62 protein-coding genes (2 of these 62 running past the window's edge) are annotated in these 55,770 nt (G+C 61.0%); 12 read left to right on the top strand and 50 right to left on the bottom strand.

Annotated features, from left to right (window positions below):
- The 8 genes from AC1DD5_RS03045 to glmS form a co-directional block, all read right to left on the bottom strand.
- Positions 1-123: the start of an inositol-3-phosphate synthase gene (locus AC1DD5_RS03045; protein ID WP_477520579.1), read on the bottom strand. Its footprint begins 963 nt before the window's first position; the window shows 123 of its 1,086 coding nt (coding positions 1-123); its start codon is at positions 121-123; its stop codon lies off the left edge, out of view.
- Positions 124-293: 170 nt separating this feature from the next.
- The gene (gene mgrA / locus AC1DD5_RS03040; RefSeq protein WP_477520578.1) at positions 294-1,331 is read right to left on the bottom strand and encodes an L-glyceraldehyde 3-phosphate reductase; all 1,038 of its coding nucleotides are present in this window, start codon (positions 1,329-1,331) and stop codon (positions 294-296) included.
- 69 nt (positions 1,332-1,400) lie between these two features.
- Complete coding sequence (treZ, locus tag AC1DD5_RS03035; RefSeq protein WP_477520577.1) at positions 1,401-3,185, bottom strand: malto-oligosyltrehalose trehalohydrolase; 1,785 nt, start codon at positions 3,183-3,185, stop codon at positions 1,401-1,403.
- 70 nt (positions 3,186-3,255) lie between these two features.
- Complete coding sequence (treY, locus tag AC1DD5_RS03030; protein ID WP_477520576.1) at positions 3,256-5,568, bottom strand: malto-oligosyltrehalose synthase; 2,313 nt, start codon at positions 5,566-5,568, stop codon at positions 3,256-3,258.
- Positions 5,565-7,910: a glycogen debranching protein GlgX gene (glgX, locus tag AC1DD5_RS03025; protein WP_442018352.1), complete on the bottom strand. Its 2,346-nt coding sequence runs from the start codon at positions 7,908-7,910 to the stop codon at positions 5,565-5,567. The genes treY and glgX overlap by 4 nt, the downstream gene beginning before the upstream one ends.
- Before the next feature lie 69 nt (positions 7,911-7,979).
- Positions 7,980-9,551, bottom strand: a complete 1,572-nt coding sequence (locus tag AC1DD5_RS03020; protein ID WP_477520575.1) for an NAD(P)H-hydrate dehydratase — start codon at positions 9,549-9,551, stop codon at positions 7,980-7,982.
- A gap of 18 nt (positions 9,552-9,569) precedes the next feature.
- The gene (locus tag AC1DD5_RS03015) at positions 9,570-9,917 is read right to left on the bottom strand and encodes a holo-ACP synthase (RefSeq protein ID WP_216925115.1); all 348 of its coding nucleotides are present in this window, start codon (positions 9,915-9,917) and stop codon (positions 9,570-9,572) included.
- Positions 9,918-9,921: 4 nt separating this feature from the next.
- A complete protein-coding gene (gene glmS, locus AC1DD5_RS03010; RefSeq protein ID WP_442004083.1) occupies positions 9,922-11,805 on the bottom strand; it encodes a glutamine--fructose-6-phosphate transaminase (isomerizing) in 1,884 nt (627 codons plus the stop codon).
- Between the two features lie 144 nt (positions 11,806-11,949).
- On the opposite strand from glmS, the gene coaA reads away from it, so the two are divergent.
- Together coaA and AC1DD5_RS03000 are read left to right on the top strand one after the other, a co-directional pair.
- Positions 11,950-12,915, top strand: coding sequence for a type I pantothenate kinase (coaA, locus tag AC1DD5_RS03005; protein ID WP_477518160.1), 966 nt, complete (start codon positions 11,950-11,952; stop codon positions 12,913-12,915).
- Positions 12,916-12,936: 21 nt separating this feature from the next.
- A complete protein-coding gene (locus AC1DD5_RS03000) occupies positions 12,937-13,785 on the top strand; it encodes a M15 family metallopeptidase (RefSeq protein ID WP_477520738.1) in 849 nt (282 codons plus the stop codon).
- A 100-nt stretch (positions 13,786-13,885) separates the two neighbouring features.
- Here AC1DD5_RS03000 and glmM read toward each other — a convergent pair whose 3' ends face one another.
- From glmM to rplM, 3 genes are all read right to left on the bottom strand, one after another.
- Positions 13,886-15,250, bottom strand: a complete 1,365-nt coding sequence (gene glmM / locus AC1DD5_RS02995) for a phosphoglucosamine mutase (RefSeq protein ID WP_223946542.1) — start codon at positions 15,248-15,250, stop codon at positions 13,886-13,888.
- Positions 15,251-15,427: 177 nt separating this feature from the next.
- A complete protein-coding gene (gene rpsI / locus AC1DD5_RS02990) occupies positions 15,428-15,934 on the bottom strand; it encodes a 30S ribosomal protein S9 (RefSeq protein ID WP_216925110.1) in 507 nt (168 codons plus the stop codon).
- A 38-nt stretch (positions 15,935-15,972) separates the two neighbouring features.
- Positions 15,973-16,416 carry a 50S ribosomal protein L13 gene (gene rplM / locus AC1DD5_RS02985; RefSeq protein ID WP_011775554.1) on the bottom strand — a complete coding sequence of 148 codons (444 nt, stop codon included), beginning with the start codon at positions 16,414-16,416 and terminating at the stop codon, positions 15,973-15,975.
- A gap of 287 nt (positions 16,417-16,703) precedes the next feature.
- On the opposite strand from rplM, the gene AC1DD5_RS02980 reads away from it, so the two are divergent.
- The 9 genes from AC1DD5_RS02980 (at position 16,704) to AC1DD5_RS02940 (ending at position 24,688) form a co-directional block, all read left to right on the top strand.
- Positions 16,704-17,348 (top strand): prepilin peptidase, encoded by a 645-nt coding sequence (locus AC1DD5_RS02980; RefSeq protein WP_477520574.1) that lies wholly within the window; start codon positions 16,704-16,706, stop codon positions 17,346-17,348.
- 329 nt (positions 17,349-17,677) lie between these two features.
- Positions 17,678-17,872 carry a Flp family type IVb pilin gene (locus AC1DD5_RS02975; RefSeq protein WP_477520573.1) on the top strand — a complete coding sequence of 65 codons (195 nt, stop codon included), beginning with the start codon at positions 17,678-17,680 and terminating at the stop codon, positions 17,870-17,872.
- 99 nt (positions 17,873-17,971) lie between these two features.
- Entirely contained in the window at positions 17,972-18,379 is a 408-nt protein-coding gene (locus AC1DD5_RS02970; RefSeq protein ID WP_477520572.1) for a TadE/TadG family type IV pilus assembly protein, read from the top strand.
- On the top strand, positions 18,367-19,413 hold the full coding sequence (locus tag AC1DD5_RS02965) for a pilus assembly protein TadG-related protein (RefSeq protein ID WP_477520571.1): 1,047 nt from the start codon (positions 18,367-18,369) through the stop codon (positions 19,411-19,413). The genes AC1DD5_RS02970 and AC1DD5_RS02965 overlap by 13 nt, the downstream gene beginning before the upstream one ends.
- A 59-nt stretch (positions 19,414-19,472) precedes the next feature.
- Entirely contained in the window at positions 19,473-20,240 is a 768-nt protein-coding gene (gene cpaB, locus AC1DD5_RS02960; RefSeq protein ID WP_477520570.1) for a Flp pilus assembly protein CpaB, read from the top strand.
- A complete protein-coding gene (locus AC1DD5_RS02955) occupies positions 20,237-21,436 on the top strand; it encodes a CpaE/TadZ family protein (RefSeq protein WP_477520569.1) in 1,200 nt (399 codons plus the stop codon). Before cpaB ends, AC1DD5_RS02955 begins: the two co-directional genes overlap by 4 nt.
- A complete protein-coding gene (locus AC1DD5_RS02950) occupies positions 21,433-22,854 on the top strand; it encodes a CpaF family protein (protein WP_477520568.1) in 1,422 nt (473 codons plus the stop codon). Before AC1DD5_RS02955 ends, AC1DD5_RS02950 begins: the two co-directional genes overlap by 4 nt.
- A 2-nt stretch (positions 22,855-22,856) precedes the next feature.
- Entirely contained in the window at positions 22,857-23,798 is a 942-nt protein-coding gene (locus tag AC1DD5_RS02945) for a type II secretion system F family protein (protein WP_477520567.1), read from the top strand.
- Between the two features lie 11 nt (positions 23,799-23,809).
- Positions 23,810-24,688 (top strand): type II secretion system F family protein, encoded by an 879-nt coding sequence (locus AC1DD5_RS02940; protein WP_477520566.1) that lies wholly within the window; start codon positions 23,810-23,812, stop codon positions 24,686-24,688.
- 110 nt (positions 24,689-24,798) lie between these two features.
- On the opposite strand, the gene truA is transcribed toward AC1DD5_RS02940, so the two are convergent.
- From truA to rpsJ, 36 genes are all read right to left on the bottom strand, one after another.
- Positions 24,799-25,689 (bottom strand): tRNA pseudouridine(38-40) synthase TruA, encoded by an 891-nt coding sequence (gene truA / locus AC1DD5_RS02935; protein WP_477520565.1) that lies wholly within the window; start codon positions 25,687-25,689, stop codon positions 24,799-24,801.
- Between the two features lie 32 nt (positions 25,690-25,721).
- The gene (gene rplQ / locus AC1DD5_RS02930) at positions 25,722-26,282 is read right to left on the bottom strand and encodes a 50S ribosomal protein L17 (protein ID WP_216925100.1); all 561 of its coding nucleotides are present in this window, start codon (positions 26,280-26,282) and stop codon (positions 25,722-25,724) included.
- Positions 26,283-26,348: 66 nt separating this feature from the next.
- A complete protein-coding gene (locus AC1DD5_RS02925) occupies positions 26,349-27,359 on the bottom strand; it encodes a DNA-directed RNA polymerase subunit alpha (RefSeq protein WP_011775567.1) in 1,011 nt (336 codons plus the stop codon).
- A 149-nt stretch (positions 27,360-27,508) separates the two neighbouring features.
- Positions 27,509-27,910: a 30S ribosomal protein S11 gene (gene rpsK, locus AC1DD5_RS02920; RefSeq protein ID WP_014922380.1), complete on the bottom strand. Its 402-nt coding sequence runs from the start codon at positions 27,908-27,910 to the stop codon at positions 27,509-27,511.
- Between the two features lie 51 nt (positions 27,911-27,961).
- A complete protein-coding gene (gene rpsM / locus AC1DD5_RS02915) occupies positions 27,962-28,339 on the bottom strand; it encodes a 30S ribosomal protein S13 (RefSeq protein WP_011775569.1) in 378 nt (125 codons plus the stop codon).
- A gap of 196 nt (positions 28,340-28,535) precedes the next feature.
- Positions 28,536-28,649 carry a 50S ribosomal protein L36 gene (rpmJ, locus tag AC1DD5_RS02910; RefSeq protein WP_011775570.1) on the bottom strand — a complete coding sequence of 38 codons (114 nt, stop codon included), beginning with the start codon at positions 28,647-28,649 and terminating at the stop codon, positions 28,536-28,538.
- A 73-nt stretch (positions 28,650-28,722) separates the two neighbouring features.
- Positions 28,723-28,944, bottom strand: coding sequence for a translation initiation factor IF-1 (infA, locus tag AC1DD5_RS02905; protein WP_011775571.1), 222 nt, complete (start codon positions 28,942-28,944; stop codon positions 28,723-28,725).
- 194 nt (positions 28,945-29,138) lie between these two features.
- Complete coding sequence (locus AC1DD5_RS02900) at positions 29,139-30,134, bottom strand: P1 family peptidase (RefSeq protein ID WP_477520564.1); 996 nt, start codon at positions 30,132-30,134, stop codon at positions 29,139-29,141.
- A gap of 62 nt (positions 30,135-30,196) precedes the next feature.
- Positions 30,197-31,024: a type I methionyl aminopeptidase gene (gene map / locus AC1DD5_RS02895; RefSeq protein ID WP_477520737.1), complete on the bottom strand. Its 828-nt coding sequence runs from the start codon at positions 31,022-31,024 to the stop codon at positions 30,197-30,199.
- A gap of 32 nt (positions 31,025-31,056) precedes the next feature.
- Positions 31,057-31,968, bottom strand: coding sequence for an NAD-dependent epimerase/dehydratase family protein (locus AC1DD5_RS02890; protein WP_477520563.1), 912 nt, complete (start codon positions 31,966-31,968; stop codon positions 31,057-31,059).
- A complete protein-coding gene (locus tag AC1DD5_RS02885) occupies positions 31,965-33,725 on the bottom strand; it encodes a class I adenylate-forming enzyme family protein (RefSeq protein ID WP_477520562.1) in 1,761 nt (586 codons plus the stop codon). Before AC1DD5_RS02885 ends, AC1DD5_RS02890 begins: the two co-directional genes overlap by 4 nt.
- Positions 33,718-34,935 carry a cytochrome P450 gene (locus AC1DD5_RS02880; RefSeq protein ID WP_477520561.1) on the bottom strand — a complete coding sequence of 406 codons (1,218 nt, stop codon included), beginning with the start codon at positions 34,933-34,935 and terminating at the stop codon, positions 33,718-33,720. The genes AC1DD5_RS02885 and AC1DD5_RS02880 overlap by 8 nt, the downstream gene beginning before the upstream one ends.
- 37 nt (positions 34,936-34,972) lie before the next feature.
- Positions 34,973-35,758, bottom strand: a complete 786-nt coding sequence (locus AC1DD5_RS02875) for a glycosyltransferase family 2 protein (protein ID WP_477520560.1) — start codon at positions 35,756-35,758, stop codon at positions 34,973-34,975.
- A complete protein-coding gene (locus tag AC1DD5_RS02870) occupies positions 35,758-36,813 on the bottom strand; it encodes a 3-oxoacyl-ACP synthase III family protein (protein ID WP_477520559.1) in 1,056 nt (351 codons plus the stop codon). The genes AC1DD5_RS02875 and AC1DD5_RS02870 overlap by 1 nt, the downstream gene beginning before the upstream one ends.
- A 111-nt stretch (positions 36,814-36,924) precedes the next feature.
- Positions 36,925-37,494, bottom strand: a complete 570-nt coding sequence (locus tag AC1DD5_RS02865) for an adenylate kinase (protein WP_224091119.1) — start codon at positions 37,492-37,494, stop codon at positions 36,925-36,927.
- 5 nt (positions 37,495-37,499) lie between these two features.
- Positions 37,500-38,810: a preprotein translocase subunit SecY gene (gene secY, locus AC1DD5_RS02860; protein ID WP_216925094.1), complete on the bottom strand. Its 1,311-nt coding sequence runs from the start codon at positions 38,808-38,810 to the stop codon at positions 37,500-37,502.
- 186 nt (positions 38,811-38,996) lie between these two features.
- On the bottom strand, positions 38,997-39,479 hold the full coding sequence (gene rplO / locus AC1DD5_RS02855; protein ID WP_224164997.1) for a 50S ribosomal protein L15: 483 nt from the start codon (positions 39,477-39,479) through the stop codon (positions 38,997-38,999).
- Positions 39,479-39,685, bottom strand: a complete 207-nt coding sequence (gene rpmD, locus AC1DD5_RS02850) for a 50S ribosomal protein L30 (RefSeq protein WP_216925092.1) — start codon at positions 39,683-39,685, stop codon at positions 39,479-39,481. The genes rplO and rpmD overlap by 1 nt, the downstream gene beginning before the upstream one ends.
- A 2-nt stretch (positions 39,686-39,687) precedes the next feature.
- The gene (gene rpsE / locus AC1DD5_RS02845; RefSeq protein ID WP_442004123.1) at positions 39,688-40,359 is read right to left on the bottom strand and encodes a 30S ribosomal protein S5; all 672 of its coding nucleotides are present in this window, start codon (positions 40,357-40,359) and stop codon (positions 39,688-39,690) included.
- Positions 40,360-40,388: 29 nt separating this feature from the next.
- On the bottom strand, positions 40,389-40,772 hold the full coding sequence (gene rplR / locus AC1DD5_RS02840) for a 50S ribosomal protein L18 (RefSeq protein ID WP_223933973.1): 384 nt from the start codon (positions 40,770-40,772) through the stop codon (positions 40,389-40,391).
- Between the two features lie 3 nt (positions 40,773-40,775).
- Positions 40,776-41,312, bottom strand: a complete 537-nt coding sequence (gene rplF / locus AC1DD5_RS02835; RefSeq protein ID WP_477520558.1) for a 50S ribosomal protein L6 — start codon at positions 41,310-41,312, stop codon at positions 40,776-40,778.
- Between the two features lie 18 nt (positions 41,313-41,330).
- The gene (rpsH, locus tag AC1DD5_RS02830) at positions 41,331-41,729 is read right to left on the bottom strand and encodes a 30S ribosomal protein S8 (RefSeq protein ID WP_216925090.1); all 399 of its coding nucleotides are present in this window, start codon (positions 41,727-41,729) and stop codon (positions 41,331-41,333) included.
- Between the two features lie 78 nt (positions 41,730-41,807).
- A complete protein-coding gene (gene rplE, locus AC1DD5_RS02825) occupies positions 41,808-42,395 on the bottom strand; it encodes a 50S ribosomal protein L5 (RefSeq protein ID WP_144648593.1) in 588 nt (195 codons plus the stop codon).
- Entirely contained in the window at positions 42,395-42,754 is a 360-nt protein-coding gene (rplX, locus tag AC1DD5_RS02820) for a 50S ribosomal protein L24 (RefSeq protein ID WP_442004064.1), read from the bottom strand. Before rplX ends, rplE begins: the two co-directional genes overlap by 1 nt.
- A gap of 3 nt (positions 42,755-42,757) precedes the next feature.
- Entirely contained in the window at positions 42,758-43,126 is a 369-nt protein-coding gene (gene rplN / locus AC1DD5_RS02815; protein ID WP_003803789.1) for a 50S ribosomal protein L14, read from the bottom strand.
- A 354-nt stretch (positions 43,127-43,480) separates the two neighbouring features.
- A complete protein-coding gene (rpsQ, locus tag AC1DD5_RS02810) occupies positions 43,481-43,777 on the bottom strand; it encodes a 30S ribosomal protein S17 (protein WP_142938371.1) in 297 nt (98 codons plus the stop codon).
- On the bottom strand, positions 43,774-44,094 hold the full coding sequence (gene rpmC, locus AC1DD5_RS02805; RefSeq protein WP_275959788.1) for a 50S ribosomal protein L29: 321 nt from the start codon (positions 44,092-44,094) through the stop codon (positions 43,774-43,776). Before rpmC ends, rpsQ begins: the two co-directional genes overlap by 4 nt.
- Before the next feature lie 2 nt (positions 44,095-44,096).
- On the bottom strand, positions 44,097-44,513 hold the full coding sequence (gene rplP, locus AC1DD5_RS02800; RefSeq protein ID WP_003803795.1) for a 50S ribosomal protein L16: 417 nt from the start codon (positions 44,511-44,513) through the stop codon (positions 44,097-44,099).
- Positions 44,514-45,335, bottom strand: a complete 822-nt coding sequence (rpsC, locus tag AC1DD5_RS02795) for a 30S ribosomal protein S3 (protein WP_216925088.1) — start codon at positions 45,333-45,335, stop codon at positions 44,514-44,516.
- Positions 45,336-45,701: a 50S ribosomal protein L22 gene (gene rplV, locus AC1DD5_RS02790; RefSeq protein WP_431115942.1), complete on the bottom strand. Its 366-nt coding sequence runs from the start codon at positions 45,699-45,701 to the stop codon at positions 45,336-45,338.
- Between the two features lie 38 nt (positions 45,702-45,739).
- Entirely contained in the window at positions 45,740-46,021 is a 282-nt protein-coding gene (gene rpsS / locus AC1DD5_RS02785; RefSeq protein ID WP_011775591.1) for a 30S ribosomal protein S19, read from the bottom strand.
- Positions 46,022-46,033: 12 nt separating this feature from the next.
- On the bottom strand, positions 46,034-46,873 hold the full coding sequence (gene rplB, locus AC1DD5_RS02780) for a 50S ribosomal protein L2 (RefSeq protein ID WP_011775592.1): 840 nt from the start codon (positions 46,871-46,873) through the stop codon (positions 46,034-46,036).
- 29 nt (positions 46,874-46,902) lie between these two features.
- Positions 46,903-47,208, bottom strand: a complete 306-nt coding sequence (gene rplW, locus AC1DD5_RS02775) for a 50S ribosomal protein L23 (RefSeq protein WP_011775593.1) — start codon at positions 47,206-47,208, stop codon at positions 46,903-46,905.
- The gene (gene rplD, locus AC1DD5_RS02770) at positions 47,205-47,822 is read right to left on the bottom strand and encodes a 50S ribosomal protein L4 (protein WP_431115944.1); all 618 of its coding nucleotides are present in this window, start codon (positions 47,820-47,822) and stop codon (positions 47,205-47,207) included. The genes rplW and rplD overlap by 4 nt, the downstream gene beginning before the upstream one ends.
- A gap of 4 nt (positions 47,823-47,826) precedes the next feature.
- Entirely contained in the window at positions 47,827-48,477 is a 651-nt protein-coding gene (gene rplC, locus AC1DD5_RS02765; RefSeq protein WP_026539807.1) for a 50S ribosomal protein L3, read from the bottom strand.
- Positions 48,478-48,494: 17 nt separating this feature from the next.
- The gene (gene rpsJ / locus AC1DD5_RS02760; RefSeq protein WP_003803825.1) at positions 48,495-48,803 is read right to left on the bottom strand and encodes a 30S ribosomal protein S10; all 309 of its coding nucleotides are present in this window, start codon (positions 48,801-48,803) and stop codon (positions 48,495-48,497) included.
- 385 nt (positions 48,804-49,188) lie between these two features.
- Between rpsJ and AC1DD5_RS02755 the strand changes: the two genes are divergently transcribed.
- The gene (locus AC1DD5_RS02755) at positions 49,189-50,622 is read left to right on the top strand and encodes a GH1 family beta-glucosidase (RefSeq protein ID WP_442018332.1); all 1,434 of its coding nucleotides are present in this window, start codon (positions 49,189-49,191) and stop codon (positions 50,620-50,622) included.
- A gap of 26 nt (positions 50,623-50,648) precedes the next feature.
- Here the strand turns inward: AC1DD5_RS02755 and AC1DD5_RS02750 are convergent, their stop codons facing one another.
- From AC1DD5_RS02750 to tuf, 3 genes are all read right to left on the bottom strand, one after another.
- A complete protein-coding gene (locus AC1DD5_RS02750; RefSeq protein ID WP_442018331.1) occupies positions 50,649-50,774 on the bottom strand; it encodes a hypothetical protein in 126 nt (41 codons plus the stop codon).
- A gap of 25 nt (positions 50,775-50,799) precedes the next feature.
- Positions 50,800-55,071, bottom strand: a complete 4,272-nt coding sequence (locus tag AC1DD5_RS02745; RefSeq protein ID WP_477520557.1) for a hypothetical protein — start codon at positions 55,069-55,071, stop codon at positions 50,800-50,802.
- 158 nt (positions 55,072-55,229) lie between these two features.
- On the bottom strand, positions 55,230-55,770 hold the final stretch of the coding sequence (gene tuf, locus AC1DD5_RS02740; RefSeq protein WP_223933983.1) for an elongation factor Tu. The gene runs 650 nt beyond the window's last position; 541 of the gene's 1,191 nt are visible here — the last part of the coding sequence; the start codon falls outside the window, past its right edge; its stop codon occupies positions 55,230-55,232.

Here is a 55,770-nt window from a genome sequence, read left to right as displayed (position 1 = left end):
GTGCATCAGACCCGGGATCGTGGCCTTGGGGTCAGCGTCGCGATAGTACTGAACACCTTGGACCAGCGATGCGGCGCAGTTTCCTACGCCGACAATGGCAACACGAATCGGATGTGAAGACACGGAACTCCTTTTGAGAACTAAACCTCAGGTGCCAGGCGCAAACTCTGACTGAGCTCAGAGCACGACTGATTGGCACGGCGCCAGTTGGCGCACACTTGCATTGTAGCCAACAGAGAAGGGGCCGGCTTTGTTCCCGCCGGCCCCTCCTGTTTTATGTCTTTTCCCTCGGTTTACTTCTGCGCCCACAGATTGATGTCGGATTCGACGGCGAACTCGTCGATCGCAGTCAGCTCCTCTGTGGTGAACTTCAGGTTGTTGATGGCGCTCAGCGTGTCTTCAAGCTGCGCAACGCTGGAGGCCCCGACAAGCGCGGATGTTACGGGAGAGCCCTTCGGCTGGTCACGCAGAATCCATGCAATGGCCATCTGTGCGAGGGTCTGTCCACGGCCCTCGGCGATGGCGTTGAGTCCCCGAACGCGGTCCAGTTTGTCCTCCGTCAATGCGGATTCGGAGAGGAACCGTTCCTTGGCGGCCCGCGAGTCAGCCGGAACACCATTGAGGTAGCGGTTGGTCAGCATCCCCTGGGCAAGAGGAGAGAAGGCGATGGAGCCGGCGCCCACCTGGTCCAGTGCCTCGTAGAGGTTCGGCGAACCGTTCTCGGTCCATCGGTTCAGCATGGAGTAGCTGGGTTGGTGGATGAGCAGAGGGGTGCCGAGTTCCTTCAGGATCCGGGCTGCCTCGAGCGTCTGCTCGGGGGTGTAGGAAGAGATACCCGCGTACAAGGCTTTGCCGGACCGGACCGCGTAGTCCAGCGCCCCCATGGTTTCCTCCAATGGAGTTTCGGGGTCAGGCCGGTGGCTGTAGAAGATGTCCACGTAGTCCAGGCCCATGCGCTGCAGGGACTGGTCAAGGCTGGAGATCAGGTACTTGCGGGATCCCCATTCACCGTACGGGCCCGGCCACATGTAGTAGCCGGCCTTCGTGGAGATGACGAGCTCATCACGGTACGGCTTGAAGTCGTCCTTGAGGTGGCGCCCGAAGTTCGTTTCTGCCGATCCATCCGGCGGACCGTAGTTGTTGGCGAGGTCGAAGTGGTTGACGCCCAGATCGAAGGCACGGCGCAGGATGGCGCGCTGTTCGTCGAACCGCTTGTCGTCGCCGAAGTTGTGCCAAAGGCCCAGCGAGATAGCGGGGAGCTTGAGACCACTGCGTCCAACGCGGCGGTAGGGCATGGTTTCGTAGCGGTTTTCCGCAGCCGAATAAGTCATACGTACCATCCTGCCACTGCACAGATCACCGTGTTCGGGCTGTCCGCAATGTGGGCGCCGTCACCCTCGTCACTGCTCGCCTTGCTGGACACGCACGACGGCGGCGCTCCCGCCCGGAAGGGTCAGCGAACCGTCGTCGAGGACTACTTCCGTGTCGGTTGCCAGCAGCAGGGAGCCACCCATAGGCGAATCCAGAGGCTCGTCACCAAAGTTGCACACCACGCGGATGGCGCCGCGGGTCATCTCCAGCCAGTGCTCGTCGTCGTCGAACTCCACCGTGGTCTCGCCAAAACCTCCGTTCACCAACTCCGGCGTGTTCCGGCGCAGCTGTGCTAAATCCCGATACAGCTGCAGCAGGCGGGCGTGGTCCCCGGCGCTGGGCTCGCCCCAGTCCAGCTTTGAGCGCTTGAAAGTTTCGGGATCCTGGGGGTCCGGCACAACGGCAGGGTCCCAGCCCATTCGTTCAAATTCCTTGATCCGGCCCTTCGCTGTGGCCTCCCCCAATTCCGGTTCGGGGTGCGAGGTGAAGAACTGCCACGGCGTGGAAGCCCCAAATTCCTCGCCCATGAAAAGCATGGGTGTGAAAGGGGATGTCATCGTCAGCACTGCGCCGATCGCCAACCGATCATATGACACTGATGCAGTAAGCCGGTCACCGGTGGCACGGTTGCCGATCTGATCGTGGTTTTGCAGGCAAACTACCAACGCGGAAGGATGCGCGAGGTCGTGCCGGATCGGCCGACCGTGGTGGCGTCCCCGGAAGCTTGAGTAGCTGCCATCGTGGAGGAAGCCGTGCTCGAGGACCTTTGCGAGGACAGCGAGGGAATCGAAGTCCGCGTAGTACCCGGTGGTTTCACCGCTGAGGTTCACGTGCAGGGCGTGGTGGAAGTCGTCACTCCATTGGCCCTCCAGGCCATAACCGTTGTCCTTACGGGGATAGATGAGCCGCGGATTGTTCAGATCCGATTCTGCGATCAGGGTTTTTGTCACCCCGGTTTCCGCTTCGATCTGGTCTCCCAGCGCACCAAAGTCCTCAAGGATGTGCACGGCCCGTTCATCGCGCAGGGCGTGCACGGCGTCGAGCCTGAGCCCATCCACGTGATAGTCGCGGAGCCACATCGCCGCGTTCTCCAGGATGTAACGGCGTACCTCGTCGGAGCCCGGGCCATCGAGGTTTACCGAGTCGCCCCACGTGTTCCCCTCCCCGGATTTCAGGTAGGGGCCAAATTTGGGCAGGTAATTGCCGCTGGGGCCAAGATGGTTGTAGACCACATCCTGGATAACGCCCAAGCCCGCTGCGTGGGCGGCATCGACGAATCGCTGGTAGGCCTCCGGGCCACCGTAGGGCTCGTGGATGGCGTACCACAGCACGCCGTCGTAGCCCCAGTTGTGAACTCCGTTGAAAGCATTGACTGGCAGCAGTTCGATGAAGTCGACGCCCAGGTTAACCAAGTAGTCCAGTTTCCGGGCGGCAGCGTCAAGTGTGCCTTCGGGAGTGAACGTGCCCAGGTGGAGCTCATAGATGACGGATCCCTTGAGGCTGCGCCCCTTCCACTCACCATCCCCCCAGTGGTAGGCGGCAGGATCGAAGATAGCGGACAATCCATGCACCCCGTCCGGCTGCCGCCTCGAGCGCGGATCGGGAAACGGCCCCTCGCCGTCCACGAAGTACCCGTACGCAACCGCGTCGCCTTCCTGGCCAGTGACCTCTACGGACGCGCGCCACCATCCTGTAGCGCCGCCGTCGTGGATTTGTTCCATGGCGTGCTCGCTACCTCCGGCGAGCAGCTTCACAGATCCGGCGTTGGGCGCCCAGACGTCATAACGGTTTTTTCCAGCAGCGTGCTCCAGCATCGTGTCCCCTGTGCTTGTTTTAGCTTGCGTTGCAGTGGCGGTGTTGGTTTGGGTGTTCGTGTTCAGCGGATCAGTCAGCGGGCACCAGCAGTGCGACCGGGTAGTGCTCCAGCAGCGTAGCAACCGCGACGGAACCGGCGTCGTACGTGGTTCCGGTCAGTTCGTCATGGCAGTTGACCGGCAAGTCGATGGCCGTATCCCGCCAACCGCCTTCACGCGCGAGGCGCTTGGGCAGCCGCGTGCCAACGGTAATGGCACCGGGCGCGTCCACACCGCGGCTGAATGCAACCACATGCTCAGCTGCCGCGCCGCTCGCGTGCAAAGGCCCGTAGCCGCCGAACAGCTCTGGCCGGTCCCGACGCAACCTGAGCGCCCTGGAGACCACCAGCAGTTTGGCAGATTCGTCCGTGAACTCAGGCCGCGCACCAGCATCGAGTTCCGCGAGCGCCGCGGTCCGGGCTTGGAAGTCCACTGGTCGCCGGTTATCGGGGTCAGTCAGTGACCCATCCCGGAACTCTGTGCCCTGATAGACATCCGGAACGCCGGGCATGGTCAATTGGATGAGCTTGGCTGAGAGCGAGTTCGAAGTTCCGTAAGGTTCGAGTTCCTCGACGAAATTCTCCAACGCGGCAGCGACCTCGGGGACGTCAAAAACGGCGTCGACGGCGGCAGCCAAATGACGCTCGAAGTCCAGGTTGGGGTCGGTCCAGTTGGTCGAATTTCCGGCTTCGCGGGCGGCCTTGAGCGCATACGATTGGAGGCGCCCACGATCGGCGGGCCAAGCGCCTGCAATGGACTGCCAAACAAGGGCGGCCAGCGGACCGTCCGGGATGGGCGCCAGCTCCTGGACAGTGCCAAGGAAGAGTTCCCATTCGGGGACAGATTCGGAAATCACCGAAATCCTGGCCCGGGCGTCCTCGCTGCGCTTGGTGTCGTGGGTGCTCAGCGTGGTCATGGAGAGCGGGATCTCTGCCTGATGACGTGCCATGCGCTCGTGGAACTCATCAGACGAAAGCGCAAACTCAGTGGGATCGGCGCCCACTTCGGTGAGCGTCCCCAAGCGTGTGTAGCGGAAGAATGCGGTGTCCTCCACACCCTTGGCCATCACCATGCCGGAGGTCTGTTGGAAGCGGCGGGCGAGTTCCCCAGTGGTATCAGTCAGGAGTGGACTTAGCCCGTTCAGCACAGACCGGAGCCCCGGCCGATGTTGTGCTGCCCGTTCCATGGCTTCTTCCAGGATCTCCTGGCCGTGCGGAAGGTAGGTCCTGTAGACGGGGAACCAGCAAATAATCTCGGCCAGGGCATCGGCTACCTCGTCGCGCGGCAATTCCGGTGACTCGGGAACAAGCCGCGACAACCGGAGGATTTCAGACCTCAGGATGCCATCGGCGATGCGCCGTTTGGTCCCGTGGATCATGTCCGCATAGTCAGCCGGCTGGGCTGCATACCGCAGCCGGGCATCGAGGGAGTCCAGGTATTCCTCGGCTGCTGGGTCAACGAACAGGCGGTCTACGTCCGCCAGTGCGTCATACCCTGTGGTGCCTTCGCAATCAAAGGTTTCCGGCAGTTTCTCTCCCGGCTCAAGGATCTTCTCCACCAGGAGGTACGCCCCGCCCGTCTCCTTGCGAAGCCTTGCAAGATACCCTTCAGGATCCGCCAGCCCATCGGGGTGATCGATCCTGAGACCATTCACCAGCTCTTCGCGGAACCATCGCACGATTTCCTCATGCGCCTCATCGAATACCCACGCAACCTCGACGCGAACGCCTGCCAGGGTATTGACTGCGAAGAAGCGGCGGTAGTTCAATTCAGCGTCCGCGCGGCGCCAGCCCACCAGTTCATAGTGCTGCCGCGAATGAACCTCCTGCGGGCTGTCTCCAGCACTGAAGCTGCCCTCGGCCAACGGGAAACGGTGATCGTAGTAGTGCAGTTCGCCGTCCACCACAGTGAGTTGCCCAAGGTCGTCATCGCTGCCGAGCACGGGGATACGGATCTTTCCGCCGCCGAAGTCCCAGTCGACGTCGAACGCTTCCGCGTACTTGGACGAGCGACCCTCCTTCAGGAGCTGCCACCACCAGGCATTCTGTCCTGGCGAGGCGACACCCATGTGGTTGGGAACGATGTCCGCCAGGATGCCAAGTCCTTTCGAGCGCGCGGCCTTGGACAACGCAGCCAGACCCTCGGCTCCGCCACGGGCAGGATCCACGGACGAAGGATCCGTGACGTCATAACCGTGGTCTGAGCCTTCTTCCGCGGTGAGGATCGGCGATACGTAGACCCAATCGACCCCAAGGTTGTGCAGGTACCCGGTGAGTTCCGCGGCGTCCTGAAGCGTAAAGCTTTGGCGGATTTGCAGCCTGTACGTTGACACGGGGGTCCTCATGAGTCCGCCTTCTTCGAAGTACGGCGCCTCCGTGCGGGTTTTGATTCCGCAACGGGTGGATCTCCCCCGTCGGAAGCGCTGACCGCCTCTGCCCCATTCGTAGATCGAGCGTTCGTCGACGAATCTGTCCGCTTCGAATCCACCGCAGGAGCCGTGAGCGACGCCGTTTCGGGCGTGCTCGTCTGACTTAGGGCGGCAAGGGAGGCGGCCACAGAGTGGTCCGGCTCAGACTCTGGTGTGCTGTGGGCACGAAGCACCACGAGTGACTTCGCTGCGATCATCAGGATCTGATCCGCCTTCACGACGTCTGAATCAGCGCCTTCACCCCCGGTGTCGATCATGACGTCCCACGCAGGGGCATATTCGTCTGATGGCACCCGGAACCCAACCTCGTCCGCGTCCGCATTGAAGTAGAGGAGGAAATTGACGTCGGTGATCCGGCGGCCCTGTGTGTCCCGTCCGTGGATGCCGTCACCGTTCAAGAACACGCCAACAGAACGGCCCAGCGCGGTGTCCCAATCCGAGGGCGTCATGGTGCTGGCGTCGGCATCCAGCCATACGATGTCCGGAAGCCGCTCGCCCTCGCCTCGCAACACCGGCCGGCCATCGAAGAATCTGCTTCGGCGCAGGCTGGGGTGTTTGGCCCGCAAGGCGCTAACAGCAGCCGTGAACTCCACCAAGGGCTGGTCAACGCTATCCCAGTTGATCCAGGTGAGCTCGGAGTCCTGACAGTAACCGTTGTTATTGCCCTGCTGCGTCCTTCCAAGTTCATCGCCATGCAGGAGCATGGGAACGCCCTGTGACAGGAAAAGGGAGGCGATGAAGTTCCGCTGCTGGCGGGCCCTGAGGCCTAGAACCTTGGGATCGTCCGTGGGGCCTTCAACGCCGCAATTCCATGAGCGATTATGCGATTCGCCGTCGTTATTGCCCTCACCGTTGGCCTCGTTGTGTTTCTCGTTGTACGACACGAGATCGGCCAAGGTGAAGCCATCGTGGGCAGTGACGAAGTTGATCGATGCCACAGGCCGGCGCCCGGAGTGTTCGTAGAGGTCGGCAGAGCCTGTCAGACGCGAGGCGAACTCACCGAGCGTGGAGGGTTCTCCGCGCCAGAAGTCGCGGACAGTGTCCCGGTACTGGCCGTTCCATTCCGTCCATTGCGGCGGGAAGTTGCCCACCTGGTATCCACCCGGACCCACATCCCACGGTTCGGCAATGAGCTTCACCTGAGACACGACGGGGTCCTGCTGGATGAGTTCGAAGAAGGTTGAGAGCTTGTCCACGTCATAGAATTCGCGGGCCAGGGTGGACGCGAGGTCGAAACGGAACCCGTCCACGTGCATCTCCGTCACCCAGTAGCGGAGCGAATCCATCAGCAGCTGAAGTGAATGCGGACTGCGGACATTCAATGAGTTGCCGGTGCCGGTGTAGTCCATGTAGTACTTTTGGTCGTTCTCCACCAGGCGGTAGTACGCGGAATTGTCGATGCCCTTGAATGACAGGGTAGGTCCGAGGTGGTTGCCTTCAGCCGTGTGGTTGTAAACGACGTCCAGGATGACTTCGATCCCGGCGTTGTGCAGGGAACGCACCATGGCCTTGAAATCCTGGACCTGCTGGCCGGTATCACCCTTGGAACTGTAGCTGTTATGCGGGGCGAAGAAGCCGATGGTGTTGTAGCCCCAGTAGTTGTTCAGGCCCTTGTCCTGCAGGATCCCGTCATTGACGAACTGATGCACCGGCATGAGCTCGATCGCAGTAATACCCAACTTTTGAAGGTGGGAGATGACTGCGGGGTGAGCCACGCCAGCGTACGTTCCGCGCTGTTCCTCGGGAACCTCTGGATGCAGCTGGGTAAGTCCCTTGACGTGTGCCTCGTAGATGACGGACTTGTGGTACGGAATCTTCAGTAGTTTGTCGCCGTCCCAGTCGAAGAACGGGTTAATGACGACGCCCAGCATCATGTGCGGTGCGGAGTCGGCGTCATTCCGGGAGTCCGGGTCCCCCATGTTGTAGGAGAACAGTGCCGGGTCCCAGTCGATCTGCCGGTGGATGGCCTTGGCATATGGGTCCAGCAACAGCTTGTTGGGGTTGAACCGCTGGCCGGCATCGGGGTTGTAAGGTCCGTGCACCCGATAGCCATATTTCTGTCCCGGTTGGACTTGCGGCAGGTAGCAGTGCCACACGTAGCCGTCCACCTCGCTGACATCTACGCGGACTTCCCCGCCGTCGTCGTCGAAGAGGCACAGTTCCACTTTCTCGGCCTTCTCGCTGAACAGCGCGAAGTTGGTGCCGGTGCCGTCAAAGGTGGCTCCAAGCGGATAGGCCGATCCAGGCCAGACTTCCATGCGTTCTCCTCTGGTGATGCGGATAACTTGCTGCAAGCCTACTCATGACCCCTGACACGGACAGTAACCTTACGGTCTTGTGCGGTCGTATTCCGCAGTCAGCGAACCTATGACGCTCGGTACCGCTGCCAAGATCGCCGAGGCTGTAAGGGGGCCACCATCAAAATCTTTCGACGCGATCGCACCTGCTCGGCCATGAACACTGGCGGCAACCGCGGCCACAGCAGCCCAGCGGTCGTCCAGTTTCAAACCCAGGGCCGCGTACGCGCCGTCGTCGTCCTTGACCGAGTCCACAGATTGCGCCAGCAATGCGCCCAGAATGCCCGCCAGGACATCGCCGCTGCCGGCGGTCGCCATCCAGGCGGTGCCCTCGGACTGACTGAAAACAACGCCCGACGGCGAGGCCACCAGTGTGGTGGCACCCTTCAGGAGGACTGTGGCGCCGGTTTGTTCGGCTGCTTGCCGTACGAAGTGCAGCGGCCGCGACTCGACGTCCTCGCGGGTCACGGCGACCTCGCCACTGGACGGAAGGGATGCCAGCAGTGTCGCAAGTTCCCCGGCGTGGGGCGTGAGGATCCACTGCGCGGGACAATGCTCCGGCAGGATGCTCAAGGCTCCGGCGTCGACGACGACTGGCAGCTCAGCGGCAATCGCTGACTCCGCGGCGTCCCCGGCACGTCGGAGTTGGTCCTCCCCGTCCACGCCCGGACCAAGCAGCCACGCTTGAACGCGCCCAGGATCGTCCGTCTCCCACAGTGCCTCGGGCGTCCGGGTGAGCACTTGGCGTGCCGCAGATTCGGGCCCCACGTAACGGACCATGCCTGCGCCGGTCACTGCTGCCGCATGGACGCTCAGCACGGCTGCCCCGGCAAAACGAACCGAGCCCGCAACGACACCCAGGACGCCGCGGGAGTACTTATGGGAGCGGCGGCCGGGTTTGGGGAGCAAGGAATTCAGGTCCGTGAAAGCAAGCCGGCGCAGCTCAGGGGTATCCAGGGAATCCTCGATCCCAATCTGCACCAGAACGACGCGTCCGGCACAGCCCTCACCGGGGTCTGTCATCAAACCGGCCTTGATGCCACCGAAAGTCACAGTGACATCGGCGTCCAACACCGGCCAGTGGACTTCCCCTGTGGTCGCATCCAGTCCGCTGGGGAGATCGCACGCCACCACACAACGGGGCTTCAGCTCCTGAAGGGAAGCAACCAACTCCGCAGAAGCATCACGCAATCCGCCCCGCGCGCCGGTGCCCAGGAGGGCATCGATAATGACATCGTCACCAGCGCAGAGGACGGCAAGCTCCTCGGCATTGCCGGGATCCAGTTGCAGCACACGGCCGCCCGCAGCCTGAAACGCCACCAGCGCGTCAGGGTGGACTTCCGCTGAGGCGAGGACCGCCGTCGTCCGCATGCCGCGGCGGGCAAGCATGGAAGCCGCGAAGAGGCCGTCACCGCCGTTATTGCCCTTGCCTGCCAGAACCGTCACGCTGGCGCCGGTCAGCTTGCGCCGGGCCTTAACCACGCGGGCCACTTCCTGTGCCAAGCCGTAAGCGGCCCGTTGCATGAGAACAGCGCCCTCACCGGAGTCCAGGAGCGGTTGTTCCGCATCCCTGATCTGTTGTCCGGTGAAGGCGCTGATCATCGTTATATGAAGGTCCGTTTAGCCCTCGGCGAGGACATACGCCGTAGCGATGCCGCCATCGTGGCTCATGGACAGGTGCCAGCGCTTGACGCCTTTGGCGTCAGATACGGCCAGCACCGTTCCTTTGACCTGAACGGTCGGACCATTCTGGTCAAGTCCGATCCAGCAGTCCTGCCAGTTCATGCCGGCGGGAGCGCCCAGGACCTTGGCCACCGCTTCCTTGGCAGCGAAGCGCGCAGCGAGTGATCTGGTGTTGAGTTCCCGCTCCGCAGGAACAAACAGTCTGTCCCGCAATCCGGGGGTCCGCTCCAGCTGCCGGGCGAACCGCTCGATGTCTACGACGTCTACGCCAATGCCAACAATCATGCGGTTATTCTACGGTCACGCTCTTGGCGAGGTTACGCGGCTGATCGACGTCGTAACCCTTCGCCCCGGCCAGCTCGGCAGCAAAGATCTGCAGGGGCACGGTGGTGAGCAGCGGCATGAGCAGCGTGGGCGTCTCGGGGACGTAGAACACGTGCTCTGCGTAATCCTTGACCGACTCGTCGCCTTCCTCCGCAATGACCAGAGTGCGTGCACCACGTGCGCGGACTTCCTGGATGTTGCTGACAACCTTGGAGTGGAGGGAGTCACGACCACGCGGGGACGGCACAACCACGAAAACCGGCTGGCCGTCGTCGATCAGGGCGATCGGTCCGTGCTTGAGTTCACCAGCGGCGAAGCCCTCAGCGTGGATGTAGGCAATTTCCTTGAGTTTCAAGGCGCCTTCCAGGGCAACCGGGTAGCCAACGTGGCGGCCCAGGAACAAGACGGACTTTTCGTCCTTCATGCTGCGGGCGAGTTCACGCAAGGGACCTGCGTTGTCCAGGATCTTCTGAATCTTGGCCGGGATCTTGTTCAGGTCCGCGAGGACGTCCTTGATCTGGCCGGAGAAGATGTTGCCACGCAGCTGGGCCAGGTAAAGGCCAAGCAGGTAGGCGGCAGTGATCTGGGCGAGGAACGCCTTGGTGGATGCAACTGCGATCTCCGGACCAGCGTGGGTGTAGAGCACGGCGTCGGATTCGCGCGGGATGGTGGAACCGTTGGTGTTGCAAATGGAGATCGTCTTGGCGCCCTGTTCGCGGGCGTAGCGGACGGCCATGAGCGTATCCATGGTCTCGCCGGACTGGCTGATGGAAACCACCAGGGTGTTGGCGTCAACGATCGGATCGCGGTAACGGAACTCGTGTGCGAGCTCTACTTCCGTGGGGATACGGCACCAGTTTTCGATGGCGTACTTGGCAACCAGCCCAGCGTAGGCTGCGGTACCGCATGCCAGAACGATGATCTTGTCAACCTGCTTGAGGAGTTCCGGATCGATGCGGACTTCGTCCAGCGTCAGCTTTCCGTTGAGGTCCGAGCGTCCCAGGAGAGTCTGCGCTACGGCGTCGGGCTGGTCGTGGATTTCCTTCTCCATGAAGGAGCTGAAGCCACCCTTTTCGGCAGAAGCCGGGTCCCAGTCAACGTGGTATTCCTTGCCTTCAGCGGGAGCGCCGAAGAAGTCTGTGATCTCCACGGAGTCCGCGGTGATGGTGACGATCTGGTCCTGGCCGAGTTCCACGGCGCGACGCGTGTAGTCGATGAAGCCGGAGACGTCCGAGCCGAGGAAGTTCTCGCCGTCGCCAAGGCCAACCACGAGCGGGGAGTTACGGCGGGCGGCCACGACGACGTCGGGCTGGTCCGCGTGGACGGCGAGGAGGGTGAATGCACCTTCCAGGCGCTGGCAGGCCAGTCGCATCGCGTGGGTGAGGTCGCCGCCGTTGCCGTTGAGTTCGTTGCGGAAGATGTCGCCAACCAGTGCAGCAGCAACTTCGGTGTCTGTCTCCGACTCGAAGGTGACGCCCTTACCCAGCAGTTCTTGCTTGAGCTCGGCGAAGTTTTCGATGATGCCGTTGTGAATCAACGCCAGACGCCCGCCGTCGGAAAGGTGCGGGTGTGCGTTACGGTCGGTGGGCCCACCATGCGTGGCCCAACGGGTGTGGCCAATGCCGGTCAGGGATTCGGGAACCGGGTTTGCTTCCAGTTCACTGATCAGGTTGCTCAACTTGCCGGACTTTTTACGGGACGAGATGGTTCCATCAGCCACCACTGCGACGCCAGCGGAGTCATAGCCGCGGTACTCAAGACGACGCAGCCCCTCCACGACGACGTCAAGGGCGCTGTGACCAGCTGCCTTACGAGACGAATTGCCAACATAGCCTACGATTCCACACATGGGTATAAGCCTAACGGCTAGGTCAAACAACTGATGTGGGACATCCCTTCTCCTCCTATTGCCAGTGACTGGTTAATCACCCACAATTCACCTTCACGTCGTCGCGCATTTCCTGATCCGCCGGGCTAAGGGCAGAATCAGAACGTGACTTTGCAACGCACCGAAGCAAACGGCGACGGCGCTTCCCCCTTTGTTGAGCTGGACCGCCAAACGTGGTCCCGGCTCGCAGCACAGATGGAGCAGCCCCTCAACGAAGAGGACATTTTCCGCCTCCGAGGGCTCGGCGATCCCCTGGATATGAAGGAAGTGCGGGAGGTATACCTCCCCCTTTCGCGGCTTCTGCACCTTTACGTGCAGGCTTCGCATGAGCTACACGCAGCGACAACAACGTTCCTGGGCGAGCAAACGCAGCGCACCCCGTTCGTCATCGGTGTGGCCGGTTCCGTGGCTGTTGGAAAGTCCACCATCGCCCGTGTTCTTCGTGAAATGCTGCGGCGCTGGCCGGGAACACCAAACGTAGAACTCATCACCACAGACGGCTTCCTGTACCCGCTGGCCGAGCTGAAGCGCCGGCATTTGCTGGAACGCAAGGGTTTCCCGGAGTCCTACGACCGCCGTGCGCTATTGCGTTTTGTGTCGGAAATCAAAGGCGGAGCCGAGGAAGTCCGGGCACCGTGGTACTCCCACGTCACCTACGACATCGTCCCAGGCAAGGAAGTTGTTGTGCGCCGCCCGGACGTCCTGATCGTTGAAGGGCTCAACGTTCTGGCCCCTGCCAGGCCCCGCATGGATGGCAAGCAGGGCCTCGCGCTGAGCGACTTCTTTGACTTCTCCATCTACGTTGACGCCAAGACCTCCTACATTGAGGAGTGGTACGTCGATCGGTTCCGAAAGCTCCGCACCACAGCCTTCGCCCAGCCAGAGTCCTACTTCCACCGCTACGCCACGCTCTCCGACGAAGATGCCGAATCAACAGCCCGCGGTATCTGGAAGCGCATCAATGAGCCGAACCTCGAAGAGAACGTCCTCCCCACCCGTGGCCGCGCGCAGCTGGTACTTACCAAGGACGCCGACCACTCCATCCGCCGCATGCTTTTGCGGAAGGTCTAAGTGGACATCCAACCTCAGCCGATGCCCAGCCGCCGGGCATTCGCGGGTCTCCTCACCGCTGGCGCAGGCATGGCCGCACTGGCTGCCTGCACTCCTGATGGCCCCGCAGCCTCCCCTGCAGCGACCTCCCCTGCCGGGACTTCGACGACACCGTCCACCGCCGCCTCGAGCGCCACGCCAACTCAAGTCACTGCAGCTACGCCCGCGGCGGCTACAGAACCTTCCAGCAGCCCTCCCACGGCAGCGCCCTCTCAGGCCGCAGCCAAGCAGTTCTCGCTGACCGATCCAGCCAGCCCGTGGGTGGTGGTCAACAAACACCGGCCGTTGAACCCGCAGAACTACGTCCCGGCGGATTTGGTTCAGCCAAACATCCGGCTCGCCGTCAGCGGCGAAGCCGCCCTGATGAACAGCACGACGGCGACTGCCGCAGAAAAGATGTTTGGCGCAGCGGCAGCCGAGGGCGTCGTCATGGCATTGGCATCCGGGTACCGTTCCTATTCCACCCAGGTGGTCACCTACAACGGCTACGTCGCCAGCAGTGGCCAAGTTGCAGCCGACCGGGCTTCGGCACGCCCCGGTCATTCCGAACACCAAACGGGCTGGTCCTTTGACATTGGCGACGGCGGAGGTGCCTGCAGTTTCCAACCCTGCTTCGCCGACCAACCCGCGGCTATCTGGGCCAAAGCCAACGCGCACAAATTCGGTTTCATCGTCCGCTATCCATGGATGTTCCACGAAACCACAGGATACTTCTACGAGTCCTGGCACCTACGCTACATCGGCGTCGAAGCAGCGACAGAGATGAACACCCGAGGCATCGCAACGCTTGAGGAGTACTTCGGGTTGGAAGCAGCACCGGACTACCTGTAGCGCCGGTCCTTTTAGAGCCCGTCCTTTTAACCAGTGCGGCCCGCCCTCCTGCAAACCAGTAAACCGGTGATCAGGAAAGCGGGCCGAGGTTGCTTGGGTTCTATACAGCCAGTTCGCTGGGAGCGCTAAGGCGTTCTTTGACTACAGCAGCCAGGCTGTTGCAAATTCGTTCAGCAGTCTCCATGTCGGCGGCTTCCACCATGACGCGGACCAGAGCCTCGGTACCGGACGGGCGGAGCAGCACGCGGCCGGTTTCGCCCAGTTCCAATTCAGCAGCGGCTACCGCTGCGGCCACGCCTTCGTCGGTGCCTGCCCGGGCCTTGTCTACGCCCTTGACGTTGATCATGAGCTGCGGGAGCTTGGTCATCGCCGTAGCGAGCTCCTTCAAGCTACGCCCTGTGAGGGCCACCTGCGCAGCAAGCTGCAAGCCGGTGAGCACTCCATCGCCGGTGGTTGCGTAATCGGAGAAGATCACGTGGCCGGACTGTTCGCCACCCAGGTTGTAGCCGCCGTCGCGCATTTCCTCCAGCACGTAACGGTCGCCAACAGCGGTTTCGCGGATGGTGATGCCGGCATTGCGAAGGGCGATCTTGAGTCCGAGGTTGCTCATGACCGTGGCAACCAGGATGCTGTCCTTGAGTTTGCCCGCTTCATTGAGCGCCAGTGCCAGGATCGCCATGATCTGGTCGCCATCTACTTCGTTGCCTTCGTGGTCCACAGCGAGGCAACGGTCGGCGTCGCCGTCGTGGGCAATGCCGAGGTTCGCTCCGTGCTTTACCACCGCTTCCTTCAACGGACCCAGGTGGGTGGAGCCCACGCCGTCGTTGATGTTCAGGCCGTCCGGCTCGGCGCCAATGACGACTACGTCTGCGCCGGCGTCCTTGAATACCTGCGGCGAACAACCGCTCGCCGCGCCGTGTGCGCAGTCCAGGACAACCTTCAGGCCTTCGAGGCGCTTGGGGAGGGTGCCGAGCAGGTGGACAATGTAGCGGTCTTCAGCGTCGGAGAAGCGCTGGATGCGTCCGACGTCGCCGCCCACCGGGCGCTGTGGCTCTTTGCCGAGCTGCGCTTCGATGGCGTCCTCGACGTCGTCGGGCAGCTTCTGGCCGCCGCGTGCGAAGAACTTGATCCCATTGTCCGGGGCGGGGTTGTGGGAAGCCGAGAGCATAACGCCGAAATCGGCGTCGAGGTCTGCCACCAGGTAGGCCGCAGCCGGGGTGGGCAGCACCCCGGCGTCATAGACATCGATGCCGGAGCTGGAGAGCCCCGCTTCGACGGCGGCGGCAAGGAACTCGCCACTCGCTCTGGGGTCCCGGGCGACGACGGCGCGAGGCCGCTTGCCATCGGTTGTGCGGTCATGGCCGAGTACGACGGCGGCGGCCTGGGCCAGCTGCATAGCCAGCTCGGCGGTGAGCAATCCGTTCGCGAGACCGCGCACGCCATCTGTTCCAAATAATCTAGACATCGGCTCAAGTTTAGACGACGACGGGACACCACCCGTCCAGCAGCGTGTCGGAACGTCATGTGCGCGGGTCAAATCCGGCTCTCAGCACGCCTCTTTGAACTGCTTAATCGCAACCTTCTTAAACGGCGAAAGCCCGCCCCGCCGAAACGGCGGAACGGGCTTTCGAGCAAGCGCAGATTAACGCTTGGAGTACTGCTGAGCCTTACGTGCCTTCTTGAGACCGGCCTTCTTACGCTCGATGACGCGGGCGTCACGGCGCAGGTAACCGGCCTTCTTGAGGGTGGCGCGGTTGTTGTCGACGTCGATCTCGTTCAGCGAGCGAGCAACACCGAGGCGCAGTGCACCGGCTTGGCCGGAGATGCCACCGCCGTGAATGCGGGCGATGACGTCGTAGGCGCCTTCAAGATCAAGGATCTTGAAGGGCTCGTTGACGTCCTGCTGGTGCAGCTTGTTCGGGAAGTAGTTCTCGAGCGTACGGCCGTTGATGATCCACTTGCCGGAACCCGGGATGACGCGAACGCGTGCAACGGCTTCCTTGCGGCGGCCAACAGCTGCACCGGCAACGGTCAGTGCCGGGCGCTCCTTCTTGGGCGCATCTTCAACAGATGTGCTTTCAGAGGTGTAGCTGGTGAGGGTTTCCTCAGCCTCGACGGCTTCGGCGGTCAGTTCTTCGTTCTGAGCCACGGTTCTCCTTGTAATAAAAAGTTGTTTGGTGGCCAGGACTACTGGGCGACCTGGGTGATTTCGAAAGTCTTCGGCTGCTGTGCAGCGTGCGGGTGCTCGGGGCCTGCGTAGACCTTGAGCTTGCCCAGCTGCTGAGCGGCGAGGGAGTTCTTGGGGAGCATGCCCTTGATGGCCTTCTCAACAGCGCGAACCGGGTTGGATTCCAGCAGCTCGGCGTAGTTGACGGAGGTCAGGCCGCCCGGGTAGCCGGAGTGGCGGTATGCGCGCTTCTGCTCCAGCTTGGCGCCGGTGAGGGCAACCTTTTCAGCGTTGATGATGATGACGAAGTCGCCCATGTCCATGTGGGACGCAAAGGTCGGCTTGTGCTTTCCGCGCAGCAGTGTTGCGGTCTGGCTGGCAAGACGACCAAGGACAACGTCGGTGGCGTCAATGACGTGCCACTGGCGGTTGATATCGCCGGGCTTCGGGGTGTACGTACGCACGGTTTTGCCTCGTTCTTGTTCTGGCGTTCATGTTTTAGGCGACACGCAGTGAGGCGTGTACCTACTATGTATGCGTTACCGGAGCAGAGGTGAGGGCTCTATAGACCAGTCATCCCAGAATCTCGATATGCCTCTTGAGTTAGCGATCCTGCAACTGGATCCCCGAGAAGGCATGTGTCATCGAGATAGGACACGCACAACGACTATAAACAATACCTTCAACGGGCCGTCCGGGTCAAAATGGGGTATCCGCCCCTCGGGGTCGCATGCGCTTTGAGGGAGAGTACATGACCAACGGTCCCGTTTTCCTGCTCCTGCTCGCCGTTGCCGGCCTGCTGTTGAGCCCGGCCGTCGAGTTCGTGATCGCCCGTGCCCTGCCGCGACTCGGCGAGCCACCTTCCCTTAAGGTCCGGATCACGACGGCGGCAGTCACCGCACTGCTCTTTGCTCTGCTGGGTTGGCGCTTTGGTTTTACCGCGGAATTGCCGGCGTTCCTTTTATTGGCACTTCTTGGGGTGCAGCTTTCGAGAATTGATTTCACGCTCCATTTGCTGCCAAACCCCCTCGTTTTGTTCCTGCTTGGGGGTGGTTTTGTCCTCCTTGCAGCTTCCGCTGCACTGGCTCCCGCCTGGCCGGAGCTGCTCCGAGCACTCGCCGGCGGCCTCATACTCTTCGTTGGCTACCTGATTCTGGGACTTATTTCTCCGAGAAGCCTCGGAATGGGCGATGTGAAGCTCGCAGCACCCGTCGGACTGTACTTGGGGTACTTGGGTTGGAAGCAAGTACTCTACGGCGGACTACTGGGATTCGTGGTGGGTGGCGTGCTCACGGTGCTGCTGTGGCGGCTGAGTCGCAAGGAAAAGCCTGCAGAAACAGCCCACGGACCTGCGATGGTTGTCGCGGCGCTGGGCGTGACTCTGCTACTTCAGTAGGCCTGCGCCCGTTGGCATTTCCGAGGCTCTTCATGGGCTCAAAAATCTAAGGCTGCTGTCTATTCCAAGTAGTCGCTTGCCCTTTTTGACTTCCAAACCGAGTACTCCCCTGCCCTTCTACGGGTGACAACTGGATTTGTGTTGCAGGAATTCGAGTACGACTACGCATTGTTCAGCGGTAGGTCCAGGGTGAATTCTTATCTCATCGAATTCCGAACCGCTAAAGGCAACATGGGGGTAGTTCGGAAAGCGAGGCAAATTCCGATAATTTGCTGGACCTATATCCAAATTAACCAAACCCTAAAAATTCATCTGGGAAGGATTTTCCAATGTCTGCTCTTATGATCTCTGTTATCTCGTTCGTCGCCGGCGTCAAGGCCCGCCTCACCTCCGAGGAGAAGGGCGCGACGATGGTTGAATACGGCATCATGGTCGCCGCCATCGCCGTGGTCGTATCCGTTGCAGCCTTCGCCCTTGGCACCAAGGTCTTCAACCTCTTCGACGGCATTACCTTGGCCCCGTAAGAAGCATTCGATGGTTGGTCGTGGGGGCTAGTTGGCAACCACGGCCAACCAATCGCTTTAACTCAACATTTTGTCTGGATCTGGGACCAGGAGAACACCTTGAAATCTACGACGAACGAGCGGGGTGCCGCCGCAGTTGAAATGGCCATCGTGCTGCCGCTCCTACTGCTAATCCTTCTGGGAATAATGGAATTCGGCCGGGCGTATAACGTCCAGGTTTCACTCACACAAGCAGCACGTGAGGGAGCCCGTTATGCGGCAGTTCATTACAAGGACGGCGGGCTGAACGTCTCTGGCGCGGCGTTGGCCGCCGCTCCAGCACTCAACGGTCTTGGCGTCACGGTTAGTGACAACGCTGCCGGCTGTGCCCCCGGATCCAACGTTAAAGTAACCACCAGCGTCTCACTGCCTTCAATGTCAGGATTCCTGGACTCTGGGTTTTTTGGAGCACCCGGCATCTTCCCACTCAACATGACGGGAGTGGGGGTAATGCGATGCGGTGGATAAGCAGTCACTGGGCGCACAAGATTTGGCGCCGCCACATGCCAGTCGAGGACAGGGAACGTGGCGCCGCCGCTGTCATTGTGGCAGGCACCATGGTGGTCTTGTTAGGTTTCGCAGCCCTTGCAGTAGATGTGGGCGCTGTCTACGCAGAAAAGGCACAATTGCAAAATGGTGCCGACGCAGCTGCTCTAGCCATCGCCACTGATTGCGCGGGTGGAAGTTGCGGGAGCAGCTCAACCACTGGAAACCAGTTCGCCAACAATAACGCGAACGATAACTCAAGTGGAGCTGTGGTCACGTTTCCCGCGGCAACCACTGTCCGCGTTGTAACCAACGCCCGCGATGCGGGTTCGGGCGCCAACAGTTTCTCACTGTTCTTTGCCCGGGCCTTCGGTGTCGAAACAACGCAAGTGCATGCGACGGCAGAAGCATCCTGGGGTGCTCCGAAGAGTGCAACCACTTTGCCTTGGACCGTCAGTGAATGTGTTTTCAAAAAGTACCTTTCCCCGGCGCAACTTGCCTCGCTCAATTCGACCGGCACCTTTACTGGCGATCCAATTCCCACTCACGTCACGCTTCGCTACGACACGAACGCTCCGGCAGTTGGTGGGTGCGTAGCCCAAAATGGCTACCAGCCCGGCGGTTTTGGCTGGCTTGAGACCACCTCAGGCTGCTCGACCGACATAAGCATTAGTGCTGTAGTACAGGGCCAGCCTGGTAACCACTTCCCCAACGGGGCCACCTGCAATTCAGTGCTTGCCCACATCATGGACGAGCCAGCACTGATACCACTCTTCAAAACGGCAGCGCAAAACGGCAATAAAACAAAGTACACCCTGATCGGTTTTGCAGCCTTCCAAGTCACCGGATACAAGTTCGACGGTGGCCAGAAACTGGATCCATTAGCACCCAGCTGTACAGGTAATTGCCGAGCGCTGCAGGGCTATTTCTCCCGTTTCGTATCACTCGAAGAAGGTTCTCAGTCGTCAGGTGGCATTCCCAACTATGGAGCGTCTGTTGTAACGCTCACCAAATAGGCGCTCGTTGAGCGTCTCCTATCAATAAAAACTCACGAGAACTCGGAAGGAGTTACAAAGTGAAAACACGCCTACTGGGAGGCATTGCAGCACTGCTATTGGCAGTCATCGGCACGGTCTTGCTGGTCACCTATGTTCAGGGGGCCGACAAGCGGGCACAGCAAGGGCTAGATCCCGTCAGCGTACTTGTGGTGAAGGAGCGTATTCCGGCCGGCACCAAAGTCGAAGAAATTCAATCGAAGGTCAAGGCGGAGACGCTACCTCAATCCGCCGTTGCACCAGGCACCATTAATGCCCTCACCGATCAAAAGGGCAAAGTCACCTCCGCGGAACTGCAGCCCGGCGAACAATTGCTGGGAGTGAAACTAGTTAACCCGAAGGATCTGGCGCCTGGAACCGTGCCCGTCCCGGAGGGCCTACAGGAGACAACGTTCGTGTTGGCGCCGGAACGCATTCTCGGTGGCCGCATCGAGGCCGGCGATACTGTCACGGTGTTCGCGTCCTTCAAGCTGGACGACTCCGTCCCTGCGGGCGCCAACCTCCCTGCCAACATGACGGGTTGGAAGAACTTCACGGAGTTGCTCTATCACGACGTCCTCGTGACTGCGGTCCAGCAGGCTAGTCCTGACGCTGAAAAGTCTGCGGGAACCGAGAAAGGTGTAGCTCTTCCCAACGGCTCGGCCTATGTGACCGTGGCGGTGAGCGACGCCAATGCATCCAAGATGGTCTTCGGCGCGGAGTTCGGGACGTTGTGGCTTTCGAAGCAGACGGACAAGACGGCGAAGAGCGATCCGCCAACAACAACGTTCGGAGGGCTGGTCCAATGAGCCGCTTTGTAGCCATCACTGCAGTACGAGATTTTGAGGCCCGTGTTCGCCAGGCCATCACGGGAGCCCTGCACGGGGACTTGCAGACACTCTCCCCTGATGTGTTGAAGGGTGGAACGGACGACGTCTTCAAGCAGCTGACCGGCGCGCCACCCGAGGTCATGATTCTGGGACCAGGCGTGAATCCGGATGATGCGCTGAAGTTGGCTACTGTCTTCGACCTTCAGTACCCGGAAATCAGCCTCCTGCTGGTGGCTGACCCGTCTGCTGAGATCGTGCTCCGCGCCATGCATTCGGGCATCCGGGACGTGGTCACGCCAGAGATTGAAATCAACGAGCTACGCGTTCTTCTTGAACGTGCGTGTCTTGCCGCTGCCAGCCGGCGGCGTGGCATGCAGCCTGCAGCTGAGTCGGGACAAGAACGAGGCAGAGTCATTGCCGTCATGTCCCCGAAGGGCGGCGTTGGCAAGACAACCATTGCCACCAATCTTGCGGTCGGACTTGGAGCACTTGCTCCGATGAGTGTGGTGATTGTTGATCTGGATCTTCAGTTTGGCGATGTTGCCTCCGGCCTGCTACTTGAGCCGGAACACTCCATCACGGAGGCCGTCCATGGCCCTGCGGCCCAGGACTCGATGGTACTCAAGGCGTTCCTTACAGTTCATCCTGCTGGAATATATGCCCTATGCGCACCACAGAAGCCCTCGGATTCTGACTACATCACCGCTCAACACGTGAGCAGACTCATCACTCAACTAGCGACAGAGTTCAGATACGTGGTGGTGGACACAGCACCTGGTTTAGGCGAACACTGCCTCGCCACGCTTGAACTGGCAACAGATGGGGTCTGGGTCTGTGGAATGGATGTTCCCAGCATTCGCGGGCTTCGTAAATGCTTCAGTGTGCTGAGAGAGCTCCAGCTGCTCCCTCAAGGCCGCCACACAGTTCTCAACTTCGCTGACAGGAAGAGTGGCATTTCCGTCCAGGACGTAGAGGCGACTATTGGCGTTCCTGTAGACACCGTTATCCCGCGTTCACGTAATCTGCCGTTCTCTACCAACCGTGGTGTCCCCATTCTCCAGGGAACCACGCGCGATTCGGCAACCAAGGGCTTGAAGAAACTGGTTGAGCGTTTTGACCCTCGCCTTGAAACCGTCCCGCAGAACAAGCTGCACCGAAGGGTTGTGGTGTCATGAAGCTGTCAGAAAGGCTCTCGAAGAACAGCCCATTAGCCGCGATGGAAATGCCTGTAAGTGAGTCCGTATCAACCTTGTCAGCACAAACCGCTGCTCCGATCTTGGGCGGCGTGCTGGCTGCCCCAGCTACCGATGCTTTAGGCGGCCTAAAACAGCGGGCGGCCTCTGCCCTGTTTGAACGAATGGGAAGCAGGCTCGGAGACACTTCATCGTCCGAGGAAGATCTTCGTTCATTTGCGGTCGACGAGCTTTCCGCAGTCATCGACGATGAGCAGGTCCCTTTGTCCCCGGAAGAGCGGCGGCGTCTCATCCGGGAAATCGCTGACGAAGTGATGGGATTTGGCCCCCTGCAACGTCTGCTTGAGGACCCAAGTGTGACGGAAGTGATGGTCAACCGCTTTGATCAAATCTATGTTGAACGCCACGGGCAACTAGCACTAACAGATCTGCAATTCAGTTCCGACGCACATCTCCGGAAGGTCATTGAACGGATTGTTTCCAAGGTGGGACGTCGGATCGATGAATCGTCACCGCTTGTCGACGCTCGCTTGGAGGACGGCTCTCGCGTCAACGCGATCATTCCTCCGCTGGCAGTCAACGGACCATCACTGACCATCAGAAAGTTCAGCCACGTCCCCCTGACGGTACGAAACCTCATCGAATGGGGATCCATGAGTCAGGAGATGGCGGAGCTTCTCAGTGCATGCGTAAGGGCCCGGCTCAACGTGATTGTCTCCGGGGGCACTGGCACGGGAAAAACCACCCTACTGAATGTTTTGTCCTCTTTCATTCCTGAATCCGATCGCATCGTCACCATCGAAGATGCTGTGGAACTACAACTGCAGCAGCAGCACGTTGTCAGGCTGGAGAGTCGCCCGCCCAATATCGAAGGAAAGGGCGCGATAAGCATCCGAGATTTGGTGCGAAACTCCCTCCGTATGCGTCCCGACCGCATCATTGTGGGCGAGGTCCGCGGGGGCGAGTCCCTTGACATGTTGCAGGCCATGAATACCGGCCACGACGGCTCATTGTCTACCGTTCACGCCAACTCTCCTCGCGATGCCATAGCCCGCTTGGAGACGCTCGTGCTGATGGCCGGGATGGATCTTCCTCTCCGGGCGATTCGCGAACAGGTGTCGTCCGCCGTTGACCTGATAGTGCAGGTCACCAGGCTTAGGGACGGGAGCCGGCGTATCACTCACGTGACTGAAGTCCAGGGTATGGAGGGAGATGTCGTGACTTTGCAGGACGCATTCATCTTCGATTATTCGGCAGGTCTGGACCCTCAGGGACGCTTCTTGGGAAAAGCGCTTCCGACCGGCATCCGCCCCCGTTTTCTGGACCGGTTCGCCGAGCTCGGAATAGCCGTTTCGCCAGCGATCTTCGGAGTGCAGTCGCTCCCCGCGGGAAGGCGGTAGCCATGGACACGCCGCTCATTTTCATCACAGCGATCGGACTATGTCTCGCAGCCCTCGTTGTGCTGGTCGCCGTAGTCTTGAAACCGCGGAACGGCAGCATCCCATTGGAGCGCCGCCGGATGGAGGTGTTATCAGAGGCTTCGGTTGTAGGCCGTGTTTCCGAGTCCGCCGTTCACTGGGTGGATTCGGCTCTTGGCAAGTCCGGAGGACCGTTCAATCGCGAGGTTCTCTACAATGCCGGCGTGAAGCAGGCGCCGGCCGACGTAACTGTCGTGGTCGGTATTGCGACTTTACTTTTCGGCGGCTTCGGTTGGCTGCTCCTTAACCCCATCATTGGCATCCTCCTGGCTATTGCTGCCCCTTTCGGGGCCAAGTTGGTCCTAGTGTCCAAAACGGAGAAGCGCAGGGCTGCGTTTGAGAAGCAACTGACGGATACCATCCAGATGTTGATCGGCGGTCTTCGTGTCGGGCACAGCATCATGCGCTCACTGGAAGCGGCAGCCAAGGAATCGCAAGCACCCACCTCTGAGGAGTTGGGGCGAGTAGTGAACGAGGTCAGGATCGGGCAAGATCCCCGGCAAGCCCTTGAGGACGCTGCCGACCGGATGCAGAGTGAAGATTTTCGCTGGATCGGTCAGGCGGTGCAGATAAATCGTGAAGTGGGAGGAGACCTGGCAGAAGTTTTGGAACAGGTCGCCGGAACCATCCGCGAGCGAAGTGAAATCAAGGGCCATGTCCGGTCCCTAAGCGCTGAAGGCAAGATGTCCGCCTTGATCCTCATGGCCCTGCCTCTTGTAGTGGCAGGTGCCCTCGCAATCATAAATCCAGGATATGTGCGCGTCTTTGTTGACCAACCGGTGGGAATAGCCCTGGCGGTGCTGAGTTTCCTGCTCTTTGTCGTAGGTGGCTTCTGGATGAGTCGCACCGTAAAGATCAAGTTCTAGGAGGTCCGATCATGACTCCCATTGCATGGCTGTTCATAGCCATTATCGTGGTGCCCTTGGCATATTTCGCTTGGTCCTTGACAACCATTGACCGCAAAGGCTTGGTGTCCATCCAGTCAAATCTTGGCTCCGGGTTTGGTCCGGGTGCTGAGGCAAGTATCCGCCGCGTCCCGATCGTGCTCGGGGTGGCCAGGAAACTCATGCCTGGCAGTTACGAAGCTAAATTGGACCATTGGCTAGCTTTGGCTGGGCGGCCCAGCTCGATGCCGCTGCCCAAAATTATTGCCATAAAGCCGATTCTGGCCACCTCTGGTGCATTGACTGGTGTGCTACTTCTGGTAGCGAGTGGAAACGGCGCAGCCGTCACCTTTGGCTTGCTCCTGACAATAAGCCTGTATTTCCTCCCTGATCTCCTGATCTACAACACAGGAATCAAACGCCAGGAAGCAATAAAGCTCGAGTTCCCCAACACCTTGGACCAGATGCTCATTTCCGTAGAAGCCGGACTTGGCTTCGAATCTGCCATGGAACGGGCATCAGCAAATGGAGACGGTCCCCTGGCCATTGAACTCATGCGGACTCTCCAAGACATCCAGGTCGGTCGTCCACGCCAGGAAGCCTACGAAGCTCTGGCAGAGCGTTGCGCAGTGCCAGATGTGCGCAGCTTTGTCTTGGCGGTTATACAAGCTGACAAGTACGGCATAGGTATAGCCAACGTCCTCCGCGCCCAAGCGAAGCAAGCACGCGTCAAGCGTCGGCAGAATGCCGAAGAACGGGCCATGAAACTTCCCGTCAAGGTGCTCTTTCCCCTGCTGTTCTGCATCTTTCCGGTGCTGTTCATAGTCCTTCTGGGTCCGGCGGCCATCAAGATCATCCAAGCCTTCAGCTGATCTTGTCCCTCGGGAATTAGACCGGCCGTTCGCGGATCCCAGACCGTGGACGGCCACAACGGCCCCCTTCCGGTACCCAGAGCCGGGAGGGGGTCCTCCAACGTCCGGGGTTACTCGCGCCGGGCCCTCGTCAGCTCAGCCCGTGCCAGCAGCTCACTGTCCGAGGGGTACGCCACTTCCTCCAGAACCAACGGGTGGGGTGCGGCCAACACGGACTTCGCATCACGCTTACGTTCCAGAAGCCGTTCATGCAGCCAGCCCGGTTGCTCCAGGCCCTCCCCAACACGCAGGGCCGAGCCCACCAGGGACCTGACCATGTTGTGGCAGAACGCATCCGCCTGAACGGTGGCGACAATGACCCCGTCACTCCCCCGTTCGAACTCAAACTTCTGCAGTTCGCGGATGGTCGTGGCTCCCTCGCGGGGCTTGCAGTAGGAACGGAAATCCTGGAGCCCCAGCAACTGGGAAGCGCCTTCATTCATCAGCGCAACGTTCAAGGGCGCCTTGTGCCACAGCGTGATCCCACGAAGCACCGGATCCCAACGCTCCGCGCCATCGGCAATGCGGTAACTGTAGCGCCGCCACAACGCGGAGAACCGGGCGTCGAATCCTTCCGGCGCCAGACCGGCGTCGTGCACTTCTATGGCACCGGTCAGGTCACCGAGAATGCGGCTGAGGGCCCCGCGAAGGCGACGCAAAAGCGCCACGGCGGGGTCCAGTTCGTGCCCGCGCGGAAGTCCAAGCCACTCGGCTTCCGTCAGATCCAGATGGACCACCTGGCCGCGGGCGTGGACGCCGGCGTCAGTGCGACCAGCAACCGTGACCCGGACCGGACGGCGCACGAGGAGGGCCAGCGCTTCCTCAAGTGCTCCCTGCACGGTGACCAAGCCGGGCTGCAGTGCCCAGCCGTTGAAGGGTCCTCCGTCATAGGAAAGATCCATGCGGATACGCAAAAACCCGCCGCCCCCCAAAGCGGGGGCAGCGGGTTTTCGTTCGTTCATAGACTTAAGTCTACTGTGAAGAATTCAGTGAATTACTTCTTGTCCTCAGCGGCCGGAGCCTCTTCGGTCTCAGCAACTTCAGCGTCAGCAGCCTCGGCCTCAGCGGCCGGAGCCTCTTCGGTTTCGGCAGCTTCGGTCTCTACAGCCTCGGTCTCAACAACCTCTTCCTCAGCAGCCGGGGCAGCCTTGGCAGCAGCAGCGGTTGCTTCAGCAACTACGGCCTGCTTCGGGGAAACCGGCTCGAGGACGAGCTCGATGACAGCCATGGGAGCGTTGTCGCCCTTGCGGTTGCCGATCTTGGTGATACGGGTGTAGCCACCATCGCGGTTGGCGACGGCGCCGGCGATGTCGGTGAACAGCTCGTGGACGATGCCCTTGTCGCTGATCAGGCCGAGAACGCGGCGGCGGGAAGAGAGGTCGCCACGCTTGGCGAAGGTGACCAAACGCTCTGCGTACGGCTTCAGGCGCTTGGCCTTGGTAACCGTGGTGGTGATGCGCTTGTGCTCAAACAGAGCAGCTGCCAGGTTCGCGAGCATCAGGCGCTCGTGAGCCGGGCCGCCTCCGAGGCGCGGACCCTTAGTGGGGGTAGGCATAATAATTTCTCCTGTTGTGTAAGCCGGTCAGGTCCATCGCTGGACCTGACGGCCAAGATCTGCTTTTTAGAGCTCGTCGTCGCTGAACGCGGCGTCGTCCTCTTCGATGGCTGCGGCGCGGGCTGCGAGATCGAAACCGGGAGGGGAGTCCTTGAGGGACAGACCCAGTTCGACGAGCTTTGCCTTGACCTCGTCAATGGACTTCGCACCGAAGTTACGGATGTCCATCAGGTCAGCCTCGGAGCGGGCAACGAGTTCACCCACGGTGTGGATGCCCTCACGCTTGAGGCAGTTGTAGGAACGGACGGTAAGGTCCAGATCCTCGATCGGCAGAGCCATGTCCGCTGCCAGGGCAGCGTCCGTCGGCGACGGGCCAATCTCGATACCTTCAGCTGCGGTGTTCAGCTCACGAGCCAGACCGAACAGTTCCACCAGGGTGGTGCCTGCAGAAGCAACGGCATCGCGCGGAGCGATTGCCTGCTTGGTCTCGACGTCGACAATGAGCTTGTCGAAGTCGGTGCGCTGCTCAACACGGGTAGCTTCCACGCGGAAGGTTACCTTCATGACCGGCGAGTAGATCGAGTCAACCGGAATACGGCCGATCTCGGAGTCGCCGGACTTGTTCTGAGCTGCCGAAACGTAGCCACGGCCTCGCTCGATGGTCAGTTCGAGTTCGAACTTGCCCTTCGAGTTCAGAGTGGCAATGTGCAGATCCGGGTTGTGGAATTCGACGCCGGCCGGCGGAGCAATGTCCGCGGCTGTGACGACTCCGGGGCCCTGCTTGCGCAGGTAAGCAACAACCGGCTCGTCGTGCTCGGAGGAAACCGAAAGGTTCTTGATGTTCAGGATGATCTCGGTGACATCTTCCTTGACACCCGGAACCGTGGTGAACTCGTGCAGCACGCCATCGATCCGGATGCTGGTTACAGCGGCACCGGGGATGGAGGAGAGCAGGGTACGGCGGAGGGAGTTTCCGAGGGTGTAGCCGAAGCCCGGCTCCAGCGGTTCAATGATGAAACGGGAGCGGTTCTCGGATACAACTTCTTCAGACAGGGTGGGGCGCTGTGCAATGAGCACTTAGGTTTCCTTTCGGCGAGCATCCGCTATATGACGCAACACAGGTGGTGGAAATCGGCTTCGGTTTCCAGCCTGACCAGCCGGGCCATGCTTGTAGATGGTCTAAACCATGTACAGCAGGCCCGGCCGGTCAGACAGGGAATACCTAATTAGACGCGGCGGCGCTTGGGCGGGCGGCAACCGTTGTGGGCGCTGGGGGTGACGTCCTGGATGGAGCCAACCTCAAGGCCAGCAGCCTGAAGCGAACGGATTGCGGTTTCGCGTCCGGATCCCGGACCCTTGACGAATACGTCAACCTTGCGCAGACCGTGCTCCTGAGCGCGCTTTGCAGCAGCTTCAGCAGCCATCTGGGCAGCGAACGGGGTGGACTTACGGGAGCCCTTGAAGCCAACCTCACCGGCGGAAGCCCAGGAGATTACAGCACCGTTCGGGTCCGTGATGGACACGATGGTGTTGTTAAAGGTGCTCTTGATGTGCGCCTGGCCAAGCGCAATATTCTTCTTATCCTTGCGACGCGGCTTACGAACCGCTCCACGAGTCTTCGGGGGCATTGTTTCTCCTACAGAAAGTTATCGGGGGAAAACCAGGTCAATCCCGAGGGATTAACGTCCGGCCTTCTTCTTGCCGGCGACGGTGCGCTTCGGGCCCTTACGGGTACGAGCGTTGGTCTTCGTACGCTGTCCGCGTACGGGCAGGCCCTTGCGGTGGCGCAGGCCTTCGTAGCTGCCGATCTCAACCTTGCGGCGGATGTCAGCGGCTACCTCGCGGCGAAGGTCACCCTCAACCTTGTAGTTGCCTTCAATGTAGTCACGCAGCTGGACCAGCTCGGCGTCAGTCAGGTCCTTGACGCGAACGTCAGCGCTGATGCCGGTGGCAGCCAGGGTTTCGTGTGCACGGGTCTTGCCCACGCCGTAGATGTAAGTAAGCGCAATTTCCAACCGCTTTTCGCGGGGAATGTCTACGCCAGCGAGACGAGCCATAGTGGCGGTACTCCTTGAATAAACCGGAGGTCGTAGGCAGTACACCCACACGTTCCGTGTGGCCCCAGCCTCCGACCGGGGGTACGTTGACCAGGCTCTGTAATGCAGTCCTGGCACAACTTGTGCTGCCTTTATTTACTTGCGTGGGCTAGCAACCCAGGTTTGCCCTTGCGGGCGCTGATTCCCTGAAGGGGAATTAGCCCTGGCGCTGCTTGTGGCGCGGGTTCTCGCAGATCACCATGACCCGGCCGTTACGGCGGATCACTTTGCACTTGTCGCAGATCTGCTTGACGCTCGGCTTGACCTTCATGGCGTTCCTTTGCGTGTTTTGCAGTTGATCTGCTGGAGCGGCTTGGCACTATTGCCTGGGGCCGCCCAGCAATTTACTTGTAGCGGTAGACGATACGACCACGTGTGAGGTCGTATGGGCTCAGCTCCACCACTACCCGGTCCTCGGGGAGGATTCGAATGTAGTGCTGACGCATCTTCCCAGAGATGTGTGCGAGAACGACGTGCTTGTTGGTGAGCTCAACACGAAACATCGCGTTGGGCAGCGCCTCAGTCACAACGCCCTCGATCTCAATGACCCCGTCCTTCTTGGCCATATCCTCCGCTAACTGTTGTTTGCCGCTGTCCTCCGGTAGGCACCGAAAATCCAACGGACGTTTTTTGTTTGCTTGGCCCTCTTGGAACCACGACACTAAAAAGGGCGTGGCTGCACAGACAACCAACAAATAACTCTACGCCAATGGGGCCGGAAAGTTAAATCCGTCCATGGTAGCGCACGTACCGCCGCCCGTCACTCCCCTACGGGCCGGTAAGCAGGGAAGTCTCCCGCCGCCGTCGTGACACTTTCGGCCGCCTCAACACCGTCCAGGATCGCCAACCGCACTGCTTCGGCTGCGGCACTTTGGAGCGTAATCAGCGATACCTGCCGTGCCTGCTCGGTACTGCGATCAAGCCCGACGGCGCCAGTCGCCAGGGCGAACACGGTGTCACCGTCCGCCAAAGTATGGGACGGATCCAAGGCCCGCGCCAGCCCCGCATGCCCGGAGCTGGCGGTCCGCTTGCACTCAGCAACATCAAGCGCAGCATTCGTAGCGATCACGACGAGCGTGGTGTTGAGCCCTTCCGTAGAAGCCACTGGGTCTGCGACCCTCTGCGCGCTCGGTCGTGCCTCCCTTAGACGCGCGCTGCCGGGCCCCAGCCCCACCGGCGTCCCGAGCGCGTTCACGACCGCGATCGCGCCAACGATCACCGGGCCGTCAGGAGAGATGCTGTCGAGCGTGATCGAAGATGTTCCGACCCCACCCTTGTATTGCCCGCGCGCAATCACAGCGCCCGTTCCGGCGCCGACGTTTCCGCGTTCGACGGCGGCATGGTCACCTGAGGCGAACGCTGCTGCGGCTGCCTGGTAGCCCATGTCGGCGTCGGGTCGCGCTTTCACGTCACCACCGCGTCCGAGGTCGAAGATGGCGGCCGCCGGAACAATCGGCACCACGGTCCCGGGAACGGCAAAGCCCCGGCCCTGCTCCTCACACCAGAGTTGGGCACCAGTAGCGGAGGCGAGCCCAAAAGCACTGCCACCCGTCAGCACGATGGCGTCGACCGTGGATACCAATGTTGTCGGATCAAGAGCGTCAGTTTCGTGCGTACCAGGACCTCCCCCGCGTACGTCCACCGACCCCACGGTTTCCACGGGTGGAAGGACGACCGTCACGCCGCTCAGCCACCCGCCGTCGTTCTTCTGAACGTGGCCAATACGGATGCCGGGCACATCAGTGATCGCACTCATGGCACCATTGTCCACCTGGCGGCAACGCCCTGAGCCGGATTGCTGCGCACGGAGCGTTCAGGTTACGGGATGGGGACAGGCACGACGCCGAGCGGCGCCAACTGCTCGGCACCTCCGTCCGGGGCAGACAGGACCCAGATGCCCTTTTCGTGCACAGCCACGGAGTGCTCCCACTGACAGGAGCGCTTGCCGTCGGTGGTGACAACGGTCCAGTCGTCGTCCAAGGTGGCAGTCTCGATGCCACCGCGCACCAGCATTGGTTCGATCGCGAGGCACAGCCCCGGGCGGATCTTGGGGCCGCGGTGATTGGTGCGGTAATTCAGGACGTCCGGGGCCATGTGCATTTCCGAACCGATGCCGTGGCCCACGTAGTCCTCCAGGATGCCCAGGGGCTTACCGGGGACGGAAGAAACGTAGTCATCAATGGCGTTGCCGATATCGCCCACGAACTTGCCGTTGGCTAGAGCAGCAATCCCTCGCCACATGGCGGCCTCGGTGACATCCGAGAGCCGCTGGTCCTCAGGGTCTGCCGTGCCAACGATGACGGTGCGGGCGGAGTCCGAGTGCCATCCGTCAACAATGCAGCCGCCGTCGATGGAAATGATGTCGCCATCGTTGAGGACGCGATTTCCGGGGATACCGTGGACCACTTCCTCGTTGACTGATGTGCAGATGGTGGCAGGGAAGCCGTGGTAGCCAAGGAAGTTGGACTTGGCACCGGCGTCATTCAGGACTGCCGCAAAAACTTCGTCGAGGTCCTTGGTGGTGACGCCTGCCTTGGCCGCCGCAACGGCAGCGTCAAGTGCACGGCTGAGGACCAAACCGGCCTCGTGCATCTTGCGCATTTGCTCGTTGGTTTTGTACTCGATGCGGGGCTGACCGAACGCCATGTTCTCCTCTGGATGTTTGCTGTAGGGGCCGATCAGGCCCCGTGCTCCAACCATTTTCCCGCATCGGAGAGCGAGGTCGAAATTGGTTCGATTCCCAGCTCGTCGCGGAGTCGGTCCAAACGGTAAGTCCTCTCCCGTCCGAGCTGGCTGACGGCGTAGCGTGTGAGCCGTGGTGCTTGGCCGGAAACGAGGGCTACAGCCTCGGAAATACCGGCAAGAGCCATGGCAGCGGGCTCGGGGACGTACCTGATGCCGACCCGGGTATGGCCGGTGGCATCGAGTACCTGCCTCAGCACGGTCCCGAGCTCCAGGGGCTCCGCGTCTGCTACGTTGATGGCTCCATTGACCCGGGACTGTGCAGCTGCCAGCGCTGCCTCTGTGAGATTTTCCACGTGCGTGAGCTGATGACGAATACCGGCATGGCCAACGGTGATTAGCTGGCTGCGGCGGACATTGCTGATCAGGCGCGGCAGCAGCGTCCGGTCCCCTGGTCCGTAAACTCCGTGGGGCCGAAGAACCACGGCATTGCGATGCCGTCGGGCCTCCACGTCGGCGAGCGCTTTACTCCTTGCGTAGGCGTTGAGGTGGCGCACAGCCACGTCTTCTTCGCCGCGGTTGGTGCAGGGCTCCCACCACGGGTAGACGCTTGAACTGGAAATGTGAACCAGTCGTGTTGTTGGGTAGGCCTCAGCCACGGCACGGGTTCCCAGCACATTCGTTCGGTGGAACGTCCGGGCGTCGCCCCAGTCCGCCACTTGGGCGGCGGTATGGATCACCGCGTCCACGCCCGTCAATCGGGCAGGAGGCACACCAGTCAGGTCCCAATACGTCAGCCCAGGGCCCTGGCGCCGTGCGAAACGAACAACTTCCCAGCCTTGGGCCTCGGCGGCAGTGGCGACTGCTCCCCCAATGAATCCTGTGGCCCCGGTGACCGCGATTCTCACTGAGCGCCGGCTTTGTCAGCAGACCTGCGGGCAAATTCGCATCGAAGTGCTTCCCGGTCCGGCTTTTTGTGGCGTCCGCTGTGGGGGATGGCATCCAGGATTTCGATGTGATCGGGGAGAGCGGATTCGTCAATCATCGCCGGGAGGACCTTGGTTAGCTTTGCTTTCAGCTGCCTCCCCTGTGTCTCTGACAGCCCCTGTGCAGGCACGACGGCCAGCCACACAGCTTCATCACCGATCCCGTCCGGAACCCCCACCATGACGGCCTGCTGAACTCCGGGCACGGAAGTGATCAGCGGTTCATACAGTGCTGGGTAGATGTTGGTCTTGCCCCGGATGATCATGTCCTTCTTGCGCCCGATCATCACCAAGCGCGCGGGACCCGTTCCGGGGCCTCCCGCACCGTGGTCCAGCCGCACCAGGTCTCCGGTGGCGTGTTCAATCATGGCTTCCTCGCCCAGATATCCGTGGCACATGTTCGGTCCCCGGGCGTACAGTTCGTGGTCCTCCCCCACCCGGATCCCGACGGCGGGTAGCGGCTCTCCGAGGAAATCGCCTTCGCCGCTTCCATCCGGCGACGTGAATTCGGCTTCAGCGCCGGACGCAAAGGCCAGCTTCTCCCTACCATCAGCGACGGCGATTGGCAGCAACTCCGTCATACCGTAGATGAGTTTGAACTCGACGCCGGGAAGCAGCGCCGTTGCCCGTTTCAGGAACGGAGCCAGCACCGGCGCGGCTCCAAGCATTACTGTCCGCAGTGTTCCGGGGAGCCTTACGCTGCCGTCCTCCACCGCATCCAGGATGGGCGCCAACTGGGAGGGCACAAGGAAAAGGTGCGTCGCGCCGTCGTACGAGTCTTCTTTGCCAGCCACCGGCCCAAGCTCGCGTGCCAAGCGAAGAGGATCAATGTGCGCGGAGAAGCCATAGCCGGGCATGGTCCACTGCGCGCCGGCGATGAGTGCCGGCAAGCCCATCATCAGTTGCTCGGAGTGGATGCGATCGCCCTCGCCAAACGTACAGCGCTGGTTGAGCTGCTCGAATCCTGCCGCAAGCGAGCCTCGTGTGTGCACCACGCCTTTAGGAACGCCGGTGGTCCCGGACGTAAAAATAATCACGGCTTCCTGACTGGGGGAAGACCCTGTAGACGACGGAACGCTGTCTCTAAGAAGCGCCGCACTGGCGAGTCGCTTCACCGGCGTCGCGCCTCGGGGTACGCCGGGGAGCCACGGTCCGGAGTAGTAGTGCCGGACATCCATGGCACCGTAATCCGGCAGCAGCAATCCCCTCCGCCGGGCCAGTGGCCGTAGCGGGCTCTTGGTACTCACCGCGTAGAGGAGTGACTCGGCGGCCGCCCACCGAGGGGCAGCCAGCCTGGCCCGGTCATGGAAAAGCGACGGTCCGATTCCCGGATCGATGAACACCACAGAACCACCGGCCCGGACTGCCCCCAGGGCCAGGATGAACGCTGCCGGGCTGGGGCGGACCGAGAACAGCATCCGCTCACCGGCACCGAAGCCATCATCCTGGAGATGCCGGGCAGTGGCATCTATACCGTTCACTAGTTCGCGGTATGTGATGGTCCGTCCTGGTCGCAGCCGGCCTGGACGCCGTAGTCGCCCTGGAGCATGGTTCCAGGGAGAAAGTCTGCCGGGCGCCGTGATCGCGGGGCTCTCAGGCACGCGCTCCGCTGCCGCGTAGACAGCCTCGATGAGATCCGTGCCGGACACCGTATCTTCCAACAATGCGTCATCAAGCATTGACCAGCTCCAACTTCCTGTACGCCGGAATGAGCACACCCTTGCTAACTTGACGTGACGAGATGACCCACGGATGGTGGGCGTACCTGTCCAGAAGCAAAGACAGCGTGGCGTTGATCTCGGCCATAGCCAACGGCATGCCGATACAAAAGTGCGGACCCGCGCCGAACCAAAGCTGACGCGCATAGGGCGGGGTGGGAATCCCAGGTTCGAATCCGCCCAGGCTTTTAGACGCGTGAACAGTCGACAGCAAAAGACGGTCTCCGGCCCGGAAAGCGACTCCGCCAAGGGTCCCAGGAGAAACAGCATCCCTCAGCATCATCGGGGACGGCACGGTGAACCGTAATGCCTCGTTCACGGCCGAGGCAACACCGGATCGATCCTCAACAAGGCCCGCAATGCGTCCGCTGTCAGCGAGCAGGGCAATCAGCCGCGGAGCAAAGGACACTAACGTCTCTGTTCCCACCATCACGAACGCGCTGATGATACCCATGGCTTCTTCCTCGGTCATGCCGAGTCCGCGCAGCCGGCCGGGAAACGTTTGGGGATTGCCCTTCCGGTACGCTTCCCGCGCCGGTCCTGCCAAAACCCCGACGGCGGATCTTCCCTTGGCGACCTGCCTCACCGTCAACGTGGGGCGCCCCAGGCGAACGAGCGAAGAGATGGAAGACCCTAGATTGAAGAGTTCCCTGTTGGGCAACCGGCCAGGCGCATCATCCGGCACGCCCAGCAGCTTGGAGATGACTCCCCCAGCAAGCTCCTTGACGCAGTCCACCAGGTCCACGTGGCCACCTGCGTCCAATCCGTGGTGTAAGCGATCATGAAGCGAAGCAGCGGCCGGCTCAACAATTGTCGCCACCGAGCCTGGAGTGAAGAGGTCCGCGAGCTTCCGCCGCAGCTCCCTGTGCTCGGTGCCGTCCATGTTCACCAACGCCTTTGGCCCCACTACGGGAGTCCAGAGCGCACCCGAACCGGACGGTCCGTTCTTGATGAATCGTTGGCTATCCATGAGAACGTCACGCACCAAGGCGGCTTCGCTGACGAGGATCCCCAGGCCGGGCAAACGCATCACCGGCCGCAGGCTGCCCAGCCCCCGGATCGCCGGGTACAGCAATGGATGCGCCCCCAGCTGAACACGCTGCTCCCAGCGTTCGGCCTTGCAGATGACGCCGCCGGGCATCCTGCCGCTAGGCATGCTGCCGTTGGGCATCCCTCCGTTGGACATCCTTCCGTTGAGCATCACACGGTCACCGGATGTCCACGTGCTCTGGGCGGTACCGGTGGTCCGCATACCAAGCCAGGGTGTTCTTCAAGCCCCAGGCTTTGACCCGCCGTGAGGAGCCGTAAACCACAACATCCCGGCGCAACGCGTAATTGCGGGTCAGCTTTCGCACGCGGTTGGACAGTGCGCGGTCTTCGTGGAGGTCTTCGATGCTGGTCCTCGGGAATCCGCCGGAACGGTCATACATGTCTGCCGTGATCGCCATATTGCACCCCGGAAGCATCTGATAAGGACCCAGGTACCCGTCACCCTTATTGCCGGGGCGGATCCGACCGAAGAAAGATGCGATCTCGACGGCGAGCAACATCATCCTCCGCTCCCCTGTACTGATCCCTTCGTCCTCGCGGGGCACAAGCTGGCCGGCGATGAGTTCCAGACCGTCGTGCAACCCCTGAACAATTTTGGCGGTCCAATCCGGCGCAGCGAGACAATCGGCATCCGTCCGGGCGAGCCACGTTGCGCCGTGCTCCACACCGAAGCGCATGCCCGTGTCTGCGGCCGCGCCCGTCCCCTTCTCGGCCTCATACACAAGCCTGATATCCATGTGGGGATGAGCCGCGGCGAACCCTGCCACGATCAAACGGCTGTCGTCCGTCGATCCGTTATCGACCACCACCACCGTGAAGTCCTGATGCTCCTGGGCCGCAAGAGAGCCCAGCGTCTGCCGGACCAGCTTCTGTTCGTTCAGCATGGGCACAGCGATGGACAGCGGCCGGGTAGGGGCCAGGCTTCCCAGATGGCCTTCCAGCATCACAGCCGCACCACCGCCATGCCCAGGCTCACGCCGCCCGCGAGTCCCACCAAGGCCACAAGATCTCCCGGACCGCAGCGGCCACTGTCCACGGCAAGTTTCAGTTGCAGGGGCAAGCTAACGGAGGCCAAATTTCCGAAGTCCTCTACCGATGGAACCAGAAGCTCTGTTGGCACACCCGCTCGCTCTGCAAAGACTTCCCGGTACGGTGCACTCACCTGATGCACACAAACCACGGCAAAGTCCGTCCACTGCAATTCCAGCCGGTCCAATGTTTCGTCCAGGACGCCGCAGCCCAGATCCAGAAATGCGTCCTTGAGCTTCTCCCCGTCCATGGTGAAATAGGTCGCTTCCGGATCGCGCGGATACGCAGATCCACCCGCAGCCAAGGTGCCGACCGACCAGTGGCTGCTGCGGGCTGTGAAGCCCATGCCAAGAATGCCTCCCGGACCGACCTCCAGTCGGTTCGTCTCCATTGCCGCTGATTCCGCAGGTTCGAGCAACACCGCCGCGCCGCCGTCGCTCATGGTGTACCCGGGAAAGCTTGACGCGAAAGTGTCAAAGTCCGGAACTCTCCAGCGGATGGCCCGCGACGGCGACTCCCCTGTGACCACCAGGACCCTGACATACCGGCCCGTGGCAATCAGGGCATCGCCCACCTCCAAGCCGTTCAGGAAACTGTTGCACGCATTCTTCACGTCCATCACAGGGCAGGCGAGTCCGAGCTTGGCGGCCGCCATGTGGCCCGTGGCCGGTTCCACCATGTCCTGGCTGGCGGACGCGAAGATCAGGAGGTCTATATCCGAGGGCTGCAGTCCGCATTCAGCCAGCAGCTTTGCGGCTGCATGGGCCGCAAGGTCCGACGCCTGTTCCGAGTCCGCCATGACGCTCCGGGACCGGATACCGGTAACGCGGGAGATCAAGCCCTTCGGGACACGGAACCCCGGACTCGACTCACCAATACGGCGTTCGACGGCGGCAGTGTCCAGGCGCGCAGGCGGAAGGTAGACCTCCAAACCTGCAATCCTGCTGTGCCCGGAAAGAGCTGTTTGCATGCGGTTCCCCCAAAAACTGCCGCGAAACGAAAAGGGTGTGTCCCGCACCAATGGTACGGGACACACCCTTTTGCTCCAGCGCCGACGATCCGGCTATGTGGAAAAGCCTTGCTAGACGGCCTTGGCCGACTCGATGGCTGTGAGGACGCGGTCGGTGACTTCGTCGATGCCGCCGATGCCGTCAACCTGCGTCAGGATGCCACGCTCGGCATACTTGGCGACAACGGCCTCAGTCTGCTCGTGGTACAGGTCCAGCCGGTGACGGATGACGGCCTCATTGTCGTCAGAGCGTCCGGTTTCCTTCGCACGGCCCAGGAGGCGGGACACCAGTTCTTCGTCGTCGGCAGTCAGCTGGAGCACGACGTCGAGCTCCTGCTCGCCTTCAGCGAGGATCTGGTCGAGGTAGTCAACCTGCGCCGTGGTGCGCGGGTATCCATCCAGCAGGAAGCCATTCTCGACGTCGCTCTGGCTCAGGCGGTCACGAACCATGTTGTTCGTGACGCTGTCCGGAACGAAGTCGCCTGCATCCATGTATTTCTTTGCTTCGATGCCCAAAGGGGTTTCGCCCTTTACGTTGGCACGGAAGATGTCGCCGGTGGAGATGGCGACTACGCCGAGGCGCTCGGAAATCCGCTCAGCCTGCGTACCCTTACCCGAACCGGGAGGTCCAATGATCAGCATTCTCGTCATCGCAAAAGCCCTTCGTAGTGACGTTGTTGTAGCTGCGCATCAATCTGCTTGACGGTTTCCAGACCGACACCCACCATGATCAGGATTGACGTGCCACCGAACGGGAAGTTCTGGTTGGCGTTGATCAGGACGAGTGCAACCAGCGGAATCAACGCCACGAAGCCCAAGTAGAAGGCTCCAGGCAAGGTGATCCTGGAAAGCACGTACTGCAGGTAGTCCGCGGTCGGTTTACCCGCCCGGATGCCCGGAATGAACCCGCCGTACTTCTTCATGTTGTCCGACACTTCTTCAGGGTTGAAGGTGATGGCCACGTAGAAGTAGGTGAAGAACACGATCATGGCGAAGTAGAGCGCCATGTAGATGGGGTGGTCGCCACGGGTGAGGTTGTTGTTGATCCACTCAACCCACGGCGCCAACTGCTCCCCTGCCTTCGGCTGGTTGAACTGAGCAATCAGGCCCGGCAGGTACAGCATGGAGGAAGCGAAGATGACGGGCACGACGCCGGCCATGTTCACCTTGATGGGGATGTAGGTGCTTGTGCCACCCACGGTGCGGCGTCCGATCATGCGCTTGGCATACTGGACGGGAACCCGCCGCTGGGACTGCTCCACGAAGACCACCAGGGCCACCGTGAGCAAGCCGATCGCCAGGACGATGAAGAACGTCCCCGGTCCCTTCGTCTCCCAGATGGAACCAAGTGAACGCGGGAAACCTGCAGCAATGGAGGTGAAGATGAGCAGCGACATTCCGTTGCCCACGCCCTTCTCCGTAACGAGCTCGCCCATCCACATGATGAGGCCCGTACCGGCCGTCAGCGTGATGATGATGAGCAGCGTGGTAATGATGCTGTCATCAGGAATGATCGGGAGGTTACAACCCGGAAGAAGCTGGCCGGAGCGCGCCAAGGACACCAGTGTGGTGGCGTTCAAGAGGCCGAGGGCGATGGTGAGGTACCGGGTGTACTGGGTCAACTTCGACTGGCCCGAGGAGCCCTCTTCGTAGAGCTGCTGGAACCGGGGAATGACCACCCGGAGCAACTGAACGATGATGCTCGACGTGATGTAGGGCATGATGCCCAGTGCAAAGATCGAGACCTGCAGCAACGCGCCGCCGCTGAACAAGTTAACCAGCTGGTAAATGCCCTGCGAGGTGTCACCGTTGTTCAAGCATTGCTGGACATTCTGGTAGTTCACACCAGGCGAGGGGATGAAAGCTCCCAAGCGGAAGATTGTGATGATTCCCAGCGTGAACAACAACTTGCGTCGCAAATCAGGCGTCCGAAACGCCCGGCCGAATGCGCTTAGCAAGCGTCCTCCTGAGTAGAAAGTACAAGGATGTGGATGGGCTCAATGAAACCCAACAACCGAGTCTAGCTGCTTGTGACGCCGTCGTAATAATCGAGAGTTCACTTTCATGCAAAAAATCCCGGTATACGGGGCCGAAGCCCCGCATACCGGGATCTTTTTCACAACGGGGATCAGCCCCACTGGCTCTTAGAGAGCAGTGGTGCTTCCACCAGCTGCAGCAATCTTTTCAGCAGCGCTGGAAGAGAAAGCGTGAGCGGTGACGTCAACCTTGACGGTGATGTCGCCAGTGCCCAGGACCTTGACGGGCTGGTTCTTGCGAACAGCACCCTTCTCAACCAGGGACTCAACGGTGACAGCGCCACCTTCCGGGAACAGCTCGTTGAGCTTGTCCAGGTTCACAACCTGGAACTCAACCCGGAACGGGTTCTTGAAGCCGCGCAGCTTCGGCAGGCGCATGTGCAGCGGCAGCTGGCCGCCGGCAAAGCCAGCCTTTACCTGGTAGCGGGCCTTCGTACCCTTGGTACCGCGACCAGCGGTCTTACCCTTGGAGCCTTCACCACGACCAACACGGGTCTTGGTGGTCTTGGCACCCGGGGCGGGACGCAGGTGGTGGACCTTCAGAGCGTTCTGCTTCTCAGCAGCTTCTGCGGCGGTCTTGTTCTCTGCCATTACTTCGCCTCCTCTACATTCACGAGGTGCGGAACCGTGTTGAGCATTCCAACGGTCACGGCGTCGGCGTCACGGACAACGGTGTGTCCGATGCGCTTCAGGCCGAGGGACCGGAGGGTAGCCTTCTGGTTCTGCTTGGCGCCGATGACGCCCTTGATCTGGGTGATCTCCAACTTGGCGTCGGAGGGAGTCAGGTTCTTAGCCATGACTAAACACCTGCCTTCTGGTTCTGGAGCGCGCGCACCAGAGCAGCCGGAGCAACCTCGTCCAGCGGCAGGCCACGGCGGGCAGCCACGGAAGCGGGCTCTTCGAGCTGCTTCAGAGCGGCAACGGTCGCGTGAACGATGTTGATCGCGTTGGAGGAACCGAGCGACTTGGAGAGGATGTCGTGGATACCCACGCACTCCAGTACCGCGCGGACCGGACCACCGGCGATAACACCGGTACCGGCGGAAGCCGGACGCAGCAGGACAACGCCTGCAGCAGCCTCACCCTGCACACGGTGCGGGATGGTGTTGCCAACGCGCGGAACGCGGAAGAAGGACTTCTTGGCCTCTTCAACGCCCTTTGCGATAGCAGCGGGAACTTCCTTGGCCTTGCCGTAGCCAACGCCAACCATGCCGTTGCCGTCACCGACGACGACGAGTGCGGTGAAGCTGAAGCGACGACCACCCTTGACGACCTTGGCAACGCGGTTGATGGTTACAACGCGCTCTACGAACTGGCTCTTCTCGGCTTCGCGACCGCCGTCGCGGCCACCACGGCCACCACGGTCGCCGCGGCCCTGGCCACGCTCGCCGCGCTCGCCACGACGGCCGCCGCGGCGGTCATCGGCAGCGGGTGCGGTCTCAGTTGCTTCAGCAGCTACAGCTTCAGTCACCTGAATGTCCTTTTCGTTATTTTCAACGGTCACAGTGCCAGCCCACCTTCGCGAGCACCGTCAGCGACGGCGGCGATGCGGCCGTGGTACTTGTTACCGCCACGGTCGAAGACAACAGCTTCGACGCCTGCAGCCTTGGCACGCTCGGCAACGAGCTCGCCGACGCGCTTGGCCTTGGCAGTCTTGTCTCCGTCGAGAGCGCGAAGATCAGCTTCCAGGGTGGAAGCGTAAGCCACGGTTACACCCTTGCTGTCATCGACAACCTGGACGAAGATGTGGCGGGCCGAACGGTTGACGACCAGACGAGGACGTACAGCCGTACCGGTGATGCGCTTGCGGATACGAAGCTGGCGACGGCTGCGTGCAGCAGACTTGCTCTTGTTCGTACGCTTCTTGTTAATTGCGATGGCCATGGTTTACTTACCAGCCTTTCCGACCTTGCGGCGGATGACTTCGCCGGCGTAACGGACACCCTTGCCCTTGTAGGGGTCAGGCTTGCGCAGCTTGCGAATGTTGGCAGCAACCTCGCCGACCTGCTGCTTGTTGATACCCGCAACAGAGAGCTTGGTCGGACCCTCTACTACGAAGGTGATGCCTTCGGGTGCCGAGACGTTAACCGGGTGGCTGAAGCCAAGAGCGAACTCCAGGTCAGAACCCTTTGCCTGAACGCGGTAACCAGTACCAACGATTTCAAGCTTCTTCTCGTAGCCCTCGGTAACGCCCTGGATCATGTTGGCGATCAGGGTGCGGGTCAGGCCGTGCAGCGAACGCGAGTTGCGCTCGTCGTTCGGGCGGGTGACCGTGAGAGTGTTCTCTTCCTGGGTAACCTCGATCGGGCTGGCTACAGTGTGGCTCAGCTCTCCCTTGGAACCCTTGACGCTGATGACGGAGCCATCGAGCTTGACCTCAACTCCGGCAGGAACGGTGATGGGGAGACGTCCAATACGTGACATTATTCTCTTCCTTTCCCGTTACCAGACGTACGCGAGGACTTCGCCGCCCACGCCCTTCTTGCCGGCCTGCTTGTCAGTCAGGAGGCCGGAAGAGGTGGACAGGATTGCGATACCCAGGCCACCCAGCACGTGCGGCAGGTTGGTGGACTTCGCGTAAACGCGGAGGCCCGGCTTGGAGATGCGGCGGACGCCAGCGATGGAACGCTCGCGGTTCGGACCGAACTTCAGGTCGATGGTCAGCTTCTTGCCAACCTCGGCGTCTTCTTCCTTCCAGCCGGCAATGTAGCCTTCTGCCTTCAGGATGTCAGCAACGCGTGCCTTCAGCTTGCTGTACGGCATGGTCACGGTGTCGTGGTATGCCGAGTTTGCATTGCGCAGACGCGTGAGCATGTCTGCGACAGGATCTGTCATAGTCATTTGGGCTATAGCCCTTCCTCATAACGGTTTCCGCTGCGCCTGCTCTTGCGAGCCTGCGCTGCCGGACCTGTTACGTAGTTAGTTTTCGGTCTTGAACGGGAAACCAAGCGCCTTGAGCAGCGCGCGGCCTTCGTCGTCGGTCTTGGCGGTGGTGACGACCGTGATGTCCATACCGCGAACGCGGTCGATGGAGTCCTGGTCGATTTCGTGGAACATAACCTGCTCGGTCAGACCGAAGGTGTAGTTGCCGTTGCCATCGAACTGCTTGCCGTTGAGGCCGCGGAAGTCACGGATACGCGGCAGAGCCAGCGAAACCAGACGGTCCACGAATTCCCACATGCGGTCTCCACGCAGGGTTGCGTGTGCACCGATCGGCATGCCTTCGCGCAGCTTGAACTGTGCGATCGACTTACGGGCTTTGGTTACCTGCGGCTTCTGGCCGGTGATCAGGGTGAGGTCGCGGACAGCGCCGTCGATCAGCTTGGAGTCCTTGGCGGCATCTCCAACACCCATGTTCACAACAACCTTCACCAGGCGGGGAACCTGGTTCACGTTCGCATAGCTGAACTCGTCCTGCAGGGACTTCTTGATGGTCTCTGCATACTTCGTCTTCAGACGCGGAACGATCTTGTTTGCGACGGTAGTCTCAGACAGTGTTTCACTCATCAGATGTCCTTCCCGGTGGCCTTGGACACGCGGATACGGACGGTCTTGGTAGCGCCATCCTTCTCAACGGTGTCGAGACGGAAACCAACACGGGTCGGCTTCTTGGTCGACGGGTCAACCAGAGCAACGTTGGAAACGTGGATCGGGGCCTCAATGACCTCGATGCCACCGGTCTTGGTGCCGCGCTGCGACTGACCGACCTTGGTGTGCTTGGTGACGCGGTTGATTCCCTCTACCAGCACGCGGTTGGTATCCGGGAATACGCGCAGGACCTTGCCCTGCTTGCCGCGGTCGCCGCCACGTTCCTGCTTGGCGCCGGTGATGACCTGAACGAGGTCACCCTTTTTGATCTTAGCCATGGACTAAAGCACCTCCGGGGCCAGCGAAACGATCTTCATGAACTTCTTGTCGCGAAGTTCACGACCAACCGGGCCGAAGATACGGGTACCGCGGGGGTCACCGTCGTTCTTCAGGATCACAGCTGCGTTTTCGTCAAACTTGATGTAGGAACCATCCGCACGGCGGCGTTCCTTCTTGGTACGGACGATGACCGCCTTAACGACGTCGCCCTTCTTTACGTTTCCGCCGGGAATAGCGTCCTTGACGGTAGCGACGATGACGTCGCCAATGCCTGCGTAGCGACGACCGGATCCACCGAGAACGCGAATGGTAAGGATTTCCTTAGCACCCGTGTTGTCGGCGACCTTGAGTCGCGACTCCTGCTGAATCAATTTTTACTCCTTGCGTCGCGCCGGTTCTCAGACCGAAATCATGCATACGGAATGAGCCTTGCGGAACGGTTGATCGGGGTGTCTCTTGACCTGCCTGGATTTTGCCAGAAGAGGCCTAAACGCCCGTGCCACGAGCATCAGCTTCCCTTGCAGAAAACTCTGCGCGGGGCAGTATGCAGCGGCACGATTGTTTACGAGGTAGTTGATGACGCACAATTGGCGCCATACAAACTCAATATCCTAGCATGTTTCGCTGGTCTTTCCGAAACGTGCCAGGAACGCGGAAGGGCCCGCGTTCCATGTAGAACGCGGACCCTTCCAATAAATCTCAACCGGGCAAGCCCAGCGTCGGATTTACTTGGCCTTCTCGAGGATCTCCACCAGGCGCCACCGCTTGGTAGCGGACAGCGGGCGGGTCTCAGAGATGAGAACGAGGTCGCCGATGCCGGCGGTGTTCTCTTCGTCGTGAGCCTTGACCTTCGAGGTGCGGCGAATAACCTTGCCGTACAGAGCGTGCTTCACGCGGTCTTCAACCTGAACAACGATGGTCTTTTCCATCTTGTCAGAGACAACGTAGCCGCGACGCGTCTTACGGTAACCGCGCTGTTCAGCGCTGGCTGCTGCTTCCGTCACAGTTTCCTTCTCGCTCACTTGGCGTCCTCTCCAGCTTCAGCTTCGGCAGTTTCAGCCTTGGCAGCCTTCTTGGACTTCTTTTCTTCCTTGGCTTCCACAACCGGTGCGGCAACCTCGGCACGAATGCCCAGCTCGCGCTCACGCAGAACGGTGTAGATGCGTGCGATGTCCTTCTTTACCGCACGCAGGCGACCGTGGTTCTCCAGCTGACCGGTGGCGGACTGGAAACGCAGGTTGAACAGCTCTTCCTTGGACTTGCGGAGTTCTTCAACGAGACGCTCGTTGTCGAAACCGTCCAGCTGTGCGGGTGCGAGATCCTTCGACCCTACTGCCATTTCTATTCACCACCTTCGCGACGCACAATGCGTGCCTTCAACGGGAGCTTGTGGATTGCCAGGCGCAGGGCCTCGCGAGCTACCTCTTCATTGACACCGGAGAGTTCGAAGAGAACCCGGCCCGGCTTGACGTTTGCGACCCACCATTCCGGAGAACCCTTACCGGAACCCATACGGGTTTCAGCAGGCTTCTTCGTCAGCGGACGGTCCGGGTAGATGTTGATCCAGACCTTACCGCCACGCTTGATGTGGCGGGTCATCGCGATACGGGCGGACTCGATCTGACGGTTCGTCACGTATGCCGGGCTCAGGGCCTGGATACCGTACTCACCGAAGCTGACCTTGGTGCCACCCGTTGCAGCGCCGGAACGACCCGGGTGATGCTGCTTACGGTGCTTGACTCGACGTGGGATAAGCATTTAAGCCTCTCCTCCTTCTGCTGCCGGAGCAGCAGCTTCAGCGGCCGGAGCCTCTGCAGCAACCGGTGCTGCGTCAGCGGCCGGGCGGTCGTTACGACGACGGCGGTCGCCACCCGGGCGGCCCGGACGGTCTCCTGCGCGGCCACGGGACGGAGCAGCAGCTGCCTGCTGAGCCAGTTCCTTGGCGGTTACGTCACCCTTGTAGATCCAAACCTTCACACCGATGCGGCCGAAGGTGGTCTTGGCTTCGTAGAAGCCGTAGTCGATGTTCGCGCGGAGGGTGTGCAGGGGCACACGGCCTTCGCGGTAGAACTCCGAGCGGGACATTTCTGCGCCACCCAGACGACCCGAGCAAGCAACACGGATACCCTTGGCACCCGCACGCTGTGCGGACTGCATGGCCTTCTTCATCGCACGGCGGAAAGCCACGCGGGAAGTCAGCTGCTCAGCGATGCCCTGGGCAACAAGCTGTGCTTCCATCTCGGGGTTCTTGACCTCGAGGATGTTCAGCTGAACCTGCTTGCCAGTGAGCTTTTCGAGCTCGCCGCGGATGCGGTCTGCTTCGGCGCCACGGCGACCGATAACGATACCCGGGCGTGCCGTGTGGATATCCACGCGGACACGGTCACGGGTGCGCTCGATCTCAACCTTGGCGATGCCGGCGCGCTCCATGCCAGTGGACATGAGCTGACGGATCTTGATGTCCTCGCGGACGAAATCCTTGTAGCGCTGTCCGGCCTTGTTGCTGTCAGCAAACCAGTGCGAAACGTGGTCGGTGGTGATGCCGAGTCGGAACCCGTGCGGGTTTACTTTCTGTCCCACTTAGCGAGCCTCCTCTTTCTCCGGGGTTGCGACGACCACGGTGATGTGGCTGGTCCGCTTCCTAATGCGGTAGGCGCGGCCTTGGGCACGCGGCTGGAACCGCTTCATGGTCGGGCCTTCATCAACGAATGCTTCGCTGACGAACAGGTCGCTGTCGTCGAATGCAACGCCGTCACGGTCCGCGAGGACACGTGCGTTGGCCATTGCCGACTGAAGTACCTTGAATACCGGCTCCGAAGCTGCCTGGGGGGCAAACTTCAGAATTGCCAGAGCCTCATTCGCTTGCTTACCACGAACAAGGTTGACGACGCGCCGGGCCTTCATAGGCGTTACGCGGATGTGACGCGCAATAGCCTTGGCTTCCATTGCTTTCCTTCTCTCGTCTAAGACGTAAAGTCAGGCGCCTAGCGGCGCTTGCCCTTACGGTCGTCCTTAACATGGCCGCGGAATGTCCGCGTGGGAGCGAATTCGCCGAGCTTGTGCCCGACCATCGACTCAGTGACAAACACCGGAATGTGCTTGCGTCCGTCGTGTACGGCGATCGTGTGCCCGAGCATGTCGGGGATGATCATCGAACGGCGGGACCAGGTCTTGATGACGTTCTTGGTGCCCTTATCGTTTTCCCGTGCGACCTTCACAAAGAGGTGCTGGTCAACGAAAGGACCTTTTTTCAGGCTGCGTGGCATGTGTCCAGGCTCCTATCGCTTGTTCTTGCCAGTACGGCGGCGACGAACAATAAGCTTGTCGCTCTCTTTGTTCGGACGGCGGGTACGGCCCTCGGGCTTGCCGTTCGGGTTAACCGGGTGACGTCCACCGGAAGTCTTACCTTCACCACCACCGTGCGGGTGGTCAACCGGGTTCATGGCTACACCACGGACGGTCGGGCGAACGCCCTTCCAGCGCATACGGCCGGCCTTGCCCCAGTTGATGTTCGACTGCTCGGCGTTGCCGACCTCGCCGACGGTTGCGCGGCAGCGCACGTCAACGTTGCGGATTTCGCCGGAGGGCAGACGCAGCTGGGCGAAGCGGCCTTCCTTGGCAACGAGCTGTACCGAAGCACCAGCGGAACGTGCCATCTTGGCGCCGCCACCCGGACGCAGTTCAACTGCGTGGATAACGGTACCAACCGGGATGTTGCGCAGCGGCAGGTTGTTGCCCGGCTTGATGTCAGCGTCGGGACCAGCCTCGACGAAGTCACCCTGGGACAGCTTGTTAGGAGCGATGATGTAACGCTTGGTGCCATCAACGTAGTGCAGGAGTGCGATGCGAGCCGTGCGGTTCGGGTCGTACTCGATTTCGGCAACGCGGGCGTTGATGCCGTCCTTGTCGTGACGACGGAAGTCGATCAGACGGTACTGGCGCTTGTGCCCACCACCCTTGTGACGGGTGGTGATCTTACCGGAGTTGTTACGGCCGCCAGTCTTGTGCAGCGGACGCAGCAACGACTTTTCCGGAGTCGATCGCGTGATTTCAGCGAAGTCGGCTACGCTCGAGCCACGACGGCCCGGGGTAGTCGGCTTGTATTTACGGATTCCCATAATTTATTTCCTCGTTAAAGTGGTCTCCGCTACGCGAGCGGACCGCCGAAGATGTCGATTGTGCCTTCTTTGAGGGTGACAATTGCACGCTTGGTGCTCTTGCGCTGTCCCCAGCCGAATTTGGTGCGCTTGCGCTTACCGGCACGGTTGATGGTGTTGATCGAGTCAACTTTGACCGAGAAGATCTTCTCAACGGCCAATTTGATCTCGGTCTTGTTCGAGCGAGGGTCCACCAGGAAGGTGTACTTGCCTTCGTCGATCAGACCGTAGCTCTTTTCCGATACGACGGGTGCAAGCACGACGTCGCGCGGGTCCTTGATGGTGGTTACGCTCACTTGGAGGCCTCCTCGTTCTTAGCCTTGTCAGCGACGAACGCCTCGAAAGCAGCCTTGGTGAAGACCACGTCGTCGGAAACGAGAACGTCGTAGGTGTTCAGCTGGTCTGCGTACAGAACGTGAACATCTGCGAGGTTGCGCACGGAGAGTGCAGCGACGTCGTTGGCGCGCTCGATAACAACGAGCAGGTTCTTGCGCTCGGAGACTGCACGCAGCGAAGCCAATGCTTCCTTGGCGGACGGCTTGGAGCCGGCAACCAGTTCAGCGATGACGTGGATGCGACCGTTACGGGCGCGGTCAGACAGGGCGCCGCGGAGAGCAGCAGCCTTCATCTTCTTGGGGGTGCGCTGGCTGTAGTCACGAGGGGTCGGACCGTGGACAACGCCACCGCCGGTCATGTGAGGAGCACGGATGGAACCCTGACGGGCGCGGCCGGTGCCCTTCTGCTTGAACGGCTTGCGACCTGCACCGGAAACCTCGGCGCGGGTCTTCGTCTTGTGGGTACCCTGGCGGGCAGCAGCGAGCTGCGCGACGACGACCTGGTGCAGCAGCGGCACGTTGGTCTGGACGTCGAAGATCTCTGCAGGCAGGTCTACCTTGACAGTGCTAGTCATCTAACTAGGCTCCCTTCACGGCGGTGCGTACGAGTACGACCTGGCCGCGGGCACCGGGGACGGCACCCTTGATAAGGAGCAGCGACTTCTCAACGTCAACAGCGTGAACCGTGAGGTTCAGCGTCGTGTGACGCTCGGCGCCCATGCGGCCGGCCATTTTCAGGCCCTTGAAGACGCGGCTCGGGGTGGATGCGCCACCGATGGAGCCAGGCTTACGGTGGTTCTTGTGGGCACCGTGGGAAGCGCCAACGCCGTGGAAGCCGTGACGCTTCATAACACCGGCGAAGCCCTTGCCCTTGGAGGTGCCGACGACGTCGATCTTCTGGCCGGCTTCGAAGATCTCAACAGAGAGCTCCTGGCCCAGCTCGTAGGATGCGGCGTCTGCGGTACGCAGTTCGACAACGTGGCGGCGAGGAGTTACGCCTGCCTTTTCAAAGTGACCAGCCAGCGGCTTGGTGACCTTGCGGGGGTCGATCTGGCCGTAGCCGATCTGGACGGCGACGTAGCCATCTACCTCTGCGTTACGCAGCTGGGTGATGACGTTGGAGTCAGCCTGGACGACAGTTACCGGGATGAGCTTGTTGTTCTCGTCCCAGACCTGGGTCATGCCGAGCTTCGTGCCCAGCAGGCCCTTTACGTTACGGGTTGCGGTCATAGTCTCTCAGCACCTCCCTAGAGCTTGATTTCGATGTTCACGTCTGCAGGCAGGTCGAGACGCATAAGCGAGTCAACAGCCTTCGGCGTGGGGTCGATGATGTCGATCAGACGCTTGTGAGTACGCATTTCGAAGTGCTCACGGCTGTCCTTGTACTTGTGCGGAGAGCGGATAACGCAGTACACGTTCTTCTCCGTCGGAAGCGGCACCGGGCCGACTACCGTTGCGCCTGCGCGCGTGACCGTCTCAACGATCTTCCGCGCTGAAACATCAATGACCTCGTGGTCATATGACTTCAGCCGGATGCGGATTTTTTGTCCCGCCATGTCGCCTGACTCTCTTTCAGCTAGTGCTGCTCTAGTTAGGGCTGCTCTGTTTACTTACCTGTTGGCGTGGCCGCCGAAGCGTTTGAGGTTGTACCACCACACGCCGCACAAGCTGAATCCGGATCATTCCGGGTTCCTCAACTTACCGGCGCACCGACCCCCGCGGTCGGGCGTGTCGCGATTTTCACGCAAACTCGACCGCATTCCATGGGGTTCAGGGTTATGTTTGGGCTTCAGCCTGGACCCTGACACCCGGCATTATCCGGATCGGGACACGAAGAAGCGCTTGAACAACTCATCCAGTATGGCGGAAATAAAGGCCAAAGACCAATCGGGGCCCGGTCGGGCATTGCCACAGCCGCCACGCGCTGTGGATGATAGTGGAATGACCGCCCAGGATACGGGTTCCGTGGAAGATCTGGCCGCGCGCCTACGTCCAGGGTTCACGCTGGGAGTGGCGGCCGCCGCCTTCCAGATTGAAGGTTCTGTAACCGCTGATGGGCGGGGACCTTCGGGCTGGGATGCATTCGCGCAGAAGCCGGGGGCAATCGTCGATGGCGACTCCCCCACCATTGCGTGCGATCACTACAACCGTGCTCACGAAGATATCACCCTGATGCAGGAACTGGGCATCGACTCGTACCGCTTCTCCTTGTCCTGGCCAAGGATACAGCCCGGCGGCAAAGGTGGAATCAACCAGCGCGGGCTGGACTTCTACGATCGCTTGATCGACAAACTCCTTGCTGCCGGTATCTCGCCCATGGCAACCCTGTTCCATTGGGATACTCCTCTGGAACTTGAGCACGCAGGCGGCTGGATGAATCGGGATACAGCGGAACGCTTTGCTGTCTATTGCAGCGCTGCAGCGGAGCGCTTTGGGGACCGTGTGGAGCACTGGGTCACCATGAACGAACCAGTTTCCGTCACGCTCCAGGGCTATGCTTTGGGCGTCCACGCCCCAGGCCGCCAGTTGTTGTTCGATGCACTTCCGGCCGCCCATCACCAATTATTGGGCCATGGATTGGCAGTGCGGGCCCTGCGTGAGGCCGGAGTGAAAGGGCAGATTGGCATCTCCAATATGCACTCCCCCGTCCGCCCAGCGAGCAACAGCCTCTCGGACCGTTTGATGGCCCAGTCCTTCGATCTGCTCCTCAACCGCATTTATGCTGACGCCGTCCTGCTGGGTCAGTACCCCAGGCCACCTTTGCCCATGAAACCCTGGTTCCGGTCATTGGGGACCATCCGGGATGGTGACCTTGAGCTGATCAGTCAGCCGCTGGACTTCTATGGGCTCAATTACTACTACCCGATCAAGGTTGCCGCAGGGCGAGGACCGGCGGAGATCCCCACAGGCACGGCCGTCGAAATGACGAAAGTGCCGTTCCACCTTGCCGCCTACCAGGAGTATGAAACAACCGGATTCGGCTGGCCAGTGGCGCCGGAGCATTTGGCAGTACTGCTCCGCGAGATGAAGGACCGCTACGGCGAGGCCCTTCCGCCGGTTTATATCACCGAAGGCGGGGCCAGTTTTCCGGAGCCTTCGCACGTTGATGGGCCCATACAGGACCATAACCGGATCAGCTACCTTGCGGAGCATCTTGGCCACGCGCTGACTGCTACAGGGCCCGGCGGCATCGCCGAGGACGTCCAACTCCGCGGTTACTACGTGTGGACACTCCTGGACAACTTCGAGTGGGCGGCTGGGTACTCGCAACGCTTTGGCTTGGTGCATGTGGACTTCGACACCTTGGAGCGCACACCCAAAGACTCTTTTTACTGGTACCGGGCGCTGGGCCGGGCACGCCACCGGGAACCCTAGCCCAGGTGGGTTAACTCCGCATGCACCTACTTGTTCTTGTTGGCGCGGTTGATGCGCTTGGCGCGGTCAATTTCGTTCCGGAAGTACTTGCGACCCCACAGCACTCCGCCGCCGATCACCGCGATGATGGCAAGGAAAATCAGAAATTCCATGGTGCTCCTCTCATTGAGCTCAACGTTAGCGGATTCCATCCTGACTGGATGCTGCCGAGCGTTCCTCTGTCGGGTTGTTGCCGTCGATTGCCGGCGGTTTTCGGTTCAGCCGCCATATGGCCAGCACGATCAGGGCCAAGGCAACGATCGCCAGCATGGCGAACGCGTAACTGCGAAGCGCCCACATGACGCTGGCGGCCACACCAGCGGCCCCCCACCACACGAACATGCGCTCAGCCAGGAGAAGCCCGGCCACCAAGAGCACTGCATGGGCCACGAGGACGTATATCTGCTGGGATGAAGTGCCCATGAAACTTGTCCCCACGGCTGTCAAGGACAGCAGCCCTGCTGTGAAGGCAAGCCGCAATTGTCCCTCAGAACGTTGCCGGTCCAAGTAGCGCGCCCCTGCCATAACCGCCCCGGCGACGACGTACCATTGTGCCGCCCAAAACCAATCCGGCGAGCTGCCATCCACAAACAGAAGCGCTCGTTGGAACCCGGCGAGCGTAGCCACAGCAGTGATTTCTCCGGCCAGCCTCTTGCCGTCTGTGACCTCGATGACCAGCAACACTCCGGAAACCAGGATGAGGGTGGCACCCACCAGCGAGGTTTGGTCCCGCCCCAGGCCAACGGCCGCAGCTACTCCAAGCCCCGTGACCGACGTTGCCGCAAGGGCGTTCCGCCGCCAAGGTTGTGAGGCGATGAAGGGGCCGCCCAGCCTGCGGACCACATACATCGCAGCCCCGGTTCCCGCTGCGCCTATCAACCATGGCAGGAAGGAGTCCCAGGCAGTCAGCTCCCGACCATCCAGCAAACCGTCGACGGCGGCCACGGCACCAACCAGCGCGGCGGGCGCGGCAGCGGCATAGAGGGAGGGCATCCCCTCAAAGTGCGAGGCGGCGAACAGCACCGACGCCAGAACCAGTACGGCAAAACCGCAAAGCGACAGTGACGTCGTCATAGCCAACAAGCCACCAGCAGCGGTGAAGGTAAGTGCCGTAATCAACCACAGCAACCGTTCGGCCACATCTGCGGCTGAACCCCCGCCAGTCATGACCTGCCTCGCGTTCAGGGGCGGGAAAACTGCCCTGGCAACGATGGCAGCCACTGCCAGCGCCAGCAGCACCCATGGCACGTGGTACTTGTCCAGCAACGGCTGATACAACCACGTATCTGCTGGGAAGCCCAGGGAGGGTCCAGCCGTGATCACTCCTGCCGTGAGTCCAGCGATCCCGAAGTACTGCGCTCCCCGGGCGCCAAAGGTGCGCCACGCGATCGCGGCCGCTACTGGCACGAATGCCAACTCCGCGAGAAGCACCCAACGGCCACCGCCGTCGTAATCTGCTGCGAGCAAGTAGACCAGTGGGAGAAGAAGCTGTGCGCCTGGAATTGCCCAAACCATTGCCTTCTGGAACGGGTCGTCGCTGTGTCGCCTCTGGAGGAAGGACTGCACAAACAACTGCACTGGCAACTGCAGGATAAGGATCAGCGCGACAGCGACAGATGTAGCCGCAGCCGACTCCGTGAAGTCAGCCACCACCAGCGTGACCAAGGCCCCGGAGAGAATGCGCACAGCCAACAGGTATCCACCGCGGGCCAGGCGCTGGCCGGTCACAGCAACCATGAAGCCGCTGTATGCCGTAAAGATGCCCAGCAGGAGTTCCAGATCCCTGACATTTCCAAGCCGGAGGGCCAACAGCAGAACCATCGCCGCAGGAGCGAACAACCATCCCAGTTTGTGGGCTCGAAGCGTCGTGCTGATGGCCACGGCCGCCAGAGCCGTAATGGTGGCACCCGCACCTGGCTGCCAGCCCTCGAGAACCCCCGAAGCCCCGCCCAAGGTGAGGAACATACTGCACAGGACCATCCCGGCAAGCACCACTCCAGCATCGATAATGGCAGGCCCCAGGGACTTCGCAAGATAACCCGCACGCAGCGGCAGGATCAGCTGCAGGGCAAGAACGACAATGACAATGAGGCCAACGGCAACCTCTTCATCGGCAATCTGGAAGCCGGCGTCCTTCGTTGCGTCGTAGTAGGCCGAGGCAGCCAACACGGTTCCCGCGGCGCGCGCCAACCACCAGTAGCTTTGCCTATGCAGGGAAGCACGCAACCGGAGGGCTGTGGCGCAGAAGTAGATGACAGCGGCCAACAGAACCACGTTGGCCAGTGTCCGCGACACAGCAACCCCCGCCACGACGCCTGACACCGTAGCGGCGGCCGGAGCCAGGAACTCCCCCATTGTGGGGCGCCAGCCGGACCAACTACGGTCCCGGCCCTGAGGGAACGCCAACCAGCCGGAAACCAAACCTGCTGCAACCACCGCCCCCACAGCAACTGCCACGGTGGGCCGCCCCGATGTGCCGTCGAAAATGGGCAAAGCAAGGAGACCTGCCATCGCCGCCCCGCCGAATCCCGCTGTGGACGCCTGCCCTCCCACGGCGCGAACGCCGTTGGCCTCAAGCAAGGCACTCACCAGCTGCTGTACGGCACATGCCGCCACGAAAGCGAACAACGTGTAGGAAGACCTGTACGGATGATCGGCGAAAACGCCGGCAGCCAACGCCGTTACCGATAACGTAAGAGCGACCCGCCCAGCCAGGACGTAGACATGTCGAAGTGGCCTCGACTTGATTGCTCCCAGAAGGAACCAATAGAGGGCCGCGACAACTAGCAGCCCGGTCACGGGCCACGCACCCAGCAACCCAACGAACGGTGCTGCCACGACAAGTATGGCGGCGGGTATGAACTCTGCCCCCTCGCCCAGCTTCCAACCCAGCACCATGGCGGTCGGCATCGCGATGAAGAGCGGCACAAACTCTGGAAGCTGGAAAGTTCCCACGCCAAGCATGACCGTGAGCACAACTGCCGCAACAGTTTGCAGCCCGAGGCACGAGACGGCGTCGTACCACCACGTTCGTGGAAGCAAGCGTTTTCCGCCGAAGGCGACTCCAACCGATTGGACCCCCAAGCAGAGGATTCCAGCCAGAACCACGTGGCTGGAATCCGCAGATACATCCCACACAAGACCCAACACTGCCAAGGTGAGGGCGACGCGGGCACCATAGATATTGAGCAATCGGTGCTGGCCTGACGGCGCTTGCTGGCCTGACGGCACAAGCACCATCACTGCAAAGTACAGCCCGCACATCAGCATGACCATGGGGTACTCCCCCTTGGCCAGGAAGTTGGGCGTCATGCTTACCGCGAGCCCCACGAAAGGCACGACAAACGGATGCAGCATCACCAGAGGACGGAGATAGAGCGGAGGTAGCCACCGAGGGCGAACCAGCGCTCCGAGCGTGAAGAGAATGGCAACGCCAATCAGCGCCGTAAAGTACCAGACCAAGGCCCCGCCAAGCACTGAGACTCCGGACCATGCCGTGGAGACCACGAAGGTGAGCGAGAGCAGCGCCAGCACCTTGTTATCGAGGCGCAGCGCGGCGTAAACGTAGGCAGCAGTTCCCAGCAACGAAGTGACCAGCCAGGCCATGGGGCCGTGATGAAGGGCAAAGTTATACATGGCCAGGCCTGTAACCGGGACGAGGGCCAGCCCCGTTCCGGTAAAAGCTATGGCTGCCGGGCGAAGCCGCGGCACCCTTCGCTGGATGATGAGTCCTGAAGCATAGAACAAGATGGTGATGGCCCAAATAGCCACAAACCGTAGAACCTCGGGAAGGCTGGTTCCAACGAACAAGGCGCCGGCGGCAACAAGCAAGAGACTCGCGACGTACAAGGTGATGTTGATGTTTTGGCGGTCGCGTTTCTCCTTCCGAGCCGCCACCGCTTCCGGGCTCTCAGGCTTGGGAAGCGTCGGCTGGAATGGTGGCTGTTGTTGCGTAGGAACCACATTTCCCTGTGGAGCGGGCACGCGACTGCTCGACGGCGGCACCCCGACTGGCGCAGCGATCCTCACGGTCTGCTGAAACCCAGGAGGAATGATTGCCGGCTGGAACGGCATCTGCTGCTGTACCACAGGCGATTGCTGTACTGTCGGCAACTGCTGCGCTGTCGCCGCTACCTGTACTGCCGGCGGTACCTGTACTGGAGCCGGCTGCTGTACAGCAGCCGGTCGCTGCCGCACTTTGGGCCGTTGGCTTTGCCCTCGCGCGTCCTCCCACCCAGCCAGATGGCCGGCGAGGTACCCCGCACGATAAGTAGCGGCGTCGTCGATTCTGACAGCCGGCGTCGAGCGGGCCCCTTCCCGTCGGCCCCGCACCAAGCCCAGTGCGTAGCCAATGACACCAATAAGGACCAAAAGCAGCAGCACAAGGCCTGTTGTCAAGAATCCCAGCATGGAAGCTCCTACGGTGAAGCCGGGCGCAAGGCCTGCACGGCATTAATCCAATCGATAGATAAATGATAGCAAAGAAGAACCCCACCACATAAGCGATGGGGTTCTTCTTTAGCTCGCTACCGACAATGCCGGAAGTTTTGCCGACCTACAAGTAGAAACTACTTGATGATCTTGGTAACACGTCCCGAACCAACGGTGCGGCCGCCTTCGCGGATAGCGAAGCCGAGGCCCTCTTCCATAGCGATCGGCTGGATGAGCTCAACGGTCATCTCAGTGTTGTCGCCAGGCATAACCATTTCCGTGCCTTCCGGCAGGGTGATAACGCCGGTTACGTCCGTGGTACGGAAGTAGAACTGCGGGCGGTAGTTCGAGTAGAACGGGTTGTGACGTCCGCCTTCGTCCTTGGAAAGGATGTAGACGTTGGCCTCGAAGTCGGTGTGCGGGGTGATGGAACCCGGCTTGACGACAACCTGGCCACGCTCGACGTCGTCGCGCTTGAGACCGCGGAGCAGGAGGCCACAGTTCTCGCCGGCCCATGCTTCGTCGAGCTGCTTGTGGAACATCTCGATACCGGTAACCGTGGTCTTCTGGATCGGGCGGATGCCAACGATCTCGACCTCGGAGTTGATGGCGAGGGTTCCACGCTCGGCGCGGCCCGTAACAACGGTGCCACGGCCGGTGATGGTGAAGACGTCTTCG

Source organism: Paenarthrobacter sp. 10L420, from assembly GCF_056395385.1.
The sequence above is the reverse complement of the archived record's forward strand: the minus strand, read 5'-3'. Positions and strand labels throughout refer to the sequence as shown.

Bases quoted from the DNA above. Each gene is read 5' to 3' on its own strand.
- mgrA (WP_477520578.1), bottom strand. From the start codon at position 1,331: ATGACTTATTCGGCTGCGGAAAACCGCTACGAAACCATGCCCTACCGC.
- treZ (WP_477520577.1), bottom strand. From the start codon at position 3,185: ATGCTGGAGCACGCTGCTGGAAAAAACCGTTATGACGTCTGGGCGCCC.
- treY (WP_477520576.1), bottom strand. From the start codon at position 5,568: ATGAGGACCCCCGTGTCAACGTACAGGCTGCAAATCCGCCAAAGCTTT.
- glgX (WP_442018352.1), bottom strand. From the start codon at position 7,910: ATGGAAGTCTGGCCTGGATCGGCCTATCCGCTTGGAGCCACCTTTGAC.
- AC1DD5_RS03020 (WP_477520575.1), bottom strand. From the start codon at position 9,551: ATGATCAGCGCCTTCACCGGACAACAGATCAGGGATGCGGAACAACCG.
- AC1DD5_RS03015 (WP_216925115.1), bottom strand. From the start codon at position 9,917: ATGATTGTTGGCATTGGCGTAGACGTCGTAGACATCGAGCGGTTCGCC.
- glmS (WP_442004083.1), bottom strand. From the start codon at position 11,805: ATGTGTGGAATCGTAGGCTATGTTGGCAATTCGTCTCGTAAGGCAGCT.
- AC1DD5_RS03000 (WP_477520738.1), top strand. From the start codon at position 12,937: ATGCCCAGCCGCCGGGCATTCGCGGGTCTCCTCACCGCTGGCGCAGGC.
- glmM (WP_223946542.1), bottom strand. From the start codon at position 15,250: ATGTCTAGATTATTTGGAACAGATGGCGTGCGCGGTCTCGCGAACGGA.
- AC1DD5_RS02980 (WP_477520574.1), top strand. From the start codon at position 16,704: ATGACCAACGGTCCCGTTTTCCTGCTCCTGCTCGCCGTTGCCGGCCTG.
- AC1DD5_RS02975 (WP_477520573.1), top strand. From the start codon at position 17,678: ATGTCTGCTCTTATGATCTCTGTTATCTCGTTCGTCGCCGGCGTCAAG.
- AC1DD5_RS02965 (WP_477520571.1), top strand. From the start codon at position 18,367: ATGCGGTGGATAAGCAGTCACTGGGCGCACAAGATTTGGCGCCGCCAC.
- AC1DD5_RS02955 (WP_477520569.1), top strand. From the start codon at position 20,237: ATGAGCCGCTTTGTAGCCATCACTGCAGTACGAGATTTTGAGGCCCGT.
- AC1DD5_RS02950 (WP_477520568.1), top strand. From the start codon at position 21,433: ATGAAGCTGTCAGAAAGGCTCTCGAAGAACAGCCCATTAGCCGCGATG.
- AC1DD5_RS02945 (WP_477520567.1), top strand. From the start codon at position 22,857: ATGGACACGCCGCTCATTTTCATCACAGCGATCGGACTATGTCTCGCA.
- AC1DD5_RS02940 (WP_477520566.1), top strand. From the start codon at position 23,810: ATGACTCCCATTGCATGGCTGTTCATAGCCATTATCGTGGTGCCCTTG.
- truA (WP_477520565.1), bottom strand. From the start codon at position 25,689: ATGAACGAACGAAAACCCGCTGCCCCCGCTTTGGGGGGCGGCGGGTTT.
- rplQ (WP_216925100.1), bottom strand. From the start codon at position 26,282: ATGCCTACCCCCACTAAGGGTCCGCGCCTCGGAGGCGGCCCGGCTCAC.
- rpsK (WP_014922380.1), bottom strand. From the start codon at position 27,910: ATGCCCCCGAAGACTCGTGGAGCGGTTCGTAAGCCGCGTCGCAAGGAT.
- rpsM (WP_011775569.1), bottom strand. From the start codon at position 28,339: ATGGCTCGTCTCGCTGGCGTAGACATTCCCCGCGAAAAGCGGTTGGAA.
- rpmJ (WP_011775570.1), bottom strand. From the start codon at position 28,649: ATGAAGGTCAAGCCGAGCGTCAAGCAGATCTGCGACAAGTGCAAAGTG.
- infA (WP_011775571.1), bottom strand. From the start codon at position 28,944: ATGGCCAAGAAGGACGGGGTCATTGAGATCGAGGGCGTTGTGACTGAG.
- AC1DD5_RS02900 (WP_477520564.1), bottom strand. From the start codon at position 30,134: ATGAGTGCGATCACTGATGTGCCCGGCATCCGTATTGGCCACGTTCAG.
- map (WP_477520737.1), bottom strand. From the start codon at position 31,024: ATGGCGTTCGGTCAGCCCCGCATCGAGTACAAAACCAACGAGCAAATG.
- AC1DD5_RS02885 (WP_477520562.1), bottom strand. From the start codon at position 33,725: ATGCTTGATGACGCATTGTTGGAAGATACGGTGTCCGGCACGGATCTC.
- AC1DD5_RS02880 (WP_477520561.1), bottom strand. From the start codon at position 34,935: ATGCCCAACGGCAGCATGCCTAGCGGCAGGATGCCCGGCGGCGTCATC.
- AC1DD5_RS02875 (WP_477520560.1), bottom strand. From the start codon at position 35,758: ATGCTGGAAGGCCATCTGGGAAGCCTGGCCCCTACCCGGCCGCTGTCC.
- AC1DD5_RS02870 (WP_477520559.1), bottom strand. From the start codon at position 36,813: ATGCAAACAGCTCTTTCCGGGCACAGCAGGATTGCAGGTTTGGAGGTC.
- AC1DD5_RS02865 (WP_224091119.1), bottom strand. From the start codon at position 37,494: ATGCTGATCATTGGACCTCCCGGTTCGGGTAAGGGTACGCAGGCTGAG.
- rplO (WP_224164997.1), bottom strand. From the start codon at position 39,479: ATGGCAGAGAACAAGACCGCCGCAGAAGCTGCTGAGAAGCAGAACGCT.
- rpmD (WP_216925092.1), bottom strand. From the start codon at position 39,685: ATGGCTAAGAACCTGACTCCCTCCGACGCCAAGTTGGAGATCACCCAG.
- rplR (WP_223933973.1), bottom strand. From the start codon at position 40,772: ATGGCCATCGCAATTAACAAGAAGCGTACGAACAAGAGCAAGTCTGCT.
- rplF (WP_477520558.1), bottom strand. From the start codon at position 41,312: ATGTCACGTATTGGACGTCTCCCCATCACCGTTCCTGCCGGAGTTGAG.
- rpsH (WP_216925090.1), bottom strand. From the start codon at position 41,729: ATGACTATGACAGATCCTGTCGCAGACATGCTCACGCGTCTGCGCAAT.
- rplE (WP_144648593.1), bottom strand. From the start codon at position 42,395: ATGAGTGAAACACTGTCTGAGACTACCGTCGCAAACAAGATCGTTCCG.
- rplX (WP_442004064.1), bottom strand. From the start codon at position 42,754: ATGGCTAAGATCAAAAAGGGTGACCTCGTTCAGGTCATCACCGGCGCC.
- rpmC (WP_275959788.1), bottom strand. From the start codon at position 44,094: ATGGCAGTAGGGTCGAAGGATCTCGCACCCGCACAGCTGGACGGTTTC.
- rplP (WP_003803795.1), bottom strand. From the start codon at position 44,513: ATGCTTATCCCACGTCGAGTCAAGCACCGTAAGCAGCATCACCCGGGT.
- rplV (WP_431115942.1), bottom strand. From the start codon at position 45,701: ATGGAAGCCAAGGCTATTGCGCGTCACATCCGCGTAACGCCTATGAAG.
- rpsS (WP_011775591.1), bottom strand. From the start codon at position 46,021: ATGCCACGCAGCCTGAAAAAAGGTCCTTTCGTTGACCAGCACCTCTTT.
- rplB (WP_011775592.1), bottom strand. From the start codon at position 46,873: ATGGGAATCCGTAAATACAAGCCGACTACCCCGGGCCGTCGTGGCTCG.
- rplD (WP_431115944.1), bottom strand. From the start codon at position 47,822: ATGACTAGCACTGTCAAGGTAGACCTGCCTGCAGAGATCTTCGACGTC.
- rplC (WP_026539807.1), bottom strand. From the start codon at position 48,477: ATGACCGCAACCCGTAACGTAAAGGGCCTGCTGGGCACGAAGCTCGGC.
- rpsJ (WP_003803825.1), bottom strand. From the start codon at position 48,803: ATGGCGGGACAAAAAATCCGCATCCGGCTGAAGTCATATGACCACGAG.
- AC1DD5_RS02755 (WP_442018332.1), top strand. From the start codon at position 49,189: ATGACCGCCCAGGATACGGGTTCCGTGGAAGATCTGGCCGCGCGCCTA.
- AC1DD5_RS02750 (WP_442018331.1), bottom strand. From the start codon at position 50,774: ATGGAATTTCTGATTTTCCTTGCCATCATCGCGGTGATCGGCGGCGGA.
- AC1DD5_RS02745 (WP_477520557.1), bottom strand. From the start codon at position 55,071: ATGCTGGGATTCTTGACAACAGGCCTTGTGCTGCTGCTTTTGGTCCTT.